This is a genomic window from Alistipes sp. Marseille-P2263 (assembly GCF_018101075.1).
Taxonomy (GTDB): domain Bacteria; phylum Bacteroidota; class Bacteroidia; order Bacteroidales; family Rikenellaceae; genus Alistipes; species Alistipes dispar.
In genome coordinates, this window is sequence record NZ_JAGQEJ010000005.1 from 1 (window position 1) to 53148 (window position 53148).

The 53148-nt window shown below is 54.1% G+C and carries 78 protein-coding genes, 1 tRNA gene and 1 riboswitch (1 of these 80 only partly in view); of the genes, 71 read left to right on the plus strand and 8 right to left on the minus strand.

Features of this window, described 5'->3' with window-relative positions; translation table 11 throughout:
* The first annotated feature begins 236 nt into the window (after positions 1–236).
* The 64 genes from KB554_RS07070 to KB554_RS07385 all read left to right on the plus strand — a co-directional run bounded on the left by KB554_RS07070 (position 237) and on the right by KB554_RS07385 (position 41825).
* Entirely contained in the window at positions 237–449 is a 213-nt protein-coding gene (locus tag KB554_RS07070; protein WP_004293628.1) for a hypothetical protein, read from the plus strand.
* 4 nt (positions 450–453) lie between these two features.
* A complete protein-coding gene (locus KB554_RS07075) occupies positions 454–693 on the plus strand; it encodes a hypothetical protein (RefSeq protein WP_004293629.1) in 240 nt (79 codons plus the stop codon).
* A 23-nt stretch (positions 694–716) separates the two neighbouring features.
* Positions 717–1226, plus strand: a complete 510-nt coding sequence (locus tag KB554_RS07080) for a hypothetical protein (protein ID WP_227043634.1) — start codon at positions 717–719, stop codon at positions 1224–1226.
* Between the two features lie 40 nt (positions 1227–1266).
* On the plus strand, positions 1267–2364 hold the full coding sequence (locus KB554_RS07085; RefSeq protein ID WP_004293631.1) for a hypothetical protein: 1098 nt from the start codon (positions 1267–1269) through the stop codon (positions 2362–2364).
* A 10-nt stretch (positions 2365–2374) separates the two neighbouring features.
* Positions 2375–3265, plus strand: coding sequence for a hypothetical protein (locus tag KB554_RS07090; protein ID WP_004293632.1), 891 nt, complete (start codon positions 2375–2377; stop codon positions 3263–3265).
* Complete coding sequence (locus KB554_RS07095; protein ID WP_004293633.1) at positions 3262–3720, plus strand: hypothetical protein; 459 nt, start codon at positions 3262–3264, stop codon at positions 3718–3720. The genes KB554_RS07090 and KB554_RS07095 overlap by 4 nt, the downstream gene beginning before the upstream one ends.
* Positions 3721–3735: 15 nt before the next feature.
* The gene (locus KB554_RS07100) at positions 3736–4011 is read left to right on the plus strand and encodes a DUF3846 domain-containing protein (protein WP_004293634.1); all 276 of its coding nucleotides are present in this window, start codon (positions 3736–3738) and stop codon (positions 4009–4011) included.
* A 4-nt stretch (positions 4012–4015) separates the two neighbouring features.
* A complete protein-coding gene (locus KB554_RS07105) occupies positions 4016–4495 on the plus strand; it encodes a hypothetical protein (RefSeq protein WP_004293635.1) in 480 nt (159 codons plus the stop codon).
* Between the two features lie 5 nt (positions 4496–4500).
* Positions 4501–4821 (plus strand): hypothetical protein, encoded by a 321-nt coding sequence (locus KB554_RS07110; RefSeq protein ID WP_004303957.1) that lies wholly within the window; start codon positions 4501–4503, stop codon positions 4819–4821.
* Positions 4822–4831: 10 nt separating this feature from the next.
* Complete coding sequence (locus KB554_RS07115) at positions 4832–5011, plus strand: hypothetical protein (protein WP_004293637.1); 180 nt, start codon at positions 4832–4834, stop codon at positions 5009–5011.
* Between the two features lie 12 nt (positions 5012–5023).
* Positions 5024–5269, plus strand: a complete 246-nt coding sequence (locus tag KB554_RS07120) for a hypothetical protein (RefSeq protein WP_004293638.1) — start codon at positions 5024–5026, stop codon at positions 5267–5269.
* A gap of 28 nt (positions 5270–5297) precedes the next feature.
* On the plus strand, positions 5298–5945 hold the full coding sequence (locus KB554_RS07125; protein ID WP_004293639.1) for a hypothetical protein: 648 nt from the start codon (positions 5298–5300) through the stop codon (positions 5943–5945).
* A gap of 13 nt (positions 5946–5958) precedes the next feature.
* Entirely contained in the window at positions 5959–6627 is a 669-nt protein-coding gene (locus KB554_RS07130) for a hypothetical protein (RefSeq protein ID WP_004293640.1), read from the plus strand.
* On the plus strand, positions 6620–7882 hold the full coding sequence (locus tag KB554_RS07135) for an RNA-directed DNA polymerase (protein WP_004303952.1): 1263 nt from the start codon (positions 6620–6622) through the stop codon (positions 7880–7882). The genes KB554_RS07130 and KB554_RS07135 overlap by 8 nt, the downstream gene beginning before the upstream one ends.
* 869 nt (positions 7883–8751) lie before the next feature.
* The gene (locus tag KB554_RS07140; protein WP_004293642.1) at positions 8752–9231 is read left to right on the plus strand and encodes a hypothetical protein; all 480 of its coding nucleotides are present in this window, start codon (positions 8752–8754) and stop codon (positions 9229–9231) included.
* Entirely contained in the window at positions 9228–10316 is a 1089-nt protein-coding gene (locus KB554_RS07145; protein WP_004293643.1) for a hypothetical protein, read from the plus strand. The genes KB554_RS07140 and KB554_RS07145 overlap by 4 nt, the downstream gene beginning before the upstream one ends.
* A 389-nt stretch (positions 10317–10705) precedes the next feature.
* The gene (locus tag KB554_RS07150; RefSeq protein WP_019131001.1) at positions 10706–10858 is read left to right on the plus strand and encodes a hypothetical protein; all 153 of its coding nucleotides are present in this window, start codon (positions 10706–10708) and stop codon (positions 10856–10858) included.
* 12 nt (positions 10859–10870) lie between these two features.
* A complete protein-coding gene (locus tag KB554_RS07155; RefSeq protein WP_004293645.1) occupies positions 10871–11158 on the plus strand; it encodes a hypothetical protein in 288 nt (95 codons plus the stop codon).
* 13 nt (positions 11159–11171) lie between these two features.
* Positions 11172–11897, plus strand: coding sequence for a hypothetical protein (locus KB554_RS07160; RefSeq protein ID WP_004293646.1), 726 nt, complete (start codon positions 11172–11174; stop codon positions 11895–11897).
* An 11-nt stretch (positions 11898–11908) separates the two neighbouring features.
* Complete coding sequence (locus KB554_RS07165) at positions 11909–12493, plus strand: hypothetical protein (protein ID WP_004303947.1); 585 nt, start codon at positions 11909–11911, stop codon at positions 12491–12493.
* A gap of 33 nt (positions 12494–12526) precedes the next feature.
* A complete protein-coding gene (locus KB554_RS07170; protein ID WP_004293648.1) occupies positions 12527–12763 on the plus strand; it encodes a hypothetical protein in 237 nt (78 codons plus the stop codon).
* Complete coding sequence (locus KB554_RS07175; RefSeq protein WP_004293649.1) at positions 12744–13676, plus strand: hypothetical protein; 933 nt, start codon at positions 12744–12746, stop codon at positions 13674–13676. The genes KB554_RS07170 and KB554_RS07175 overlap by 20 nt, the downstream gene beginning before the upstream one ends.
* A 55-nt stretch (positions 13677–13731) precedes the next feature.
* The gene (locus tag KB554_RS07180; RefSeq protein WP_004293650.1) at positions 13732–14022 is read left to right on the plus strand and encodes a hypothetical protein; all 291 of its coding nucleotides are present in this window, start codon (positions 13732–13734) and stop codon (positions 14020–14022) included.
* A 51-nt stretch (positions 14023–14073) separates the two neighbouring features.
* Positions 14074–14292: a hypothetical protein gene (locus KB554_RS07185; protein WP_004293651.1), complete on the plus strand. Its 219-nt coding sequence runs from the start codon at positions 14074–14076 to the stop codon at positions 14290–14292.
* A 1-nt stretch (position 14293) separates the two neighbouring features.
* Positions 14294–14503 carry a hypothetical protein gene (locus KB554_RS07190; protein WP_004293652.1) on the plus strand — a complete coding sequence of 70 codons (210 nt, stop codon included), beginning with the start codon at positions 14294–14296 and terminating at the stop codon, positions 14501–14503.
* Positions 14504–14562: 59 nt separating this feature from the next.
* A complete protein-coding gene (locus KB554_RS07195; protein ID WP_004293653.1) occupies positions 14563–15585 on the plus strand; it encodes a hypothetical protein in 1023 nt (340 codons plus the stop codon).
* 2 nt (positions 15586–15587) lie between these two features.
* A complete protein-coding gene (locus KB554_RS07200; RefSeq protein WP_004293654.1) occupies positions 15588–16124 on the plus strand; it encodes a hypothetical protein in 537 nt (178 codons plus the stop codon).
* Positions 16125–16139: 15 nt separating this feature from the next.
* Entirely contained in the window at positions 16140–16355 is a 216-nt protein-coding gene (locus KB554_RS07205) for a hypothetical protein (RefSeq protein ID WP_004303944.1), read from the plus strand.
* A 21-nt stretch (positions 16356–16376) separates the two neighbouring features.
* On the plus strand, positions 16377–17189 hold the full coding sequence (locus KB554_RS07210; RefSeq protein WP_004293656.1) for a hypothetical protein: 813 nt from the start codon (positions 16377–16379) through the stop codon (positions 17187–17189).
* Between the two features lie 2 nt (positions 17190–17191).
* Positions 17192–17953 carry a hypothetical protein gene (locus KB554_RS07215; RefSeq protein WP_017140898.1) on the plus strand — a complete coding sequence of 254 codons (762 nt, stop codon included), beginning with the start codon at positions 17192–17194 and terminating at the stop codon, positions 17951–17953.
* A 69-nt stretch (positions 17954–18022) separates the two neighbouring features.
* Complete coding sequence (locus tag KB554_RS07220; RefSeq protein WP_004293658.1) at positions 18023–18922, plus strand: DUF932 domain-containing protein; 900 nt, start codon at positions 18023–18025, stop codon at positions 18920–18922.
* A gap of 11 nt (positions 18923–18933) precedes the next feature.
* Positions 18934–19524 (plus strand): tyrosine-type recombinase/integrase, encoded by a 591-nt coding sequence (locus KB554_RS07225; protein WP_004293659.1) that lies wholly within the window; start codon positions 18934–18936, stop codon positions 19522–19524.
* 81 nt (positions 19525–19605) lie between these two features.
* Positions 19606–20274, plus strand: coding sequence for a hypothetical protein (locus KB554_RS07230; RefSeq protein ID WP_004293660.1), 669 nt, complete (start codon positions 19606–19608; stop codon positions 20272–20274).
* A 130-nt stretch (positions 20275–20404) separates the two neighbouring features.
* The gene (locus KB554_RS07235; RefSeq protein ID WP_242116317.1) at positions 20405–20794 is read left to right on the plus strand and encodes a hypothetical protein; all 390 of its coding nucleotides are present in this window, start codon (positions 20405–20407) and stop codon (positions 20792–20794) included.
* Positions 20795–20870: 76 nt separating this feature from the next.
* Positions 20871–21227, plus strand: a complete 357-nt coding sequence (locus tag KB554_RS07240) for a hypothetical protein (protein ID WP_004319780.1) — start codon at positions 20871–20873, stop codon at positions 21225–21227.
* Positions 21228–21230: 3 nt separating this feature from the next.
* Positions 21231–21596: an IS66 family insertion sequence element accessory protein TnpB gene (gene tnpB / locus KB554_RS07245; protein WP_004312010.1), complete on the plus strand. Its 366-nt coding sequence runs from the start codon at positions 21231–21233 to the stop codon at positions 21594–21596.
* Positions 21597–21671: 75 nt separating this feature from the next.
* Complete coding sequence (locus tag KB554_RS07250) at positions 21672–23345, plus strand: IS66-like element ISBf10 family transposase (protein WP_004312011.1); 1674 nt, start codon at positions 21672–21674, stop codon at positions 23343–23345.
* Between the two features lie 583 nt (positions 23346–23928).
* Positions 23929–25833 (plus strand): hypothetical protein, encoded by a 1905-nt coding sequence (locus KB554_RS07255; RefSeq protein WP_004293662.1) that lies wholly within the window; start codon positions 23929–23931, stop codon positions 25831–25833.
* Positions 25830–26702, plus strand: a complete 873-nt coding sequence (locus tag KB554_RS07260) for a DpnD/PcfM family protein (RefSeq protein ID WP_004293663.1) — start codon at positions 25830–25832, stop codon at positions 26700–26702. The genes KB554_RS07255 and KB554_RS07260 overlap by 4 nt, the downstream gene beginning before the upstream one ends.
* 140 nt (positions 26703–26842) lie before the next feature.
* On the plus strand, positions 26843–27514 hold the full coding sequence (locus tag KB554_RS07265) for a hypothetical protein (protein WP_004293664.1): 672 nt from the start codon (positions 26843–26845) through the stop codon (positions 27512–27514).
* Positions 27511–27861: a hypothetical protein gene (locus KB554_RS07270; protein ID WP_004293665.1), complete on the plus strand. Its 351-nt coding sequence runs from the start codon at positions 27511–27513 to the stop codon at positions 27859–27861. Before KB554_RS07265 ends, KB554_RS07270 begins: the two co-directional genes overlap by 4 nt.
* Complete coding sequence (locus tag KB554_RS07275; protein ID WP_004293666.1) at positions 27862–28182, plus strand: hypothetical protein; 321 nt, start codon at positions 27862–27864, stop codon at positions 28180–28182.
* Positions 28183–28201: 19 nt separating this feature from the next.
* Positions 28202–28621: a hypothetical protein gene (locus tag KB554_RS07280; RefSeq protein ID WP_004303935.1), complete on the plus strand. Its 420-nt coding sequence runs from the start codon at positions 28202–28204 to the stop codon at positions 28619–28621.
* 32 nt (positions 28622–28653) lie between these two features.
* On the plus strand, positions 28654–29172 hold the full coding sequence (locus KB554_RS07285) for a hypothetical protein (protein ID WP_004293668.1): 519 nt from the start codon (positions 28654–28656) through the stop codon (positions 29170–29172).
* A 34-nt stretch (positions 29173–29206) separates the two neighbouring features.
* On the plus strand, positions 29207–29386 hold the full coding sequence (locus tag KB554_RS07290) for a hypothetical protein (RefSeq protein ID WP_004293669.1): 180 nt from the start codon (positions 29207–29209) through the stop codon (positions 29384–29386).
* A complete protein-coding gene (locus KB554_RS07295; protein WP_004293670.1) occupies positions 29367–29630 on the plus strand; it encodes a hypothetical protein in 264 nt (87 codons plus the stop codon). The genes KB554_RS07290 and KB554_RS07295 overlap by 20 nt, the downstream gene beginning before the upstream one ends.
* Positions 29631–29641: 11 nt before the next feature.
* Positions 29642–30145 carry a hypothetical protein gene (locus tag KB554_RS07300; protein ID WP_004293671.1) on the plus strand — a complete coding sequence of 168 codons (504 nt, stop codon included), beginning with the start codon at positions 29642–29644 and terminating at the stop codon, positions 30143–30145.
* Positions 30146–30216: 71 nt separating this feature from the next.
* Entirely contained in the window at positions 30217–30867 is a 651-nt protein-coding gene (locus KB554_RS07305; RefSeq protein WP_242116321.1) for a radical SAM protein, read from the plus strand.
* Between the two features lie 20 nt (positions 30868–30887).
* Entirely contained in the window at positions 30888–31790 is a 903-nt protein-coding gene (locus KB554_RS07310; protein WP_004293673.1) for a hypothetical protein, read from the plus strand.
* Positions 31791–31891: 101 nt separating this feature from the next.
* The gene (locus KB554_RS07315) at positions 31892–32368 is read left to right on the plus strand and encodes a hypothetical protein (protein ID WP_008143055.1); all 477 of its coding nucleotides are present in this window, start codon (positions 31892–31894) and stop codon (positions 32366–32368) included.
* A 38-nt stretch (positions 32369–32406) separates the two neighbouring features.
* On the plus strand, positions 32407–32853 hold the full coding sequence (locus KB554_RS07320; RefSeq protein ID WP_004293675.1) for a hypothetical protein: 447 nt from the start codon (positions 32407–32409) through the stop codon (positions 32851–32853).
* Between the two features lie 22 nt (positions 32854–32875).
* The gene (locus tag KB554_RS07325) at positions 32876–33382 is read left to right on the plus strand and encodes a hypothetical protein (protein WP_004293676.1); all 507 of its coding nucleotides are present in this window, start codon (positions 32876–32878) and stop codon (positions 33380–33382) included.
* A 12-nt stretch (positions 33383–33394) separates the two neighbouring features.
* Positions 33395–33988, plus strand: coding sequence for a hypothetical protein (locus tag KB554_RS07330; protein WP_004293677.1), 594 nt, complete (start codon positions 33395–33397; stop codon positions 33986–33988).
* Complete coding sequence (locus tag KB554_RS07335) at positions 33964–34299, plus strand: hypothetical protein (protein ID WP_004293678.1); 336 nt, start codon at positions 33964–33966, stop codon at positions 34297–34299. Before KB554_RS07330 ends, KB554_RS07335 begins: the two co-directional genes overlap by 25 nt.
* 3 nt (positions 34300–34302) lie before the next feature.
* Positions 34303–34959 (plus strand): hypothetical protein, encoded by a 657-nt coding sequence (locus KB554_RS07340; protein ID WP_004293679.1) that lies wholly within the window; start codon positions 34303–34305, stop codon positions 34957–34959.
* A 22-nt stretch (positions 34960–34981) separates the two neighbouring features.
* Positions 34982–35290 carry an LPD28 domain-containing protein gene (locus tag KB554_RS07345; protein ID WP_004293680.1) on the plus strand — a complete coding sequence of 103 codons (309 nt, stop codon included), beginning with the start codon at positions 34982–34984 and terminating at the stop codon, positions 35288–35290.
* A gap of 13 nt (positions 35291–35303) precedes the next feature.
* Positions 35304–35714 carry a hypothetical protein gene (locus KB554_RS07350; RefSeq protein WP_004293681.1) on the plus strand — a complete coding sequence of 137 codons (411 nt, stop codon included), beginning with the start codon at positions 35304–35306 and terminating at the stop codon, positions 35712–35714.
* 154 nt (positions 35715–35868) lie between these two features.
* Positions 35869–36192 (plus strand): hypothetical protein, encoded by a 324-nt coding sequence (locus KB554_RS07355; protein WP_004293682.1) that lies wholly within the window; start codon positions 35869–35871, stop codon positions 36190–36192.
* Positions 36164–36820: a hypothetical protein gene (locus KB554_RS07360; protein WP_004303923.1), complete on the plus strand. Its 657-nt coding sequence runs from the start codon at positions 36164–36166 to the stop codon at positions 36818–36820. The genes KB554_RS07355 and KB554_RS07360 overlap by 29 nt, the downstream gene beginning before the upstream one ends.
* A gap of 162 nt (positions 36821–36982) precedes the next feature.
* Entirely contained in the window at positions 36983–37513 is a 531-nt protein-coding gene (locus KB554_RS07365; RefSeq protein WP_004293684.1) for a hypothetical protein, read from the plus strand.
* On the plus strand, positions 37510–37908 hold the full coding sequence (locus tag KB554_RS07370) for a hypothetical protein (RefSeq protein ID WP_004293685.1): 399 nt from the start codon (positions 37510–37512) through the stop codon (positions 37906–37908). Before KB554_RS07365 ends, KB554_RS07370 begins: the two co-directional genes overlap by 4 nt.
* Before the next feature lie 10 nt (positions 37909–37918).
* Positions 37919–38122 carry a hypothetical protein gene (locus KB554_RS07375; RefSeq protein ID WP_004303920.1) on the plus strand — a complete coding sequence of 68 codons (204 nt, stop codon included), beginning with the start codon at positions 37919–37921 and terminating at the stop codon, positions 38120–38122.
* 598 nt (positions 38123–38720) lie between these two features.
* Complete coding sequence (locus KB554_RS07380) at positions 38721–41072, plus strand: alpha-N-acetylglucosaminidase TIM-barrel domain-containing protein (protein WP_211035363.1); 2352 nt, start codon at positions 38721–38723, stop codon at positions 41070–41072.
* Positions 41073–41390: 318 nt separating this feature from the next.
* Positions 41391–41825, plus strand: a complete 435-nt coding sequence (locus tag KB554_RS07385; RefSeq protein WP_211035366.1) for a hypothetical protein — start codon at positions 41391–41393, stop codon at positions 41823–41825.
* 5 nt (positions 41826–41830) lie between these two features.
* Here the strand turns inward: KB554_RS07385 and KB554_RS07390 are convergent, their stop codons facing one another.
* Positions 41831–42406, minus strand: a complete 576-nt coding sequence (locus KB554_RS07390) for a DUF4294 domain-containing protein (RefSeq protein ID WP_211035368.1) — start codon at positions 42404–42406, stop codon at positions 41831–41833.
* A gap of 129 nt (positions 42407–42535) precedes the next feature.
* Between KB554_RS07390 and KB554_RS07395 the strand changes: the two genes are divergently transcribed.
* Positions 42536–42910 carry a thioesterase family protein gene (locus KB554_RS07395; protein WP_211035370.1) on the plus strand — a complete coding sequence of 125 codons (375 nt, stop codon included), beginning with the start codon at positions 42536–42538 and terminating at the stop codon, positions 42908–42910.
* A 147-nt stretch (positions 42911–43057) separates the two neighbouring features.
* Here KB554_RS07395 and KB554_RS07400 read toward each other — a convergent pair.
* From KB554_RS07400 to KB554_RS07410, 3 genes are all read right to left on the minus strand, one after another.
* A tRNA-Gln gene (locus tag KB554_RS07400) sits at positions 43058–43128 on the minus strand.
* Positions 43129–43461: 333 nt separating this feature from the next.
* Positions 43462–43719, minus strand: a complete 258-nt coding sequence (locus tag KB554_RS07405; protein ID WP_141427478.1) for a GlsB/YeaQ/YmgE family stress response membrane protein — start codon at positions 43717–43719, stop codon at positions 43462–43464.
* A gap of 85 nt (positions 43720–43804) precedes the next feature.
* Positions 43805–44053, minus strand: a complete 249-nt coding sequence (locus tag KB554_RS07410; protein ID WP_211035372.1) for a TIGR03905 family TSCPD domain-containing protein — start codon at positions 44051–44053, stop codon at positions 43805–43807.
* A 119-nt stretch (positions 44054–44172) separates the two neighbouring features.
* Positions 44173–44373, plus strand: a riboswitch (cobalamin riboswitch).
* A gap of 49 nt (positions 44374–44422) precedes the next feature.
* Here KB554_RS07410 and KB554_RS07415 point away from each other — a divergent pair.
* Positions 44423–46810 (plus strand): anaerobic ribonucleoside triphosphate reductase, encoded by a 2388-nt coding sequence (locus KB554_RS07415; protein WP_211035536.1) that lies wholly within the window; start codon positions 44423–44425, stop codon positions 46808–46810.
* A gap of 254 nt (positions 46811–47064) precedes the next feature.
* On the plus strand, positions 47065–47550 hold the full coding sequence (nrdG, locus tag KB554_RS07420; RefSeq protein WP_141427472.1) for an anaerobic ribonucleoside-triphosphate reductase activating protein: 486 nt from the start codon (positions 47065–47067) through the stop codon (positions 47548–47550).
* Positions 47551–47625: 75 nt separating this feature from the next.
* Here nrdG and yajC read toward each other — a convergent pair whose 3' ends face one another.
* The 3 genes from yajC to KB554_RS07435 all read right to left on the minus strand — a co-directional run bounded on the left by yajC (position 47626) and on the right by KB554_RS07435 (position 49424).
* Entirely contained in the window at positions 47626–47949 is a 324-nt protein-coding gene (gene yajC / locus KB554_RS07425; RefSeq protein WP_162852156.1) for a preprotein translocase subunit YajC, read from the minus strand.
* A 75-nt stretch (positions 47950–48024) separates the two neighbouring features.
* Positions 48025–48477 carry a DUF1573 domain-containing protein gene (locus KB554_RS07430; protein WP_211035374.1) on the minus strand — a complete coding sequence of 151 codons (453 nt, stop codon included), beginning with the start codon at positions 48475–48477 and terminating at the stop codon, positions 48025–48027.
* A gap of 11 nt (positions 48478–48488) precedes the next feature.
* Positions 48489–49424 carry a transcription antitermination protein NusB gene (locus KB554_RS07435; protein WP_211035375.1) on the minus strand — a complete coding sequence of 312 codons (936 nt, stop codon included), beginning with the start codon at positions 49422–49424 and terminating at the stop codon, positions 48489–48491.
* Between the two features lie 143 nt (positions 49425–49567).
* Between KB554_RS07435 and KB554_RS07440 the strand changes: the two genes are divergently transcribed.
* The 3 genes from KB554_RS07440 to KB554_RS07450 are packed head-to-tail and all read left to right on the plus strand — an operon-like array spanning position 49568 to position 51907.
* A complete protein-coding gene (locus KB554_RS07440) occupies positions 49568–50839 on the plus strand; it encodes an aminoacetone oxidase family FAD-binding enzyme (protein WP_211035377.1) in 1272 nt (423 codons plus the stop codon).
* Positions 50840–50846: 7 nt separating this feature from the next.
* Positions 50847–51359 (plus strand): hypothetical protein, encoded by a 513-nt coding sequence (locus KB554_RS07445; RefSeq protein WP_141427465.1) that lies wholly within the window; start codon positions 50847–50849, stop codon positions 51357–51359.
* Complete coding sequence (locus tag KB554_RS07450) at positions 51356–51907, plus strand: cob(I)yrinic acid a,c-diamide adenosyltransferase (RefSeq protein ID WP_211035380.1); 552 nt, start codon at positions 51356–51358, stop codon at positions 51905–51907. The genes KB554_RS07445 and KB554_RS07450 overlap by 4 nt, the downstream gene beginning before the upstream one ends.
* Positions 51908–52086: 179 nt before the next feature.
* Here the strand turns inward: KB554_RS07450 and KB554_RS07455 are convergent, their stop codons facing one another.
* Positions 52087–52308: a DUF2795 domain-containing protein gene (locus tag KB554_RS07455; RefSeq protein ID WP_019150042.1), complete on the minus strand. Its 222-nt coding sequence runs from the start codon at positions 52306–52308 to the stop codon at positions 52087–52089.
* A 380-nt stretch (positions 52309–52688) separates the two neighbouring features.
* On the opposite strand from KB554_RS07455, the gene KB554_RS07460 reads away from it, so the two are divergent.
* A protein-coding gene (locus KB554_RS07460; RefSeq protein ID WP_211035382.1) for a hypothetical protein crosses the window boundary here: on the plus strand, positions 52689–53148 show its beginning. It continues 1559 nt past the right edge of the window; 460 of the gene's 2019 nt are visible here — the first part of the coding sequence; its start codon is at positions 52689–52691; its stop codon lies off the right edge, out of view.

A 53148-nucleotide genomic window follows, 5' to 3' on the forward strand; every position in this document is an offset into this window, starting at 1 on the left:
GGCGGAGGCTCTCGTGCCTTGACCTTTGGCCGAGAAGTTCACCAAGAAATGCAATACGCTGTAAATAAGATAAAAACAAATTTAACCGAAAACTTTGATCCAATTTTATTTGGATTGTAACAGGAAAACAACTATGGGGGCGGAATGCCCCTATGCTTTTATAAACGGATAAAGAAAATGACAGAAATAACGAGAAAGCAGATATCTGGTCTGCGGGTAAAGATGTATTAACGGCTATGGGAGAGGAACATAGAATCAACGAGATAAAAGGTGTCATCATCAGCCGTGCCCTGCTCAAGGAATACGGGTATGATGGCGATATGCCCACCGACAAACAGATGCAGGTCATCGGCAACGGGTTACTTGAATACTGGGGCGTAAGCGACGGTTTCAAGGAAGCCCTCGCCAGTACAATGGAGAACATGTTCGGTGTAAAAGCAAAAGATTAGGTCTATGGAAACGAAAGAACTTACTACCCACCAGCGTGGTGTTATTCTACGCGGCATCTGCGGCGGGGCTGCATTGAAAGACAAGTCGCCGCAAATATCTGAAAACAATACCGTCATAACCTGCGCCGGAGGGTTGGAGATTTGGGACATCTGCTGCATCAGCAGTGATGCCGAAGCCTTCGGCCTGAAACCGTCCTTCGGTTATGACGGGCACACGAGAATCACTTTCACCCCCAAAGAATAAGCGGAATGAAATCATATTACTACTTGGACTACCTGCACCGTGAAATCTTCCTTGAAGAGGAGGATATTCAGACCGTTCCGGAATCAGGCAGGGCGGACGATGCCTGTTCCGCCATTGCCGAAAAGCCGTATGTCGTGGAGCAGTTCATGGCGGACTCTTTCCGGACACTCAAAGATGTGGCCAGCCGCCTGTGCGATTCCCCTGATATTAAAAGCCGCCACGATGCGCTGATGTATATCGTGTGGAGGGTGGCACTGGACATCAAGGAGTGGCGGACTCTGAGCCATAGCGAAGCCGCCGTCAAGGTAACCCGTGAGGACGGTTTCGTGTGGCTGCTTGTATCGGCGGAAAATGCCCGGAAGCTATGGGAGGCAGACGTATTCTCCCTGTACAGGCTTTATGCCGATGATTCGGAATCCCTGATCGAAAGCGAGGCGGAGCTGGAATCGACCATCAAGGGCGGATACCAGATAGGTATCGAGGTGGGGTTCGCCTCTGTAATGGACCATGCCGCCCGGATGAAGCAACAATAAAAATCGGAAACAATCAAATAACGAAATCAAGAAGAAAGGTATGGAAACAACATTATTGACAAAGGAAAATGCCCATCGTGTGACCATGGTGCGGCGTGTGGATGCCCCGGAAAGCGAACCGGTAGCGTTTCTTTTCAGGGGAAAGAGACACGGGTATTGCAGCTATTCCCATCTTGTAGGGAATCCGGGCAAGGAAGAAATCCTCGCCCCGGCGGACTTCAAGGACTGGGAAGTTGTGGAAGTGGCGCACCCGGGCTATCTGGAAGAATATTTCAAGCAGGCGTGCAGCTCCTACAACCTCACCTCCTTCTCACCCGACGAGCGGGGTGAGTCAGACATCGCCTCGCACGAAAAGGAACTGCACGAGGATTTGCAGTCGATGCCCGAGCAGCAGCGGGAACGTTACATGGAAAACTACAAACGCTATTTCTCTGCCATGATCGCCGCCAACAGCCGTTGTGCCAGCGCGATGATTACGGGACCTGCACGCTTCAACACGGGCCGCAACGAAAAGGCCTGCAACAGCCACGCCAAGAGCGTCACGGCGTTCCGGGAATGGCGAGAACGTGCACTCGAAGCGATTCGCAAGGCTACCGAAGCGGCCAAGCCCGAAGAACAGCGTCTCGAGGAGGAGTGGCAGAAGGTCAAAGCCTTTATCGACGATGCCGCCTCGACCATTCACGGTATCGATACGGGTACGGCACGAGGCTATAGCCGGGCTCTCTTCGTCAGCAACCTCGCCGGGCGACTCTCCACCTATGTCAACCATGGCAACGTGGAAATCATCGACCGTGCCGTCGCTCGTCTGCGAGAGTGGAACGACAAAGTCAAGAAACCTGTCGTCACGGCACGCCATTCAATCTTCAAGTATCCCGAACTCGTCCGCAAGGTGCGGGAAAAGCAGCAGGAACGGGCAAGCCGTGAAAATCGTGAGATTCCGTTCGATGGCGGCAAGGTGGTCTACAACTTCGAAGAAGACCGCCTGCAAATCCTCTTCGACAAAATACCCGATACCGATATGCGTACGACCTTGAAGCGTAACGCTTTCAAGTGGGCGCCACGCAACCAGGCATGGCAGCGCCAGCTCACCCGCAATGCCGAATATGCCGCCGGTCAGGTGTTGAAAATAACCATTTAATCCAGTGCCCATGAGATACATCATCGATTCACGTTATTTCGACGGGACATGCCTCACGTCGATGTCGGATGACATGCACAGCGACTACGGCGGCGAGACGCTGGAAGCACTGCGCGAAAGGGAGAAGAACCCGTACCTGGTCGCTGTATCACCGGTACGCATGACACTGCTTGTGAAGCGTTATACCCGGGCACTTTGCAAGCCCTTCCATGAAATTACGGAGGAACGTTATTACGAACTGCTGGAATGCCTGCCTCCGGCCCGCATGCAGAGCGACTGGTTCTTTGTCGGGGAACCGTATTACCGAAACCTGTACGCGCTCTGTTTCGAGTCGGACGGCAGGTATTTCCGGGCGGAACGTCCCGTACGTCTTTCCAATGTGGAAATCTACCGCCAGATTCGGGAACACATGGAGAAAGTAAACCTGCATCCCGCCATCGTCAAGAAGGCTTCCTTTGTCAAATATGTCAATTGGTACAAAAAGACGGTCACCTACATACCGTACTATTTCGAGTATGGAGGTAAAATATATTTCCTGAAGAACCTCGCCACTCGGACGGGATCCGAATTTGGCGACCGCCGGGAACGGAACGAGATGGCGGCATTGCTGAGGAACCTGCGCGGAAACCGCTACGAATACTGTACTTTCTACTCCCAAAAGAAGGACATCTTCGAGTTTTTTGACTGGCTACGGAAGAACAAATACACGCTGGAAATCCAGGGCGACTTGTTCGACTTTGCGGATGACCGCTCCCACGTGGACTTTCACGGCAATGTATGCGAGTATTCGGCTGTGTTCCATTACCGCATCTATTCACGCAAGCTTTTTGGCCATATCATTAACCAGCTACGCACCGTGAAACGGTATCACGCGTGGCATAAAAGGAGGGAAATACGATGAAAATCTCAAATGAACCTACCCCATACCTCCTGCTCAAGGCAGGAACTGACAGTGCATGGGATTGCTGCGACTTTGCAATCGTGTACCTGTCAAAAGAGTGGAGACAGACACAGTCCGGCAGGCTGGAAGCCGTCAAGCCATTCAAGGATGACATCAGTTTCCAGTCTTTGAACTTTTATGACATATCGGTTGGTTTTTACCAGCCGGACGAGGACGGGATACTGGGCAGCGAGGACTTGCCGGAAGACAATAACTGGTGCTTCGTGGAACTGACCGAAACGGAACTGGAAAGGTTGGTTCCGCCGGACAATGTGCTGGTCAGCCATATCTTGGCGGTATTTGCAAACGGGGAAGCCAGATACCGGGCGTACGGCAAACATACCGACGAGCGATTCTGGACTGAAAAATTCCCTTTGCAACAGATTTTGGATATACTGGCGAGTCATGAATCTTAAAATTTCAAAGCAACTATGACAGAAATCATCAAAACGGACGGAACACGCCAACCCGTGCAGCCAGCCAATGGCTCAGACTTCACGCTGGAGGAGATGCAGGCGATTGTCGGCGGCTACATCGAACTGGTGGAACTGGACGGGAACACGACAATGGTCGTCAACGAGGAAGGCAAATTTATCCCTCTGTCCCTCAATCTTGAAGCGAGCAGGATATTCCGTGCTCATCACCCGGCGTCGAAAGACTTCATCGTTGGGGACGTACTTGTGTGCAATAACAATCAAATCAGATAAAATTATGGATAAAGAGAAAGCAAAAGCGCTCAGCAAGACCCTCGCATGCTACAAAGAATTACAAGAGAATAACAGTGTAAACCTGATCGAGTTCCATACCGCTGACGGGCAGAAACACGGTATCGGCAACCCGGAAGCCATCAAGCTGTTGCTTTCGGTGGCCGTCATCGAACTGGAACGCCAGCTCCGGACCGCACAGTTCGGTGATATTCCGGAAAGCCTGGAGAACAGCCGCGAGTACAAGGCGGCCAAACAGCTGGAATACGCCATGAACGATTTGGGATTCAAGTCCGAACGTTTCGCCCAGGCTCTTCCTTATTTCCACAAGACACTGGAACAGACATTCTTCAGAACGGTAAAGGCTTCCATTACCGCTATGGCAGGGCGTGATTCACGCTGCATTGACGACCGCAACCGTGCTTCATACGAGATGTGTCAAATGCTGGCCTCCATGCTGGAAGATACCCGTCTGCCCTTTATCTAAATGCCATGTTCATAGACGAGAGGACACAAAACCGCCTCCATGCCGTGCCGGGAGAGAGTATCTCCCACGGCACGATGCGCACGCAGGACCTGATTCCGGCGTTCTTGGACGTTATCCGTGACACACCGGAGTACGTGCAGGTGATGAATGCCATCCCCGCCCATGCCATGGAGGACAAAGAAGCAGACTGGTGGAACAGCGATGACGCGGCGGGATTGCTGGAATCGCTGTTCGACACGCTCGATAGTTACTCACCGGAGGGGTACTATTTCGGTGCTCATCTCGGTGACGGGTCCGATTACGGATTTTGGAAAATGGACAAGTGAATGTCGGAACATGGTACGGATTACAAAAGACAAGCGGCATGACATTCTCAAAGACGGGATTCGTATCGGGCAAATCTATCTTGCCCGTGCCGAAAGCAGGAAATTAAGATACTGGGCAATCTCTTGCATGAGTGGAATCGGCTTCAACACTTTCAATGAAGCCCGCAGTTATGCCAAGGATTTCCTTTAATAAAAGAATCGCATGAAAAATTGGATACAACAGATGCTTTTGTGGCGTAAAAAGACGGACAAGGGCAGAATGACACTCGGAAAGGTGCAGAAAGAGTATCGCGAGAATGACGTATGCATGGGAGAACTCCTTGATGCCCTTCCCGCCGACGGCCTTTCCATAGAGGAAGCTTTCGAGCTGGCTATCACCGCCAAGAAGTGGGCGGACGGAGACCGTTTCTACCGGAGTATCAACGATGGAGAACCGGAAGAATTGTAAGGTAAATAACAATAAACAATAATGACAAATGAGCAGATATGATTTTATAAGATTCGGCGGCTTTGTCAACTGGGCGGACGAGGACACGGACACGTTCCGGAAAATGAAAGTCTGCCTGCCGGTAAAGGAGCCTGTCGAAGATGACACGAAAATAGGACTGATTTCCACGGACGAGGACAATCCGGAAGAAATCGCGGTTTCCTATTCCGTCAGGGCAGCCGAACTCATCCCTTGGACGGACTCATTCCAGGAAGGATACTGGAAAGCCCTGATAGTGGCAGAGGCAAACGGAGCAGGCACGGACGTATTGCTGCCCATGCTCAAAGATGCCGGACTATGCCTGATGGAATGTGTCTTCCTGATGCTCCGGAGCGATGCCTGCAAACTGTTTCCGGTCCTGTGCCGGCTGTTCCCGGAAGTGGAGGAAATGTTTGAGATTATCACATGGAATGACAGGGAATATTTTGTCAGGGAACTGACGCTGTTCCGTGGAACGGGCGGGGAATACAAAACCCTGGTCTCTGTAACGGGTCTGCAAGACGTGCTGGTCGGCAAAGACGGCGCACCCATATCGGACGAGGCGGAGGCCGTGGACCGGAAAATCTGCTATTACTTCACGGACGAGGAGTTCCTGCTGCCGGAAGAGCGGCTTGTGGCCCTTGCGGAGGATGCGTGAGAAATCATAATGTATGTACAAAGACCAGAAAATGAATAAAAGAATGAACAAACAGCAAACCACTCCCGTTACCGACACTTTTAAGGGGATGCTACTTATGTCAATGGGTGTCCCTGTAGGAAACATCCGTCCCTACCGTTTGAAGTCGGCACCTTCCTGCCTCGGCGGTTTCGAGCGCATGAGCGTAGCGGCAGCACGAGCCTCGGGAATGGATATCCCGGAGACGGAGAAAGAGAACGATGAAGTTTACATATGCCGCTTGGGACCCGCCGTCTTCCATAAATGGATGCCTGTCTGGATGTTCGAAACCGCTTTCGAACCGGTTCCCGAGCAGAGACGCGGTGACCGCATCCGAACACTTACGGAAGAGATGAACAACCATCACGTGGCGGAGAAAGCCCTGAATGAAAAATGTTACGCCCTGTCCGTGAAGCTGCTTTCCGAGTGTGGCGGCAGCCTTGATGACAACGGTGAACAATCCTCGACCTATCTCCATGTTGTGGACCGTGACCCCGTGGAACTGGTCATCACGAACGCGTCGCTCCGGAAAGACGGGAAAATCTTCATCATGGGTTACAGTTACTACACGGGCGAGGAGTACGAGCAGGAATGTGACGTAGAATCCGGCATGGACATACTGAATTTTATCCTTTCCCAAAAAAGTTTTGAGTGCCATGAATGAAGACAAGATATTGCAAATGTTCTTCGACATAGGCCGGTGGACGAAGGCCATTGAGAAAGGCGTGCTGAAAGACATTAGGAAAGACCAACTTATTCGGCTGACCGACGAGCATACCCGTATGGCGATGGCCTATGCCATGCGCCGGGGAAAGTACGAGATTTCCCCTCCCCACACGGCGCAGATACCCAAGGACAACGGTGAGTTCCGCACAGTGTACGTAAACGAGCCGATGGACCGCGTAGTACTGGGTATCGCCAACGACCTGCTCTTCGAGTTGATGCCGGAGATGCTGCACTCTTCGTGCAAGTCCTACCAGACCGGTATAGGGTGCGGCAAGGTAGTTACGGAAGTCAGCCACCGGATGACAGAAACCGGCAATAGCGGCTGTCTGGGCTGGAAGTCCGACCTTTCCAAATACTTCGACAGTGTTCCGATACGGTTCATCGACGAGGCGTTCGACAAGGTGGAGGCCAAACACGGCCAGTCTGCCCTGATAGACGTACTTAGGAAATATTACCACTCGGACCTCTATTTCGATGAAGATAACCGGTTGCAAAGCAAGTATCAATCCTTGAAACAGGGTTGTGCTGTGGCTAGCTGGCTGGCGGATGTACTGCTCTACGACCTAGACAGGGAACTGTCACAAATGAACGGCTACTACGTCCGGTATTCCGACGATATGCTTTTTATCGGCAAGGATTATGAAAAAGCGATGGACACACTCCAAAAACGCCTGGAAGATAAATCCATGAAGCTAAATCCCAAGAAAGTGGAATACCTGGCAGCCGATGTCTGGTTCAAGTTCTTAGGATTCAGTATCAAGGGCGGCATGGTCTCGCTCTCGTCATCACGCATCAAGACCTTCCAGCACGAGATCGAGCGGCGGACAATCCGCTGCCGGGACACGACACTGGCAAAAGCCGTGGACGCCGTGAACCGTTACCTGTACAAGGGCGAGTTCAGCTGGGCGATACAGGTATTGCCGGTCTGTAATGTGAAGAGTGACCTCAACGAGCTGAACAAGTTCGTGATGGACTGCTTTAGAGCCGTTCAGACGGGCAGGTGCAAGATCGGCGGTCTGGGATATGTCCGAACCAAACCGGATGGCTGCATCGTCCGGGGACGGGGACGCAACGTGAAGGCCAACCGCGATAAAACAGACCGGGACATACCGGGTTACCTGACTGTCGGCTGCATGCGTAACGCCCTTCTGACCAGCCGGGCGGTGTACAACACGCTGGTGGCATCGCTATAAGTTACGCCGGGCACACGGCAGAACGGGTGGACGGGCAGGCTATTCAACGTTACAGGCTTATAACCAGAATCCATATCGAGATTAACCGGTCTAACACCCGGTTAATCCCATCTCGATTCTGGCTGCGCCTGTAATGTATCGGGAAATTAAAGTCATGTGCCGTCTGTCCCGTACCCGTTACCGGAGCACACCGGGAAAGTTCAAGGAATAGGTTTGGGCATCCCGCGTACCAACGTCTTCTTTCCGAGTCTGAAGGCGGCTGACCGTCGCCTTCGGACTCCGCAGAAGACCCATACGCGGGATACATCGGAAGCATAAAGCCATGTGCCGGTATTATGAGAACTTTCAGTCTTTTCCAGCACGGGAACGTGCGGTTCGGGGGAATGGATTCAGCCTGCTGTCCCCGATAAGCCCGTCTCGCGCCGTCGTATCCCTAACGTTATACGACGGCGCCATTCCGGCTTCCGCCACAGCAGACATCGGACCTGTAAAGGAACGTGCCGGCATTCCGGGAACCGCAAAAAGAACAGCACAGGGCAAAGGGGGCAAGGCCGGGATTTCAACAGAGCCGCAATTCACACGGCTGGAGCCTGTGTTATCTCCTGCTAACACGACAGATGACACAGGTTCCAGCTGTACTCGCGGCCCGTATCAGGTTTTTAAAGGGATGTGCCGTCCGGATGAGTCCCCTGAACAGAAGGTAGCGCGACCGCATATGCACGAGGGACCCAAATTCAAGATACAGTATTCAAGCTTGGTCCTGAGCCAGGCAACTACCTGGTTCAGGACCGAAGTCCTACTGTATTTATCAGGACTATAAAGATACGCGCCAGGGGTTTGAGTGCCATTAATTGTAAACAGGTGAGAAAATGGAAGATATTTACCGAGAAACCGTCACCGCCATAGAGAACGGCGCAAATTTCCGGATTGATTTCCAGTCCAGAAGTTTAAAAGTAAACGGGAGACACATGATACGGAACGGCAGGTATGATGGCGCTCCGTGGTTGCCGGAGTACGGCTGCGGGGATTTTTTCACGGATGTGGAGGAGCTGTACCGCCGCTATAAACATTCGATACCATCGGAGCGCAGCCAGAGCAAGTCCCGCCGGTATTTCATGGCATTGCCCGAAAGTGACCTCGAGGACGGGGACATGCTGTACGGGCAACACCGGGATACCGCGCAATTCGAGCTGGAATTCTATATCCTCTGCCGGATTATAGGCGGGTTCACATGGAATCCCGAAACGATGGGCAAATGGTTCTGGCAAAGCGAAAAAGACAAGGACCTGGTGATACTCAGAAAATGGGTGGAACCCGGAAGTAATCAATTATTAACAAATTCACAATGAGTAGAAAGAAACAAGAAACAAAAGTCCTGTGCCCCGGATGCGGCACGGAATTCGCCATCGCGGACAAGGAATTTGCCGCCACGGGCACCGTTATCGGCAAGAATTCGGATTTGGGCACCGTCTATCCGGTGGTGGCCGGCCATAATTCTCCTGCCGGACTTCCCAAAGGGGCGCGGGAGCGTATCGAGGCACTCCGCGGTGCCGGTGTGGACGTGAGCTGCCTGTTCGCCATGCAGGGAGCCGAGGGCGGCGAGTATATCGCCTCCAACAAAGACGGGAAACTTACCATCCTGGATGACAACGACCCGATATTCGGCAGCATCATGGCACAGGGTACCGTTCCCAACAACCGACTCTTCCGCCGGTGGGTCATGGCACAAATGTTCCATATGATGTCATACACGCATTACCGTGAAAAAGAGCCGGCAGGGGTGACCGAGATGATTCACCGGAAAGGCTATGATTACCAGTGGAAAATGCTCTTGAACGAGCTGCACGCCCAGATGAAGATGGAACACAAGGACATCACGGGTTTTGCCGAGAGAAACCGCTGGTTCAACCGTGATGTGGTTTTGGCCATCGCGAGCGACTATGTCAACGCGCTGAAAAAACACGTGGGCAACCTGGAAACAAGAAAATGCAAGGGAGTTCCCTACAAGCGTATACACGGCCGTAATATTTTCGTGGAGGACCTGCAATCCAAACTGTACTACCCGCTTTCCATCGCGATAACCCACATCAGGCACGCGTTGGACGCCACACAGCTTTACAACGCGGTCAGACAGTTCAATGACCGTCGTATCCGGCTGCCATGGGGCACTCCTCAAAGCAAGGCATGGATGGATGCCTATAAGGGAGCCGGGGCGTTCTTTACCATGCAGAACCTGATTCGTTTCCACGGTTGCACGGCTGTCAATGACCGGGGTCGGCGTCTGGACAAGTACCAGTCACTGACGTTCCTGTCAGCCAAGGCGGAAGAGTATAAAAACGGAGAAGGCTGGCGGTTGCTGGCAGTCCTGAAAAAAATGCTGGCGGACAACAATATCAACATCAAAAAGAAGATGGCGGCATGGCGTAAGAAATAGGCCGTCATCACCATCCGCCCGGTAGGCGGCGCGGTGTGGCGGGTCAGAATAAATTAGTACTCCCTCCATTGAAATGATGCTCATCCCTGTTAACACAAGATGAGCATCTTTCAATGGAGGCATTACATCGAAAACGTAAAGAGATGCCCCTGTTTGACGACCACACCGCTATTCTAATCAAAACGACATAATCCTTTATACGATGAGCAAGAAACAACTACGACGCAGGGCCTACCTGCTGTACCGGTTACGAAAACAGGGTATCCGATGCCTGACACGTTGCCGGACCATCTTCTACCTTTACGGGGAGGATCCTAAATCAGTACCGCAGATTTGCAGCCTGATAAGCGAATTCCATTTCCATGTCCAGTTTGAAATACCCGCCTGACATGAAACCGGGAGACATTGCAACGCTGAAAGTGCCCTACAAGGGCTATCGCCGTATAGAACTGTTGGAACGGCTCCAATACACCTGGCTGGTACGCATCTGCGAGAGCAGGAAGGAGATCGAGGTCTATGAAGACGAGTTCGAAACGGATTAAAGGCACGGAACAATGAAAGGAGAACAACAGGAAGAACGCGTACCGAACTTCATCGGCAATGCCGTCATTATCCTCACGGCCAGCCATCTGGGCTGCGAGGTGGAGATGCTCGCCACCGCACAGGAGGTGTGGCGGACGAAACGCCTGCCCGAGGCGGTACTGCTGGGCATGTACGAAAAGGCCGCACGCGATGCCGTGTCGGCTGTCCGGAAGAGAGGTCTGGCGGAACAGGCTGACCGTCTCGGAGAGATATTTTACAGGACGGGGGAATTTCCCCCGCCGGAAGAAGACAATACATAAAAAGGAGTAACAAATGAAAACAAGGACTTTTCAGGAAATATATGATTTCTGCCGTACGGACGATACCTACCGGAGCTATTTCGAGGCATCGGACGAGTCCCGCATTACCGGAGCAAGGGCAAGAAAGTACTATTACGGCGACATCCGCCGAGGCCAGTGCCGCGTGGGGACATTCATCTACCGCCAGTCGATGCGGCAGCTTGAAAGGTTCCTCGGGGGCGCAAGGCAGGACCACTACATCCATGTTGACCCGCCGGCCTGCCGGGGAGTGAGCCTCAAGGACGATATGTTCCCCGGCCAGACCGCCTATATCGTGGTACATGTCAGGAGGCAGGGTGTGCAGATTGAAATCGAACACCCGTTGCATGGTGGATGGGTGCATTTCACGGCACGCTCCCACCGTCCCTTCACCAGGGAGGGAATCATAGCCGAGGCGAAGTCCTACATTGACAGCCACATCCTGCTGGCACCGGGAAGATACCGGGACTTGCAGCTGGAAAATATGGTTTCCAAGGAACAGTTCCCCGCATGGTACAGGCTGTATAAAATGAGGCTGCACGACCGGGCGGAAGCCGAACATCGGGACATGGTGGACAGATACAGGCACAGGAACGACCTTACCTACGGGGAAGCCCGTGACATGCTCGCGGCTTCGGGTATATTCTTCGACCTGAACTGCGACGAGTTCGAGCGGGACGAGATTACGGAACAATTTGTAAGACTTTGTAACAAGACATAATACCCAGGCAAATGAATCTATATAATCAAATCAAATATAACGGGTACCGCATCAACATCTATTATGATGATGACGCCCGAAGCCCGCGTGAAGCATATGACAATCTCGGTACGCTTTATACGGCACATCGTCGCTACCGCCCGGAGAAGGAGTTTGATGACCACTTCGATATCGACAAGGTTTTTGAAGGGCATATCGGAAATTTCCGGGAATCGTTCCTGAAGGAATATATCGCCCTGCCGGTCTACCTCTACGACCATGGCGGCATTACAATATCCACCTCGCCGTTCAGCTGCCCGTGGGATTCCGGATTTTTCGGAATCATCGCGGTACCGTTGGACAAGGTGCGCCGGGAATACGGGTGGAAGAACATCACCGCGAAACGCAGGAAGCGGATCGAGGGATACCTGCAAGACGAAATCAGTACCCTTGACAACTACTATACCGGGGAAGTTTTCGGGTATCGCATCATGCCGGAAAGTGACGATGACAATGAACTGGACAGTTGTTGGGGATTCTATGGTACGGAATGTATGAAAGAACTGGAAGCCGAATGCAGGCATATTATCGACGGGCAGAACAAAGCGGTAGCATAAAATAGAAAAATACGCATAATAACTGGAAATACAATGAAGACATCATACGGACTTGAATTTGACACGGTAACAGAAATCAATCCTGAATGGAGCGGCTATGACAAGACGATAGCAGGATGTCACCTGGCCAATGCCAGGGTGGTCATCGTGGATACGGAATACGGGCAACCGATAGACAATGAGCATGACCTTGAAGAAATCTACCGGATTCTCGAAAAGAAAAAGACAGGCCATACTAAAAATGAACGACATGGAAGAAAAACGAGATAACAAGGAAATCAGGGTACGCCTGCACCATATCGACCGTGGAAACTGCACGGAAGTGTGGGAGGTGCAGACAGAGAAGGGTAAGCCCAAACGCTATCTGGGACGTGACGACGGTTATGGACCGAAGGAGTGGTACACGCTCTGCGATGCTCCCTACGGCTATTGCGAACGCGACTGCCATGTGAGGGAGGACCTCACCCTCATTGTCTGCGACAAAGATTGGAACGAGGTGTTGCGAGACGGAACGGACAGGGAACGCTTTCCTGAAAGTTTCCCTTCACTGGATGAAGCCTGCAACGAGGCATGGAGCAAGGTCGTGAAAGTGCTTCCGCATGTCACGCACAAAGGTTTCGGGCAGTGGATCACCAAACAGTCATTCCTCCCGCTCAGCCAGACCGAAGAATTGAATTGGCGGGATAGCTACTATGAGGAAGAAGCGAGTGAGATACTCTCACGTTTTACATGGATCGGTGAAGAGTATGCCATATTCAAGGTTACCCAGAGGCACACCAAGTGCGACGCCCAATGGTACGAGTATTACGCGGGGAAGACAAACCGGCAGGAACACGAGTGGTATACCCGTTTCTTCGGTTACGAGTACCATGACCGGCATATCAGCGACGTACTCCGGACACTCGGAAGGCGGTGCGACGACATCATCCGTACTGCGGTGGAAACCCGCACGGACCACTATTACGGGCGTACGGTTTCCTGTTTCATGGACGAGTTCATCGGTTACGACCTGTCCCATGAACAGGTCCGTGACGCCAAGGAATGCAGATTGCGCAAGGCACGGGAAGACTACGACGAAGCGAACGCCTACTATTACAAACTGAAAGAGAATGAGGAAAGCATCCGTGGTATCGAATTGATGCTGCACTGCATAAGACAACAAATCCGAAAAATGAAAAGATAATGGCCAGAAACTACATGTAGCCAGAGTTTGGCAAATCGAATACAAATATCCGGGTATGTATGGCGGGGGCGGTCAGGATATCTTTTATGATATCCTGACAATGTTCGAAGTTGATAACTCCGCAGAAGACGCCTATACCGATGACTTCGAAATAGCCCGTTCGGGTCTGCAGCAGCTAAGAAAACATATCTCAGAACAGGATGAAACCTTCCGGCAGAATGCCGAAGAATTTTATTCCTGCCTGGCAAAGGCCGGGATGGACCGGGAAAAGTTTATCGAAGTACTTGATTGTCTAATCAACGGCAGTGACCAAAGCGATGCCTATGTGCATGTCTCATGGTTTTAATGATATGCCATGAAGGCGTTTCGAGCAAACCTGCCGTAACATCAAACCTGTATGAAACCTAAAGATAACGGGCTGGCCAACCTTCATGACCGGAAACGTGAGGAACGCGGTTTCTGCTGCATGCAACTGATCATATTCCTTACAGACAATGGAGTGAAGAGCTGGGATGAATGGCACCGGGCGCATACCGACGCGGCCCGGGGCGAATGCAGATACCGCAAGCGGTGCCCGGTTTATGGACGTAGCAAACATTTAATGAACAATAAATAATATGGTACTTAATATTGTAAAAAACGACCTGCCTGCCTCATGCATTGCAGAATATGTAAGATGCGTGTTTGACAATGCCAAAGTAAACATCAAAGATGAAAATGCAGTATCCGTCGACATCGAAGTGACCGGAAAGAACGAGCTGCACTCTTTGGAAGGATTAAAAGAGTTGGAATACTATTTTAAAGATTATGACATAAGAATATGGTGACCGCCATGCAACGGGCGGCAAACCGGAAATTGTTCAACTACAGATAAAAAACAAGCAACATGGAACAGGAAAAACCTACAAAGCCGGAAACAGACAGAACCTTTCCGGAAGACGATGACACACTTTACCGTGAAATGACAGTGCACATGCCCCGCTGCTATTTTCCGACTTCGCTAGGCGAGAACAGTATCCTCAAATTTGCCGGAGAGGAATTCCGCCGCGTCAAGAATATTGTCTGCCGGCGCTACAACTTTAACGAGGACAAATATATCCGGGAGAACGCCGGCGTATCCCCTTTCGACTCTGTTCGAGGCAACTTCGAGCAGGAAGTGTACAGACGTCTCCGTAAGGATTATGCGCACCTCAGTATCATCTCCATCAGAAGATCACTTATGGAGAAAATCCGCGACGCCGTGAAGAAGGAGAACAACATCATCGGCACGTTCTACCGCAACTGCGGCGTACATTACCGGGAGGCGGAATCAGCGGAGTATGAAACCTCCCCGATAGTGGTGGTCCACAATTCCGCTTTTTACGGATACGGCGGTTATGAAAGTGCGACCGTTTATGAACTTTTCATCGACGGGAACGGCAAACTGCTCTGCACGCTCAACGGCGAAGCCGGCGAGGATTTCGATGAGCCCATCGGACAGGTACAGACCGAGGGATTGCTTGAGATTGCCCACTGGCTGGAAGAACACGGGTTCATCTCCGCTGATGTCAATGACGACGAGATTGTCGTATGCGAGGGGTGCGGTTCAGACAATATACAGACCCAGGCATGGGTGGATCCGAATGCCCGTACATTCATCGGTACCACGGGTATAGACCGCTATGATAACTGGTGCGACGAATGCGAGGACCATCAGCCATTCTGTACTTTAAAAGAGTTCAAAGAACGCATGGAGGAATGGTGGAACTCGTTGGACGCAAATCAAATGGAACAGATCACGGGTTGCCGTCAGGACAAGTGTCCGGCCGGAGACAACCATCAGGGGTTTGCCGAAACCTGCAATGAATGGTGGGAAAACAAGGGCTATGACGAGAAACGTAAAATCTGGAAAGAACATAATGACTGCTGATTATGATTTACAATCTTCTTAAACGCATACAGAACCTGTTGGCTTCCAAGCCGTCCGGGACAAAGGAGGAACAGGAAATCCTGAGTCTGGTCAGCCAGGCGCTTCCTGCAATGCTCAATGGGCATGATACGGAAACACTTGCCGCCAATGAGCTGCTGGTACGGATATGCCCCGACACCAAACGGCCGGTCCTCGTATGCCATAACGGCAACGGGCAGTGCCTGTGCCTGCACAATGGGACGACGGAAGAGGATGCCGTCGACGTGGACTTATGGCTGCGTTCCAACGGTAGAGAGTGTAACGGCTACAACAAGTTGCAGGAGGCTGTCGTGGACCTTGCCTACAATGCCGGGGCGGACAACCTGTGGGAGGACAGGGACTCCCGTGCCGTCAATGCCGAGATCGTCCAGTGGGCGGAAGAATTCGAGACTGAGCATGCGGGCACTGATTGGGATGCGGAGGACTACTTCCTTGCCATCGACAGGTTTTACAAGGAAAAGACAAAACAAATGAATCCGGTTACAATACCGGCGAACTGAAAAAATGGCAACCGAATGGACAAGGAAATTGCAGAAGAAATCATCCGGGAAAACCGTTATCCGTCCGGATATGACATACAAGACTATCTGTTTGACAATGAGGATACTGTGCTTTCTCTGGAGGACGGAACGGAGCTGCTTGATGACTTCGACCTCTGGAAAGAACGTTCCGACCTCGAACTTGAAAAAATCATGGACCGGAACTACTGGTCCTCGACTGGTGGATATTAGATTAAAAACAGGAATATAATTATGGTAAGAGAACTTTATCAACGGCTCAGGGAATATTTCAACAACTTACCCGAACCGACAGAAGAGGAAAGACAATTTATCCGGGAGCTGAACGCCGGGTATTTCCCTATCACGTCCGTCCACCGCGATGACCTGGAAGGACAAGGTTTCGATGTGGAAAAGATCAGCGATGACGACATGCAGAATCTGGCGGAAAAGATGGCCGACGATTACTGCGAACAGTTGTTCTGGCCCAGCATGGAAATCATTGCCGGAGAAATCCTGAGTTTCCCGAAAGTAAAAACAAAAGACATTATCTGTCCGAAATGCAATTCGGAAAATATCCGTTATGATATTCACGAAAGTCGGTTCCACTGCGGCGAGTGTTCCCTGGCATGGGATGACAAGTTATATGCACTCGTGGAATTTCCCGAGGAAAGTGCTCCTTTCGAGGAAGAAGGAACCGGTTATCCGGCATGGGGAAGCGGGGAGAACGGGGCGCTTTACGTGCCCGAGGAAGACTATATACGCCATACCGGCAAATCTCCCGAACGGGACAAGTGTTACCGTGCCGTGTGTTGGCCGGACTCCCAGAAATACATGGGAACGAAAGGTTGTGAACCCATACAGGATGAAAACGGGATACGGGATTTCGGCACATCGGCATACTGGGTGCCGCTGCTTCTGACGGAAGAAGCGGCAGAGCGACGAATGGACAAGAAAAAGGTACCGGTATGCCCCGAATGTGGGGGCACAGATATTGACATTCTGAGTGACGAGGGCGTGGCCGTATGCAATGACTGCTGCCTTGAATGGCCTTACGCGGAGGATTGAGAATGGAAACGGTAGATGTTTATACGGAACGAGGCGACCTGGTCACCTGTTCCGATTGCGGCAAGGTGATGCTCCTGCCGTATGGAGCGGATAAATGTCCCGCCTGCAAGAAAGAAGGTTGCCTGGTATGGACGGACGAAAGCTTGCGGGAAGCCGACATCGACTCCCTGCTCGAGAGGCACTGTAACCTGCACCAGAAGAGCGAACTGCAACCGGAGGAGTATCTTTCACTTTCCATACTGGTGACCGAGTATATTCCATATCTGGCCGATAAACCGCAGACAGCGCGTGAAACCCTGTTCCTACTCCTTGAAACCGGCTCTCTTTTCGAGAAATACTGGCGGGATACAAGATGCTTCCAATCCGAAAATATCTACACGCCCGCCATCAAGACACTGCTTGACAAACTGGACGTGAAACTGCGAGAGGGCGACACGATTCCGGTAGAATACCAGGATTGCCGCTCCCTGGAGGACTTCTTCAGGGTCGTTGCCGGCGAGCGTCCGGCAAAGGAAGAGGTATCGTTTTCTTCAGATAAGGAGGGAAACTATTATTTCAACGGACGCAAGGTCAAGGTGGAAAATTCTGACGAGTACGCCTACCGCCTGCTGAAAACCAAAATACAGACGAGCTACCGGCGTCCGGTAGATTTTTACTTCCGCTTCCTTGCCCGTTTCGGACCATACGGAACTTATGGCAACGTGTATTACCCGAGTATCACGGACCTGATATGCAGGCGTTACCTGCCTGAAACCGCAAAATGAATTCCGGAAAGGCGATGGACAACGGTTCACCGCCTTTCTTATTGTATAACTTTTTTAATATCAATCATTATGGCAACAGCATTAGCAACAACGGCCGCCCCCGTGCAGTTCGATTTCCAGAACAACAACGTCGAGGTGATGACGCTCGACACGCTCCGGCGCACACACAAGGAAAATGACATCTATGGCAACCCGCTCAAGGGAATCTACCATTACGAGGTGATAGAGCGCATGGCGGACATCTGCCAGAAACACAACCTGAATTACGAGGTGGAGGAAATCTTCGCCGCCCAGAACAAGAACAAGGCACAGCCCGGCGTGGTCGTCCTGCCCCAGGTGGAACAAAAGTACGGGGCGATGGCCGTCGAGGCGCATATCCTGCGCCGCGTTTATACGACCATCCGCATTAAGGAATGGGAAACGGACGAGCTGACCACGACGCTTGTCATCGCCTTCCATCAGGACGGCATCCAGGCGGCCATCGGCCCGTGCGTCAGGGTGTGCCACAACCAGTGCATCCTCTCCCCCGAACGCAGTGTGTCGAACTACGGGAAAGACAAAGTCACCACCGAAGAGCTTTTCGGTCGTGTAGACGAGTGGCTCTCGAACTTCGAGGTACAGATGAACGAGGACAGGGAACGCATCCGCCGCCTGAAAGCGAAAGTAATTACCCCGGTGGAGATGTACGCCTACATCGGATTGCTGACAGCATTGCGCGTATCGCATGACAGTTCCGACAAGCGTCTTTCGTCCAAGGTGGAGACCTATCCCCTGAACCAGTCCCAGATTTCCATCTTCACCGAGGACCTGCTCAAACTCACCGAAGAGAAGAAGACGCTCACGGCGTGGGATATCTATAACGTGGCAACCGAAATCTACAAGCCCGGACGTACGGACATTCCGGCCATGATTCCCCAGAACGGGGCGCTGGCCGAGCTGATGCTCTCGGAAGGGTTGCCGGAATCTTAAAAGGCTGCCACGTGACAAGAATCAAGGGACAACTGACGACAGCCGACTACCTGCCCATAGCGGAATATAACAGGCTGGTCCGCGGGCTTGAGAAGGACGGCGAGTACCTGTGGGAGACCTACTGCTGGCTGTCGTTCTGCACGGCATGCAGGGCCTCCGACGTGAGGACCCTGCGCTGGAAAGACATCTTAGGAAAAAGCACCATGACCCGCATCGAGCAGAAAACAAAGAAAAACCGCCTGATCAAGTTCAACAGGGACGTGCAGGAGAAGAACCGTTTCCTGTACGAGATGCTCGGACAACCCGCCCCCGAACAGTACATCTTTCTCAGCCCGCGTACCGGGAAACCTTACTCGCTGGAATACATCAACAGGCTGCTCAAGGTATTCAAGGTAAGGTACAGGCTGCCGATCAGGGCATTCTCCACACATACCTTCCGCAAGACTTTCGGGCGCTATGTCTACGAGCTGATGGGACGCTCGGCCGAGGGCCTGATCCTGCTCAACCAGATATTCCGCCATTCCAACCTGGAAACCACCCGGCGCTACATCGGGCTGGCGCAGGAGGACATCGACAAAGTGTTCGATTCCATACGTCTATGAGAATATTTTCAACGATGCCCGGAACCCGAGCGGGAGGTTCCGGGCTATGCTTTATATAACATATCAAAATCAGAACTGTAAATGGACACACCGATATATATCGACACATACTTCCGCGTCGAGTCCGGCTATGACGGCGGTCGCATGCCGGAAGAGAAAGCCGGACGCTTCTTCGACGAGGTAAAGCGCCTTTTCACGGAAACAGGGTTCAGCATCAAGGAAAACAAATACAAAGACGGTTGTCCCGAGGTGTATCTCGGAAAGACATGCCTGTACTGTCATCCCCAATCGTTATCGGGCCCTGTTCTTAAAGAGCACATGGAGCTTATCGAGAAGATTCTGGCACAAGGAACGACCTTCCGGTACCTACGTACTGACACTTACGGCGAGATTCTCGACCTGACGGAGGAGGAAGAACTCGCGTATTACCACAAGACTCATGACATGACTATCGGGGGTGTCTTTCTCGACGCCTTCCGCACCAAGCGCCGGAACCTGTACAAGAGCCGGGAGCAGGTGCTGGAAATACTCGTCGAAAAGCTGCGTGTCAAGACACTCCGTGGGAAGTCCGTTTATTCGAACACCTCCCCGGCATACCGTTATATCAGGGAAATGTACGGGAAAATGGTGTCTGAAGGACGGCTCGTCGAGGGATGCAAGCAAACCGCTTCCGGGAAACTGCCGCTCTGCCGCACGGCAACCGGCAGGGAACTGAAAATGAAAAGACGGGAAGACGACAGGACGGAATGACACGCGGTTCCGTACCGGACATGGCCGGATACCAGTCCGAAGACTTCTGTAAATCATAATTTTCAAGCCGGACTGTCAATCGAAAGAAGGACGACCCGGCTATACTTCAACAACAAGAGATAGCACTATTATGAGCATACAAATCGGAAAACTGTTGCCGGACGGCAGTGTCCGGCACATCAAGGCGCTCCATGAGACGCTTTCAAAAGACCTTGTGAGGAAACTCCGGGTGTTCTATCCCAATGACAGACGGGTAGATGCCCTGCTGTCGCTGGGCGACATACAAAAACTGGGACCGTCACCCTATGGAAAATGGACAGGAACCGGCGATACCGTCCACTGTTTTTCAAAGATCCGTGACGGACGGGAAACACCGCGGCAATCCGCATCACGCATCGCGGACAACGCAGACATTTTCGGCCGCATGGAGGACACGTGCCTCCTGTTCGATAACGGCAGATGGCATGTCATGGACAAGGGAGAATACTGTGAACAGCCGCTCTTCGTCGAAGATACGTAAGCATTCGATAAACTCCCCCTTTCATTCTAAAAATGTGATATTACTTTTGTAATCAAAGTAAAAAAGCTCAATTGTTATGTCACATCAATGGACCATGGAAGATTTTGAATCTATTTATTCCCGTTTCAAGTCGAGCGGACTGTCAGTTATGGATTTTTGTTCGAATGAATGTATTCGTCCCAAACGTTTCTACGAGTGGCGTTCCAAGCTGTTGCGCAAAGGCGGCTTTATCCCGGTAAAGGTAAACAGTAAGGGCCAGGTCAGTCTTCCCCATAAGGAGAAATCCCTGCTGTCTGCCCCTCCGGTCAGCCCGTCGCCAATTCCCCAGCCGCTATGTGAGATCTCCTATCCCAATGGCGTCACAGTCCGCTTGAACAGCCCTTTGTCACCGGAGGTATTGCAAACCCTGATATTTTTGAATTCAAACCGTTAGCCTATGTTTTCTTTGAATGAATCCAACAGATATTATCTTTACCCGTATCCGACAGACATGCGTAAGAGTTTTTATACGCTTAGCGGCATCGTGACCAACCAGATGGGAAAGAATGTACGGGACGGTGACGCTTTCATTTTTATCAATGCGAATTGTACCTGTATGAAAATCCTCCATATGGAATATGGTGGTCTGGTGATATACCATATGAGGCTGGAACATGGGCACTTCCATCTGCCGGTCATAAATACGGAGGAAGGTCGGATTAAAGCGATTGAAACCTTCTGGAATGACCTTGTGATGATGGTTCAAGGAATGGACGGCAGCAAGGTCAGGCGTTATAAAAGGAGTGGTTTCCATGGGTTGTAGTTGTAACAAATTATAACATATACAATGCCGTATTCCGGCTGTTTTTTAGTATCTTAGCATCATATTTAAACGATTATGCCAACCGATAAGGAATTACTGATAAAGGATCTCATGCACAAATGCGACTGTCTGTATAGAGAAAACAGCCGGTTGAAGGAGATGGTGTCCACGCAGCCCCTTAAAGCTGCGGACAAAGAGGTGTATGAGGCTTTATTGTCTGACAAGGATGCCATAATCGCCCAAAAGGAAGCAAAAATCAACAGTCTGGAGCAACGTGTATCCTATCTTGAACGGCAGTTGTACGGTAAGAAGGCGGAAAAGTTCATAAAGCCTGACGCCCAGGACCGCTGGCTGGATTTTGAAGGCTTTGACATGCTTCCCCAGGAGGCTGAAGCCGCAGAAGAAGCAGAAAAGGAGTTGAAGGCTACCAGAGAAGCGATCATCGCCCGTAAAAAAGCGGGGAAGCAGCATCCTGCGAGAAAATCCCTTCCGGAGAATCTTGAGCGTGAGGTGGTCCATATATATCCCGAAGGGTATAATCCGGAAGAGTGGACGCTCCTTCCCGGAGAGGAAGTGACCGAGATCCTTATGCACGAGCCCGAGAAGTTCTATATCCGCAGGATAGTGCGCCATACAGCCAAACGGAAGGGTACAAACGAGTTCAAGACCGGCCCGCTTCCCGTCATGCCAATAGCAAAGAGCTATGCCTCTGCCTCATTGCTGGCAGACATGATGATAGGGAAATATGTGGATCACATACCGTTCCACAGGCAACTGGAACAGTTCAAACGTGTGGGGGTACATCTCCCCGCGTCAACGGTCAACGACTGGTTCAAGGATGTGGCGGATTTGCTAAGGCCCCTTTACTTCCGATTATGGGAGCTGGTGATGCAGACTGACTACATACAGTCGGATGAAACGACAATCCCCGTGATGAATGACGAGAGACACAAGACGGTCAAAGGTTATATCTGGCTTGTGCGCAGTGTCATGACCGGACGTCAGTTCTTTTACTATGACAAGGGTTCCCGAAGTGGAAAGGTGGTGCTGAAACTCTTCGGCAAGTTCCGGGGAGCCATACAGACGGACGGATACGAAAGGTACGAGATGCTGGACGCCAAGAAAGGTATTATCCTTCTTGGCTGTTGGGCCCATGCACGCAGACATTTTTGGGAGGCAAGAAAGAATGACATGCAGCGTGCCGACTATGCGCTCGCACAGATACAGTTGCTTTATGACGTGGAGCGTAAGGCTGACGATGAACGCCTGACTTACGAACAGAGGGCTGAACTTAGGGCACGTCTTGCATATCCCATACTTGTGCGCTTCGAGAAATGGCTGGTCAATGAATATCCCAAAGTAATGAAAGACAGTCCGATCGGAAAAGCCATAAAATATACATACGGAAGGTTCGACAAACTCTCCAGGTACCATCTGGACGGTCGTTACAGACCGGATAATAACGAGATAGAAAATAAAGTGCGGCCTGTCGCGTGCGGCAGACGTAATTACCTGTTCTGTGGCAATAATGATGCCGCTGAAGATGCGGCGGTGCTCTACTCGTTCTTCGGCTGCTGCAAGGCTGCCGGGGCTGACTTCCGCACGTGGCTGATCTACTTCCTTGAACATATACATGATTATGACGATGACTACTCGATGGATCTGGCCGAATTGTTACCTGACAATCTGTTATCCAAGGGCAAGATATTATCCGTTACGTCACCGGAATCTCCCAAGAAAGACTCCTGATACCTTCGTAAATCTCGCCTAAACACGGGAAAACTACCGTTTTATGCCAATCAAGACGGGAAAATAGGGAATAAAGTGCCGTTTTTATCTTCATTATCCCCGATAAATAGGGAAAATAAGGGAAAGAATACCCTTTTATACCAATTATGGCGGGAAAGTAGGGATAAAAATATCGCTTTATCACATTTGTCACAGGAAAATAAGGGGCAAAGGGGAAAAACTTCCTTTTATCCGCTCCATTAGTAGGGATAATATCAATTACTATAGAACCCGCACATCTTTGGGTTGAATTGATGTAACAATAAATCATAGAACGATAAAATGAATAAACGACATTATGAACATACGTTACCCAATATACGAGGGAGTTTATCGAATACTTACGAAGATACGCCCTCCCATGACAGCATGAAACCGATCACGGTATATGTGAACAACCATGTCCGACTCGAAAAGATAAATACACCGCAGCACTGGCAGGGACTTGAGGAACTCGCCGAACGGGAATCCAGGATACTCTATGTCTACCGGGGGTGCCGCCTTGTGAGAATCGTCCGTTCGTCCAACCTTAAAAAGAAACTGTATGCGGCACAATAACATCGTATCGGCCATAGAATGGCTGCCGGAACACCTGTTCACGGAAGAGATCGTGGAAGCAGCCGTCGAAAGCAAGGAAATAGAGGTGCTGAGCCATATTCCGGGACGTTTCCTCACACCCGGACGTATAGAACGAATCATCGCGGGCAGCACGGAGAGCTGGCACAGCTTCGAGCTGCGCAATATTCCGGAGGCGTACCGTTCGGGAGCAGTCTGTGACTACGCCATGCGCAAAAAACCGAAGAATATCACGGCCGTTCCCGAAGCAATGGTTACCCGAGAAATGGCAGAAGCGGTCATCCGAAACGGACGCGGGGATTTCGACATTCTCGCCTTCATACCTGAACGCCTTTGGGATGCGCAACTGGCATACCTGGCCTTGCGCAGCTATATTTACGACCCGTATTACACGGACAGCAGGACAGACGCCGTCATGAAAACGGGGCTTATCCTCGGATATGTCCCCGTTGAGGTAAAGACTCAAGAGTTCTATTACGGGATGCTCGACGGGATGAAAATATTGAGCACGGTTACCGATGCCGTCGTGCCGTCCCGTTTCAAGACTGCGGCATACTACCGCAAGATGGCGGAACATGACCTCTCGCTTGTTCCCGCCCGGTTCTATTCCTATGAGATTCTCCATGCGGCTGTCTGTTCGACCGAAGGAAAAAACTTCATCACAGACCCCCAGTTTTTCAAGCCGTTGTCGGTATATCTGGACGACATGCTGGCGGACCGGCTGATGGAGAAACACCCTTACATGTTCGGGGAGTTGCCGAAGCGGTTCAAGACACCGGAAAGACTGGTCATTGCCATCGATAACAGCAAACGGGAGACGAACTGCTATATCGACGAGGAAACTGAACAATCCCTGCTCACGGTGGAAGTGTGCAAGGCATTCATCCGAAGAAACGGCAACTGTCCCGAATTTCCTGAAAATGTATGGACGCGGGAATTTGTCGACTACTGCATGGAGCACGGGACGAGTTTCCGCTGGTTCCGCCAGATGCCCAAAAAGTTCCAGAGCTCCGCGAACACGCAGGCGGCGTATGATTACGGTCATTACCATATCTGTGACTTTGCCAAACGGTTCATCACTCCGCAAATGGCGAAGGAGTGCTACCAGGAGCGCAGTTATGCACATGCCATCCCCGGACATTTCCTCACGGAGTTCTGCCGACAGACCGGACTGCCCGAGAAGTTCTACGGCGGGGAAACCACGATGCTGTCGCTGAAAAACAGCCGTGACGACTATACTTACTGCAAAGTCGGCAATACCTGTCTGGCCTTTTACCTGAAAGAACAATACGAGCCGTCCTCGGCACATCTGATGATGACGCGGTCGGATTCAAAATACTGCACGCCGGAGAAGGTGTTCGACGTGCCTGTCGGAACCTTCCACCGCACGTGGCTGGAAAAGATCGTGGCGGAAAACGACCCCCGCTTTGTCAAACCCCGTGTGGACAAAGCGTTGAAAGCCGTACAGGCGGTCTGCTATTACGGTGTCGAGAAGTTGAAGGACCTGAACCGTACGGAAATCTTCCGCAACACCTTCATGGGTGAGACCATCGGTTACTGCGCCCGCCGCAGGGACCTGACCTACCACAGCGACAACTGCGGGACCCTTATCGAGGGCTTGAAGTTCAAGATCCGGGGAATGGCTGTCCCCGTAACCTTGGCGGAAGACATGACTCCTTATACGGCCGACATGCTGCACCGGAAGTTCGGCTTCTGCTATATCGGAATGACGGCATTCGCCACGGACTACGGCCTGGACATGGAGAAGGCATACACCTTTGCACAGATGCGCCAGATCGTAAGGGAGAAAGGGCACAAGCCGTCATTGAGAAACTACAAACGTGAACTGAAACAAATAAACATCATACAATGAAAAAATACCGGATAGCTATCGAAGAGACGCTCCGTAAGGTCGTGGAGATCGAGGCAGAAACGCCCGGTCTGGCCGTCTGCAGGGCGGAAGACGAATACAATGAAGAGAAACACGTGCTGTCAGCCGACAATTTCGCAGGAGCTGACATCGCGCTCTCGACTGATGACAGCACGGTCATGGAGACTCTGGAAGACGTGGATTTCATCGGATACGTGCAACGCCGTTTCGAGGAATGCCGGGAGTCCATATCCGTCGAAGACAAAGTCCGGCTGGCATTCGGAAGTTTCGACAACGCCCTGTATGAGTTCGGCGAATACCGTAAGGAGGCGGCTCGGAACCGCCCGCAGGTCTACCTGCTGTACCGGAGCGATGCCTGGCACAACCGTTCTTCCATGGAGCTCATAGCCCCGTTCTCCTCCCTCGAAAACATGATGGAGTACCTGCGGCGTAAGAAGAAGGAATTCCGCCTGACGGAAAGTGATCTGGAAGAGTTCAAGAACAACCGGCAGACGAAGGGGCGCGACGAAAACTACCTGTACGAGTCGGATTATTTGGATGTGCTGCCGGAACAGGAACCCGAACTGCCGCCGAAAGATGACGCTTTCTATGACAAGGTTTTCACCTGCGGGCAATCCGAGCTGTCACGCAGGGAGTTGGAATCTCTGCCGGAGCCGTTCGATACCTACCATGTTACGGACGAAGAAATGGAACAGATTGTGTACGAAACGGAAATGGAGACACGGGACCGGCTGCGGCTCGGTAAAAGAAAGCCCATAGATTTTGACAATGACCGCCATAGTGAAATCTGGTGGGAAGAAATGGAAAAAGCAGTGGTAAGGCACGGCGTACCGTACTACGAGGCCGAATAACGAAAATAGAACCTGTTCATCACATGCCATAATGATGACGGGCCGTCGCGGCTACGGCTGCGGCGGTCTTTTTTTTCAAAACGAGGTGAGTATTCCACCCCTTATACAAAACGATTACCTACTCTTAAAAAAACGGATTTATGAAACAGACAAGACAGGATTTCTTCACGGCGAACGGGGAAGGAATCAAAATCATGACATTTACGGAGTTCGCCCGGCATATCCTGCGTATGGAATGCGGGGAAAGTCTGGAACTGTATGCCGTTGTGAACCGGCAGACACGGGAATGCTCCCGGCCGCTCTCTGTCAGAAAGGAACAATGGAACGGTACGCCCTTTTACCTGCTCGGCGGGCACGGGCAGGAAGTCCGTACCATCAATTTTGCGGGTCGTCCGAAAGAGGAGTTTGAAACGACCTGCCATGATGTCTTGGACAGCTACGATGCCGTGGAAAGTATCGGGGCGGTCGTGTCAAGACTGCGTGAATTATCTCCTGAAGAACTGCATAAGCGGATTGCGGAAGAGATGAAGACCGGCTGTAAATACCTGTTGGTCTACCGCAGCGAGGAGGAGATGACGGCCGCACTCGACGGCAAGATATACGCCATCAGCGATACGGACGGCAAATTCCTTTGCGACCTGTATCAGCCGGATTATCTCCATCTGGAAAACGGGGGCGATATTGTGGACACCGCATCCATTCCGGACATGCATTTCCATTCCGATTGGGCAATCGCCAACCCCACGGTACGCGACAAGGTGCTCTCCTCCCGGATGGTGATTATATATACCCACGAAACGGTAACGCTATGATAGAGATTGGCAACAGGATAGAAACGCCGGAAGGTGTGTTCTATGAACTGGAATACGGAGGGGAAGGAAACATCTACAAGAACGAGGATGCCTTTCTCAACCGCCCCGATGAAGTGTGCTATGTACCTGAATACGCGGCAGAAGACCGTGAGGACTGGCGTGTGTCGGAGAGCAGTGACGGCTGTTTCACGCATAACTCACTGCTCGCCCTGTGCAAGGGTAATGAAGAGGTGTGCCAGGATCTGTTTTACAGCCTTGAATGGACGTACCCGACCACCTTGCTGGAAGAATGGGACTCGAACGGCTATTTCGATGAGATCGAGGGCTGGTATGACAGTAACGATTAAATGGAACGGCATATCATGGACAGGAAATACAAAATCACATACTCGGGAAAAATCACGGGCAAGACCCCGAACTACATATTGAGCCTGCGGGCGCATCTGAAAGGCATCTTCCCTGAAATGGAACGGTATGGTAAGGAAGAATTCGACCACGTGCTTCATTGCATCAGCTCGTTCATTGATGATTTTACCTTCAAGGTACGCAATTCCCGATACCGGGGAGACATCCTGAAAAGGACTATCAGTAACGACTGCCTGAAAGTGTTCAACCTGGGTGACGAGAAAGTGATACTGACCGTCTCCTTCACCCCGCTGGAAACATGAAACCAACAATATGACAGATATGGATAAAATACAGAAAGACAATGCGGAGCCGGGCAAAGCCCCGGACAAAATGAGCGCCGACAAGCTGCATCTGTTCGCCACCCAGTACGCCTTTATCGACGGACGGCTGCACGAGGCCGAGCAAGCCATGCTGAAATTCATGCTGGAGTTCCTGGCACAATATGGCCGCGTATCACTCGGCCTTACAGAAGAGGAGGAACTCGATGACAACAACTTCCCCGTCACGACAACCTTGTACGGGAAGCACGACACGCCCCGTATCAAGCTTACCGATGTCTACCTGACGGATGACGGGGAATATCTCCTTGCTGACGGAATAGATGCGGAGACCGGGGAAAAACGGGACGGATTCTATATCTACAGCGAACAATACGCCGATATCTTCCAGTTCGTCGGCCACGCTTCGGAGATGAACTGACGAATGAGGAACAACCATAAAACGAAATATCAATGGACTGTATCAAAGATTTACAAGACGCCATCCGCAACATTCTCGTGAACAACGGCCTTACGGAACTCTGTCTGGGAGAGCCTGACGAACTGGACGATCCCACCTATATCATCTGGTATGACAGGCACTGTGAGCCTCACGAAGACCCGGTATTGAAGGTTTACCTTGAAAATGAGGGCATTGCCGTTGAGGTCGAAGCCCGCAGTTTCGGGAACACGATAACCGTCTACGATTATGACATAGACCGTATTGAATGGTGGAAAGGCATTCATGCCAATATTCTGGAAGTGCTGGAGCGTGACGGCAAGCGCCGGTGTCCGGCCTGTGGCAGGACGGTCAAGGGGAAGCAGCGGTATTGCGGTGCCGGATGCCGTGATTTCATGACTCCCGGACCGACAGTGGAGCAGGTCGCGGAAAAAGCCAACCGGAATATCCGCAAACTGGCAAGCCTTGCCGCCGGAAAAGACAAGGCGTACCGGAAGCGGCTGATAGAGAAATATACCGTCGGTCCGTCATAAGCCGGCTTTGTTACACTAAAAAATGTATGATATTATGGCAACAAGAACCATTTACCTGACCGTACGGCTCGATATCGACAACCCGAAGGCTGATGAAATAACGGACGAAGAGGTTGACGAAATTATCAGCGAAGTGGACTATGAATTCAAAAATTACGGGGACTATGAAATCGACACGGAAATCTGCGGGAAAAATGACGAAGGTGGTCTTTAGACGCTATCCCGACGGACAGGTCATCGCCCTGTTCCCGGACATACCGTGGAGCGGACGGCGGGGTGAAATAACCTCCTACATGCATGTCGGCCAGCATGGCGCAGCCGACTATGCGGGCGTGATCGCCATGACACGGCCAGCCCATGAAAAGGAGTACCGCAACCCGCTTTCCGAACTGAGAGCCATCGGTTACGATGACCTACACATCATGCGGCGTGCAAGACCGAAATTCATAAACAGCTAAAAACAAATCTTATGTCTCATAAACCGAATGCCGTTCCTGTCTTGCAGGAGGGAACGGTCTATACAATTATACTTGACAACGGACGAAAGGTCCACGACGTAATCTATCATGCCTGTGTCGCCTCCGGCAAGTCGTATTTCGCCAAAGGCGATAAGACCTATCCCGCCGAAAAGGTGCGGAACCATTCAATCACCGGACATGCCGCATCGGACGGCTCTAGAAGGAACGGCACACCCAATCCCGACCGCTTCGCCATCACGGATGAAGTGTGCGAGGTCGTTGATGTAGTTACCACGCCGGAAACCAATCCGGAAATGTTCCGGTGTCGTGTCAAATGCCTGATGTATTCAGGCCTGTCACAAGCCGAGGCTGAGAAAGTCATCGCTTCAACGCCACTAAAGCTGGAACTCTTCTACGACGTAGGCCGTGGCAGTTTCGCTATTGACGCCGAGGCAGTTGGCAACACACCGCTGTATAATCCTTACACGGGAAAGGAAATCCCGGATGAAACCTAAGCCGAACTACATCGAATATGAGAGAACTATATATCAAGAATCTCTGCATCGAGATTACCCGACGTTGCAACATGCGCTGTACCCATTGCATGCGGGGAGATGCCGAATCCGTGGATATCCCTTTGAAACATATAAGCAACCTGCTGCGGCATGTCAGGCATATTCACCATTTCAACATCACGGGCGGCGAGCCGTCGCTTAACGTCCGGGCCATCCGCCATATCCTCGAACGGGTACGCGCCTACGGTATTACTGTCAATGACTTTTATATCGTAACCAACGGCTCTGCCACATCCCGTTCGGAGGAATTCATAGAAGCCTGCGCCGCACTGTACGAGTACCAGGAGGAAAAGGAACAGGACTCCGGCCACATGCTCGAAATGAGCGACGACCGCTTCCATGATCCGGCAGAGCATGCCGCCACGCTCGCGGCACTTTCCCCGTATCCCTTTTTCGGAGTCCGGGGACAGGCCGAGCGTATCTTCCTTTTCCGGGAAGGCCGCAGCACGGAGGGGTTTCCGAACCCTGTTCATGGGATTTATCTTACGGAGGAGAACTACGTTTACGGCGACCTCTGTCTCAATGCTGAAGGCATGGTTCTCTCCAACGGGGACCTGAGTTATGCCCGCCAACGGGAACATGCCCTGTGTCCCTGCGGGAAACTGATGCAATATCTCCGGATGACCTTGAAAAAGCGTCAAAAAGAAAGATTGTACGAATAAATACACAAATCAAAAAACTTATGTCAATCGTATGCAGTATCTGCGGCGGCACTGGAGTGAAATGTACCGCCGTCATCGACCCGAACACCAGACAGTTCCTCGAATTTACCCGCAACGCCTTGTCGGACGGCCGGTGCAGCCAGTGCGGCAACGTTGCCCTGACCGACCCTGACGAAGTAAAAGCCGGGCTGGACAAGCTTTGGACGGAATATACGGCGCGGCATCGTGCCGCCCCCAACTACACCTGCTGCGACATTGTCCGGCATGGTGATTACGACGGGTGTGAAAAGGCGTATATCCGCATCGGAGGCCCGTCAGACGTGGTCGAGAAGTATCCGGTCGTGGCCGTGTGCCGCGACCTCGAAGAGCTCAAATCACTTGCGCTCCCTGACCCGACGCGAGAATTTACCCTCATGGGAATTCAAGGGTTCGAGTTCCACGACGTGTTGGAAAACAAGACCTACGAGATCGGGGTGGACGACCTGAAAATTCCCGTCACGACGAAAGAGGTGCTGGACTTTTACCCGGCGGAACATCGGCTGAAAGAAACGGACATCGAACAATATGCCGCGGCTTACACGGCCCGTATCAAGGCGTACAGGGAGTATACCCGTCAGCTCGACGCCACACTCGTGCGGCGGCTTCTCGACAAAGAGCGGCTGATGAAAGTCGGCGAGAGCGACGGTTTCCGCTTGAAACTCCATTTCGACTGGTTTGTCATTTTAAAGCGGGAGAACGAAAGGATGTACGCGCCTTTCAAATACGCTGTAAATGCTTATTGTCTGGATAATATCCAAACTTTCGACCGTCGTTATGTCACGCTCGAAGATGCCTTGCTCCACTGCCTGAACGGTTTCAACGAGAACGCGAACATTCCTAACCGTTACAAGTCCATCGGGCATTACCTGTCGGGGAAATCCTGACGACGGGCAGTGTATCGACGGGTTACCGGAGGCCACGGGTGCTTTCCCCTTGACCGGAATACCGTCGGAACAAGTAACAATGTAACCAAAGAATAAAAAATATGATGAATGATTATAAAATCAAGAACATTCTCGAATCCCTGAAAGAGGAGGTCGAGAACGGGAAGGTATCCCTGCGGGAAGCTGCTGTCGAACTTCATAAAGCCGGCTGGACGAATTTCATCGACATCGACGCCACGAGGAACCTACTGAAGACCCGGAATGTAACGGGGAACGGAAATGTCCCGGGAGTTTCCGACATGATGGGAAAATACCGCGAGATGAAAGCGGCGCACCCGGATGCCCTGTACATTTTCCGAAACGGGGAATCTTGTGAATTGTATGAGGATGATGCCATCGCCGCTTCCGGCATTTTGGGCATTGCCACCGCCGAACGCGTCGACGGGCAAGGGAAAGGCGTCAAGGAACTGCGGTTTTCTTTTCGTGACCTGGACGTGTATCTCCCCAAACTGATACGCGCCGGAAACCGGGTGGCTGTCTGCGAACCGAATCAAACCGGTTCGGGCAAACGAGTTTGATAACCATTAAATAACAAATATTCAAAACCCAAAGACACATGATAAAGATAACAACGATTTTCGGCGAGGACGCCGTACGGGAATATGAAGAGAACAATGAACTGCCTTCTGAAGAATGGCTGGCGGATAACGGGGGCGTCGTGGACGAGAAAGAGTTCGAGACTGAGGCGGAGTACAATGCCTACATCGCCGGGGTAAACGATGCCGACGGATGGAGTGATTATCATATCATACGCCACCGGTCGGAAGAGGCGGACACCTCGAGAGAGGAAAATCTCTGGCTACGTCTCGGAATTAGCGTCCGGGGCAGCCGGGAGGACATCGAAAGGATTCTAAACGGGGACACCGAAACCCTTCGGAAACTGCTCGATGCCGGACGTTATGGGATTGGCGGAGAGACCTATGTCCCTGGTTCGACCGTCGAGGGGTACAACGAGGACCACGACACGGAGTTCGAGGAGGAAGACGTGGAGTTCCATTTATAATAAAACCACACCATCTGCAATAATGATAACAGTAAAAGTTCTACTCGGTAAGGATACTGTAAGCATATACAGGAAAACCGGGGATATCTCGTCGGTGGAGAGCACGGCCGAATCCGGGGGATATGTGATAACCCGACATTTCGAGACCGAAGCTGAATACAAAGCCTACGCAATGGCTGTGGAAGACCTGGACGGACATGAAGACTGGCAGATGCTGACTCCTGCCGTTACGCCGGAAGCTCCGTTCCGCAAAGGGGAATTTGTCCGGCTGACAGACGATGCAATTAAGCGGATACGTGAAAGTTTCGGGGACGGACCGGCTGACTACAGAAAGGAAATGATTTTGGAGGTGATTGCCTGGTGCCGCTATGAAGGCACATGGATCATTGAAGTCCGAGATATCCGTGAAGACGATACTCAGGAGTTCGATGCCGTTTTTCTGCGCCCCTTGACGGCACGGGATCTCGTGGCTATTTCCGCACCCCGACACCCGCTATCCACTGCGATATATCCTATTCACATCCGATAACTTAAATGATGCATGATGGAAAATATATTCATACTGCCCGGAAACGAACAGGAACTGTTTAACCGGTATTTAGATAACAACGAATACGGCCCTCTGAAAGAACGGCTGGAACTGGTCAGGAAAGCCTTGAGCAACAAGCTTTCCCCGGATGAACGCAATAAGCACGGGCTGAACGTGGGTGTGCATGAACTGTCCATGGAACGTAAGGAACTGGAAAGAAAGATATTCCAAATGGCACTCAAATCCTTTGCAGAACGGGTTTGTGACGAGCAACGCGCTCTTTGCGAACAGGGGTTCTGGCAGGCACCGTGCGGCAAAGAGGCGGAATATATCTCCTCCGCTCCGGTTCCGGACCTTGTAACGGACGTGAAGCAGTACAAGACCATTTGCCGCTGGTGGGAGAAGCTGTCCGATACCAGGAGGCTGAAGGTAGCGGCGATGTTTGCAAACGAACTGGGACCGATATACGGGCACGACACCGAAACGCTGGAACGGATTTATAGCCGCTGGTTTCTACTCTCCTTAGATGGCAAACAACGCATCTACCATTCATGGACCACAAACGAAAAACAGACTTCACCATGCCATACAAAAGCTCGGGAATAATCATCAGCGGGACACAATATGACCGCAGGCAGAAGCTCACTCCTTTTCAGAAGGCTGAAATTTTCCACCGTTACATGACAGAAGCTGTCAGCCAGCGCCAGCTTGCCCGGGAATACGGTGTCAGCCGCAGGCTGATAACCTTCATTGTGAACCCAGAAAGCGAAGAGCGGAACAAGGAACTGCTGAGAGAGAACAAGGCAAAAGGCTTGTATAAATATGACCGGAAGAAACATACCGAAAATATACGCAACCACCGTCGTTACAAACAGAGATTATTTCAAGAAGGTAAAATCATACTAAAAGATGGATAGACAATGAGAATACAGGAGAAACAAAAAGCGTTGGAACAGGAAGTTATAGCCAACCTGTGTGCGATACCGAAAATGCCGGAAAATATGTTGCCCCATACGGTATATGTCGAGGAGGAAGGGGAAGACGGGTATGGCCACGGGATACCGGTATACACCATGTACCGGTTGGAGGAGATACGCACGGACGGAAGCTGCACGCTTTACAACGCGGAAAGCCGGGAGCGTTTCACCTGCCGCCACCTGCATGAGATTAACATGGACTGGCTGGTGACAGTCTGGGAACGTTATCTGGAACTCTGTGTCGAGCAGGATATCTGGAAAGGGAATGCCGTTGCATTCCTGAAAGACCGTACCGGCAAACCGGAAGAGGAAATCATTTCATTCGTGGAAACCTCGTGGGACAAATGCCAGGCTTATACAGACAACCTCAAGGCGTTTCTTGGGGAAGATAAAGACCGGGAAATATGGATATTCTCTTTCCCGCTGGACGAATTTGAACGTGACGTTCCGGCCGGGAAAATCATCGTTGATTACGAAAATAACCCCGCAACGCGGGTTGAGAAGATGACACCGCTGGAATTTACGGCCAACATCAATGATGAATGTTTTGATGACCGGAACAATTGGGTAAGAGCCATTGAACTTCCCAAGCAGGAATAATAAACTATTTGAATCAATAAATATGATTACAAAAGAAAACATTGGCAACGAGACCTTTGAGTCTATGACCATCAATGACACGCCTGCATTGTTTACGGATATGCGGATTGACCGGAATGCCGTTCCGGAGGGACTGTACGCATACGATATCCGGGAGTCGGATGACGGGGACCGTCTGGCGACCATCGAACCGACGGTGATGGTAAATCATGGCGGAACCATCCTGACCAGGAAAGAGTTTATCACGGAAAAGGACGGCTATGTACAGATTGACGAATACGGTTTCGAGGCCTCCATGACACTGGAAGAGTGGCTTGAGGAAAACAATTAAATGTATAAAGGATATGGATATTAAGGAACTGACAGAAAGGTATCAGGATCGTTTCGATGCCCATTACCTGCAAGACGATAACGGAACCGGCAGAAAAGGTCGGAAACGGAAAAAGGAAGTTGAGACCCCGAATTTTCTCAAGGATGTTATCCGGCCGATCCTGGACACTTTGCCGGACTTGTTGCCGGAGTACGGGTTCACCAAAACTACGGATGATTACGCCATGTACGGCGAGTATTACCGTATCAAGGCGGGTATCGTCCTCGTGGGAGGTTTTTCCATCGATGAGGATTTTAACCTGTACTTCACGCCATTGTTCCATGGCAAAGCCTGCGGTAAGAGTCACAAAATCGACAGCATCGGACAACTCGTTGAAATCATCCGCGAACAATTTGAAAGAAGGGAGGTGAAGATGAAAGGATAGTTTCATGCAATAGACATGGGTCGTTCCGTAATTTATTGTATATTTGTCAGATGAAGAAAGTCTGTATATGTATTTCGGACGAAAGCCCGGCAGTTGAACGGATTACAGGCACTTTCATGTTTGGCTGACATCAAACCTAATATATCTATTTGATATGAAAAAGGAAGAGATTATTCGCCGCTGTTACGGCGGCATGAAGGAAAGGCATGGCGTGGAAACCATCATCCTTTTCCATGTCGGAGATTCATTCGAGGCGTATTTTGATGATGCCGAAACGATTACCCGGATCACGGAAGTGCCCCGGTTCAAGATGACGGCGGCAGGTATACCTGCCATCAGGATTTCCGACGCCGCCTTGGAAGAATGTAGAAACCGGTTGCTGGATGCAGGATGCAAGGTATGCGTGTCCGAGGTCCGGGGGGTATCCGGCCGCCACATTCTCAAAATCAATGAAACAAATACGGAAACGGGCCGATGAATTGATATTGATAGCGGCAGCAATAGGTCCTTGGACACTGTTGGTGGTAGCGGTATTAATCATCGGAACGCTGAAATGCTGTCTGACCACGGACTCGGACAGCATTGACGAAAGTATCAACAAATCACCGGGGATAGTCGCGCATGTCATGGTACTGGACAGTACGGATAATGGTTTTCGGGTGGTTTATGCGACGGCTGCGCCGGTAACGGATGAAAGGTTTGCCGAGATATGCGACAGGCCGGGTATTTTGGAGGGGTTCGAGAACCTGAAACGGAAAGCTCCCGAACACTTTGGCGGCAACCTGCTGGAAACCGACATCTGTGACTTCGCGTTGTACGCCTACCGGTTTCCTATCGATAAGGACGTACGGATACACAATATCTTTGTCGCCGGTAAAGAGAAAATGGACTTCTATGTCCGGAACAACCCGGACCTGCCCGGGTGCGCTACATGGATGCACCACGGTACGGAACAAGGGAACCAATATCTGAATGCTGACGATATAAATCACTGTATACCCAACGGAAGGCGGATTTACCGTTATTGGAAATGCCGTTATCTACTGCAAACTTCTGATACTGACGAGCGTTTCAGTCATTTTACAGAGGAGGAAAGGCTGTACTGAATGCAGCCTTTTCTCTATATATATTACACATAACCATCTGAAAATTAATAACTAAAACGTTTTGTTGGCGTGAAAAATTGGCATATATTTGTATGGAAAAGTGACCCATTGAAAACAGATTGTCAATTGAAAGCAATAGATTGAATATGAAAGAACAGTAATATGACATCGGAAAAATCGCAACTGAAGTTTGCGAGATCGGAAGAGACGGGCGAACTGATAGGGTTCGTTTCGCGCCATTCCAAGACACGTAAATTGATGGGAGTCCGTGAAGACTCAAGATTCGGCAAGCAGATTTGTGTCCTTTCGGAAGACCTGAAAGGAACTCTCGAGCCAAACATACTATACTCGGTAGAGTTGAAACCCATGCACAAAGCCAACGGGTATGTAGTCGTTGCCGCTACCCCCGTGTTATTTCAGGCGCATGTGGAAACAGTGATCGTCCCGAAGACATTGTATCAAGTAACTGTGACGTTCGGCAACAAAAAGATTTTCTTCGACCCGAAAGACGGCAAGAGCGTAATGAGCCGCACAATAGACGGTGTGCTGGAAATCCTCAAGGGACGCAAGGATATCAAGTACAAGGAAGGTGTCATCACCGACTATCTGAATCAGGCGCGTGCTCTGGTACGACGTATGGAATCCGACGGGTTCATCTATACGGGAGACAGACATCAGGGAGGAATTCAATGAAAGAAAAACCGGTCGTGGGTATTGCGACCGACGGTGCCCATTCTGCAAAAGAGAGGTTGACACGCTTCCGGGCTGTCGACCTCTCTTCAGGAAAAGAACTCTTTTCCAAAGCTATCGGTAACTGGACGAACAATATCGGGGAGTTTCTCGGCATTGTCGAGGCGGTCAGATATGTCATGGAACATCCGGAAAGTCCGCGAACAATCTACTCGGACAGCATTACAGCCATCACGTGGTATCGTAACAAACAGACAGCCTCTTCACGCAGATGCCCGGCATTGCAGAAAGCGGAGATATTCCTCAAAGTGATGGAGGCAAGAATCAAGGACATCGAAGTGCTGCACTGGGACAACCGCCTGTGGGGTGAGATTCCTGCCGACTTCGGAAACAAATAACAACATCAATATGGCAAAATTAAAATCACAGTCACAGAAATATGTTGAGCTGAAGGAGGAAGACTACCTGTTGCTCATCGAGAATACCATCAAGATGGAAGCCCTGAAGATTGCCGGTATCGAAAAGATGCCCATATACAAGGCTATGGAACATATCCTTGAACACGAGCACATCGACCTGCTCGTCAAACCCGTTTCAAGGAGATATTCTTGATTTTTTTAGGTGGACAATAATACACCCCACAAGCAAAATCAATGCTTATCAGTACCAAATGATAGTATATAATAACAATTAATGTAAATCAATGCAAATCAGATGATTAAGAAAGTGGCGCATGTACGGAATTATCTATACCATACATGCGCCACTTTGCTCTATACACTTTTTGATTTCCTTGATTGATAAAAGAAGGTTCTTTTCCAGTGTTTTACAATCCGACTTTTTTATATACTTTTGTCTTCAGTATCAGTTGGTTATTGAAACCCTCTATGTATGCTTATAAGTAGAGATTAGCTTTTTTAAGCGAAACTAACTACTGGTTATCAATCAATTATCAAACAAAAAAAGTTTGCCTCACGTCCTGCTACTTTTTTGTGCCTTGCGGGCGAAAAGCCCGCTTCCGCAGCGTCCGCCCGCCGTTCGGGCGGTCCGATTCGTCGTCCCGCTCGTCTGCGACGGCCCGCGGTCTTCGGTTTTGCATGTCGTGAATTTATCGAGGTGTTGATTTGTGGTAAAATATTTTCCGATCGAATGCATTGTATTGTTAATTTATTTATTAAATTTGAGCCCGAATAGAAAATCCGAACGACCTATGAAGAACCTGTTTCTCTCCCTTTTCCTCGCATTTTCGCTGCCGCTCTGCCTCCCGGCGCAGGAGAGGCCGGAGTGGAAGATACTCTGTCCCCGGAATGCCGCGAAGGTCTATCGTCATGCGGCCGACGAGTTCCGGGATTTTTACCGCGCCGTCACGGGCCGTGAGCTGGAGATCGTGCAGGAGCCTGCGGAGGGCGTTCCGATGGTCGTCATCGGTTCCGACTGCGTCAATCGGTTCACCCGCGATGCCGTCGAGCGGCGGCTGATCGCACCGCTCGACCTCGGAGCCGAAAGCGACGCCTACCGCATCGTGTCGGCCCGCGACGGGGAGCGCGACCTGCTCTTTCTGGCCGGCGGCAACGGCCGGGCGACGCTCTATGCCGTCTATGACTTCTTCGAGCGGCAGGCCGGATGCCGCTATTTTTGGGACGGGGACGTGATTCCCGCGCGGGAGACGATTCCGATGACGGGGCTCGACGTGCGCGAAACGCCGCATTTCTACTACCGCGGACTCCGCTACTTCGCCCACCGCAGCCTCGGCCGCTTTCAGGCCGAGCACTGGGGGCCCCGGGAGTGGGAGCGCGAGATCGACTGGATGCTCAAGAAGCGGCTGAACCTCTTCATGCTCCGTATCGGCATGGACGACGTTTTCCAGAAGGCCTTCCCCGATGTCGTGCCCTATCCGCCCGCGGACGGACCGCTTCCCGAGGCCAAGCCCCGGTCGTTCTACGACCGCACGACGGCCTGGCCGCTCGAATACCGCGGCGAGCTGCGCCGCCACATACTGCGCTATGCCGCCGAGCGCGAGCTGATCCATCCCGAGGACATGGGCACGATGACCCATTGGTACAGTTGCACGCCGAAGGCGTTCCTCGAGGCGGAGAACCCCTCGTTCTGCCCCCAGTCGGGCGGCGCCTACGTGGGCGATCCCTGCAATGCCGTGTGGGATATCCGCGACGACCGCAATCTGGACAACTACTGGAAACTCACGCAGACGCATATCGACGCATACGGCTCTCCGCAGATGTTCCATACGATCGGCATTGCCGAGCGCGAGGTGTTCGAGGACCGTTCGGACAATCTGGAGATGAAGCTCTACGCCTACCGCCGCATCCTCGCGAAACTCCGCGAACACTATCCCACGGCGCCCGTGCTGATCGCCTCGTGGGACTTCTACCTGCCCGGATGGAAGGGGGAGGAGATCGGCCGGCTCCTTTCGCAGCTCGATCCCGCGCGGACGATCATCCTGGACTACACCTCCGACCTGCCGTCGAACCAGAGCAACACCGACTTCACGAACTGGGGCGTGGTGGGCCGCTTCCCCTATACGTTCGGCATTTTCCATGCCTACGAGTGGGAGAACGACATCCGCGGCTATTACGACCTGATCGCCGAACGGCTGCCCGTCGCGGCGTCCGACCCCATGTGCAAGGGCTTCGTCTTCTGGCCCGAGACCTCGCACAGCGATCCGCTCGTTATGGAGTTCTTCACCCGCAATGCCTGGTCGCCCGACGCGATGCGCCCCGAGGAGCTGCTTCCGGAGTTCTGCCGCGACCGTTACGGCCGGCACGCCGCCGTGATGGAGCGTGCGTGGCGCGCCGCGCTGCCGCTCGCGGAGTTGTGCGAGGAGCTGCCGCTCCGCTTCCGCGACATCCGCGAGATCGCGCAGGCCAAGCCCGATTCGGCCGCCGTCGGGACGTTCGCGCGAACGCTGGAGCGGATCGCTCCGCAACTGGCCGGCGCTTCCGACGTGCTGGATGCGCTCGCCGCCATGCCTTACGGCCGGGGCGACGCCTTCGTCGATCGGGATGCCATCGACCTCGCGCGCACGGTCGTGAGCCGTCTCTTCACGGTGCGGTACTACCGCTACCTCATCGCCCAGCGGGCTTGGGAGCGGGGCGACGTGACGACCGCCGAGGTGCGCCGTGCGGGTTCCGAAGCCCGGATGCTGCTCGCCGCCCTGCGCGACGTGCTCGCCCTGCACGACGACTACTCGATGCTCTCCTCCCTGCGGCGGATCGAGGAGGTCCGCGCTCCGATCAATCCCGCATTCGAGCAGGCGCTCAAGGGCAACGCCGAGAACAGCTATTGCCGCACCTACATCAGCGAGTTGTTCGACTACTACTACCTGCCCGAGTTCGACCTCTATATGAAAGAGATCGACCGGGAGCTGAAGTCGCGGGAGCGTGTGCTGACCTACGACTCCGTCCGGATGGAGATGCAGCCGATCGTGGATGCGTTCTATGCCAGACCGCTCGGCGAAATGACGCCGCGCAATCCCCGTCCGCGCACCGAAGCGGAGTTCCGCCGCCAGATGGAGACGCTCGCCGCCCGGCTGCGCCGCATGTAGCCCCGTTCTCGAAGGAGCTGTCTTTGGCGTTTTGTGCCGTATCTTCGGCATCTTCGGCCGTCGGATTTGCAGATTGACCCGAAAAGGCTATATTTGCCGGAAATACCGCATTTGCCCGAATGCCGAACATGGAACGACTAACGACCGCCCTTGCCGGATGTCTCGCCTTTGTTGCGCTCCATGCGCAGCCCGTCTCCGAATCCGCTCCGGATCCCGCCTTCGTGAGAAAGCGGGTCCGTAACAAGGAGATCGGCCTGCGCTACGGGGTTCAACCTCTTTACCTCGCCCCTGCACGACGGACAGTACGCCTCTGTTCCGTTGCAGTTCTCCTGGCGCTCGGGCGTGCGGCGCATGCCGACTTCCTCGCCCGACGGCTGTTATTACAACGGGACCTGGTATCCGGACCGTGATATGGCGGCCCCCTCCGTCGGCCGGATCCTTTTCGAAACCTTCGTGCCGGAGGTTCCTTCGGTGTTCGAACTGCATGCGGGCCTGATGCCCGGCCTGCTCTTCGGCCCGATCCATTCGCAGGACGAGGGCTTGTATGACATCCGGCAACGATTTGTCTGTACGGCGGATGCGGGAGGACGGTTGAATCTGCCGATCGGCCGTGTCCGTCTATTCATCGACTTCACCTACCATTACTACCTGACGCGCAGTTTCGATGAGGGGATACCGCGCCCTGACCGGGTGCTTGGTCCGCCGCACCGCTCGTTTGTCGGCCTCAGCGGCGGCCTTGCCCTGACGTTCTGACTGTTTTACAGCAGTCCGGCTTCGTAATAGACGACGATCTGCTCGATGATCCGGTCCTCACCCTCCTTGTCGTATTCCGACTTGAGGTTCTGTCCGAAGATGCGCGACACGCCCTGCCAGAATCCGGCCACGAATCCGCCGCGGAATTCGCGCAGCACCTCGTAGGCCGTATAGTCCGTCTCGCGGTCGATGAGCTTGAGCAGCACGCGCCCCTCGGTGCGGGTCATGTGTTTGGCCACGGGGGTGTATTCCTCCTTGATCTGGCGATAGACTTCCCGGATATAGGCTTTCTGCGCCTTCCTGTCCGGCAGGCGGAGCAGTTCGCCCTCCATTTCGGCCATCTTGGCGCGGGCGGCCCTGGCCACGGGATAGACGCGTTTGACGGCCCGCACCAGTTTCTGATATCGGCGCAGGTCCGCCGGACGGTCGAAGACACAGACCGGAAGGATGTGCACGAACGGGATCGAGTCGCCCCGTTCGACGATCCACTCCTGTCTGAGGAAGCCGCGGCCGCCCTGCGCCAGCGCTCCGGAGAGCGCGGCCGTGCATGCGACGAGGAGAAGGGCCAGCCGTTTCTTCATGATCGGAAAAATCGTTACCTTTGCGCAGCCTGTGCACCCCGAATGCACAGGGCGCCGCTGGAGCGGATGCGGTCCGGAGGCAAAGGTAATTCAAAAATCGTTTGACGTAACACCGAAAAGAGAGATCGTATGTTGGAAAAGGGACTTTCCGCCCGGAGCACGACGACCGTAACGGCCGGCAATACGGCCGTTGCGATGGGTTCGGGCGACCTCGAAGTATTCGCCACCCCCGCGATGGTGGCCCTCATGGAGAACGCCGCGATGCGGGCCGTGGCCGCCGCGCTGCCCGAAGGGGCGACCACCGTGGGCGCCGAGATGAACGTGACCCATATCAAGCCCTCGGGGCTCGGGGCCGAGATCACGGCCACGGCCATCCTCGCTGAGGCGGAGGGGCGCAAGCTGACCTTCAACGTCGGGGCCCGCGATGCCGAAGGAATGATCGGCGAGGGGGTTCACGTGCGTTTTGTGGTGGACCGCGCGAAATTCATGTCCAAGGTGAAGTGACCCGGCCGGATCCTCGGGATCCGGAGCGGTTTCCCGCCGCCCTTTCCGCGGAGGCTTCCCCGTCCTCCGCGGAAAGGGCGGGGCGGCCGCCGGTTACGTGCGGAAATTGCGAAAGGGAGAAGTCCTCGCGGACCTCTCCCTTTCGTGTTGAGCTGCCGGGATTCGAACCCAGAACGACAGAACCAAAATCTGCTGTGTTACCATTACACCACAGCTCAAACATTCGCTCGAAAGCGGCACAAAGATACGTAAAAAATCCCAATATCCAATTTTGTGCGGGCAGATTATCTTTTACGCTGGCTGATTGTCTGTCGTCCGCCGCATTTTCCGGATCGTCCGGCCGCGGGTCTCTCCGGAGAGGGAATTCCGCGGCGGATCGCCGCAGGGCGCTCCGGACTGCGGCGTCCCCGCCTCCCGTCCGGATTCCTTCCCGGTTTCCGGCCGTCCGGCACGTGCTCCGGTACGGCCGGTCCGCACGACGTCGCGTCGTCGATGCGTCCGGCGAGGAGCTCCGTAGTCTCCCGGCGCCTTCCGGTCGTCGCGCCGCGGTCTCATGCCTTGCGCGCTTTACGGTGCGAGACGAGCGCTGCGATCCAGAGCAGCACGATCGCTCCGATGACGGCCGTGACGAGACTGCCCAGCGTGCCCGCCGCCACGAGTCCGAAGAGCGAGAGCAGCCAGCCTCCCAGCACGCCGCCGATGAGTCCGACGATCAGATTGACGATAAGGCCCGAGCCGCTGCCCTTGACCAGCAGGTTGGCGATCCATCCGGCCGCCAGCCCGATAAGCAGATACCATAGGAAATACATAGTCTTTCGTTTTTTGATGACATGAAGACCGAGTGCAAAATCCGTACCCGCCTGCGGTTCCGGGCCGCGGTGCGCGTCCGCCGCGTCAGCGCGCCGTTTTCAGCGCGCGGGCCAACTGATCGGGGCACGAGGTTCCCTTGCCGCGGCAGTCGATGCCTTCGAGCCGTGCGATGGCCTCTTCGGCCCGCATGCCGCTGACGAGCGCCGCGATGCCCTGCGTGTTGCCGTGGCAGCCGCCCGTGAAGACGACACTGCGGATCGTCTCTCCGTCGAGTTCGATGTCGATTTGCCGGGAGCAGGTTCCCCGGCAGGTGTAGGATATTTTCCGGATCATGAGTCGTAATTGTCGTTTGCGGCGCAAAGATAGCGCAATGCGGGGGAAGACGGGCGGAATCTTTCACAAAATGTTGAAAACTTCTGTGCCGGGGGCTTTGAATTGCTCCGGATTCTGCGGACCTTTGTCCTTGCGGAGGTTTCCCTTCGTCCGCCGGACGGAGGGATAAGAGGGAACCGGGTGCGAATCCCGGACAGTTCCCGCTGCTGTAAGCGTCATAGGCCGCAGACACGTCTCGAGCCACTGTTCCCTGCGGGGAGCGGGAAGGCGTCTGCGGATCGGCGCGAGTCAGAAGACCTGCCTCCGCGCAGCAATGTCCGGTCCTGCGGGGAAACGGGGCCTATTGTGAAACACATATATTCGTTTACAATGGATTACGCACAGATTTCCATCATCAAACGTGATGGCAAGACGGAGCCTTTCTCGCTGGAGAAGATCGTCCGCGCCATCACGAAAGCCTACCGTGCGGGCGGCATCACGGACGAGGAGCAGACCATCGCCCGTGTGGCGGCGGAGGTCGCCGGAGCGATTTCGAAGAACGAGATTTCGGTCGAGGAGATTCAGGACATGGTCGAGGAGCGGCTGATGCGCCTCAATCCCTCGATCGCCAAACGCTATATCATCTACCGCGAGTGGCGCAACGTCGAGCGCGACCGCCGTTCGTCGATCAAGGGGGTCATGGACGGAATCGTGACGGTGGAGAAGAACGACATCAACCTCTCGAACGCCAACATGTCGTCGCACACGCCCGCCGGGCAGATGATGACCTTCGCTTCGGAGATCACGAAGGACTATGCGCTGAAGTACCTCGTGGGTGTGCGCCACGGCCGCGCGCACCGCGACGGCGACATACATATTCACGACCTGGACTACTATCCCACGAAGACCACGACCTGCATCCAGTACGATCTGGAGGACATCTATCGGCGCGGCTTCTCCACCAAGAACGGTTCGGTGCGCACGCCGCAGTCGATTCAGAGCTACGCCACACTGGCCACGATCGTCTTCCAGACCAACCAGAACGAACAGCACGGCGGGCAGTCGATTCCGGCCTTCGACCGTTTCATGGCTCCGGGCGTGCTGAAGACCTTCCGCAAGCACGTCGTCGATACGGTGTCGTTCCTTTGCGTGCTCAGAGGGGCCGGGGAGCCGGACCGCGGACGGCTCAAAACCCTCTGCGCCGAACACCTCCCGACGATCGAGCTCTCCGACGAGCGGATCGCCGCGCTGGGCGGGGCCCTCGCCGATGCGGGGATCGGCCTTTCGGACAAGGAGCTGCGCGGCATCTGGGAACAGTCCTACAAGGCCACGCGCAAGGAGACGCATCAGGCGATGGAGGGATTCATCCATAACCTCAATACGATGCACTCTCGCGGCGGCAATCAGGTGGTTTTCAGTTCGGTGAACTACGGCACGGACTTTTCGCCCGAGGGGCGCATGGTGATCCGCGAACTGCTCTCCGCCACGGTCGAGGGGCTGGGGCACGGCGAAGTGCCCGTCTTCCCGATTCAGATTTTCAAGGTCAAGGAGGGCGTTTCGTGGTGCGAGGAGGACTATCGGGCGGCCGTCCGGGATTTCGACAAGGCGCTGGCGGGCGAAATCCGGTTCCGGACGCCGAATTTCGACCTGCTCGTCGAGGCGTGCCGCACGACCTCGGTGGCGCTGTTCCCCAACTTCATGTTCCTCGACGCGCCGTTCAACCGCCATGAGAAGTGGTGCATCGACGACCCGGACCGCTTCCGCTACGAGGTGGCCACGATGGGCTGCCGCACGCGCGTCTTCGAGGACCTGCACGGCGAGAAGACCTCGTGGGGCCGCGGCAACCTCTCGTTCACCTCGATGAACCTGCCGCGGCTGGCCATCGAGGCGGTGCGTGAGGCTTCGGACCTGATTCCCGACGGCAACAAGCACGCCATCCGCAAGGAGGCGCGCGAGATCTTCCTCGAATCGGTTCGCAAGACGGCCTCGATGATCGCCGAGCAGCTCTACGAGCGCTACCAGTTCCAGCGCACGGCCCTCGCGCGGCAGTTCCCGTTCATGATGTCGAACGATGTCTGGAAGGGCGGCGGCACGCTGCAACCCAACGACGAGGTGGGCGACGTGCTGAAGCACGGCACGCTGGGCATCGGCTTCATCGGCGGCCACAACGCGATGGTGGCCATCTACGGCGAAGGGCACGCCACCTCGAAGGAGGCGTGGCAGACGCTTTACGATGCCGTTCTGACGATGAACCGCGTGGTCGAGGAGTACAAGGCCCGCTACGGACTCAACTACTCCGTGCTGGCGACCCCGGCCGAGGGGCTGAGCGGTCGCTTCACGCGCATGGACCGCAAGCGTTACGGCGAGATTCCGGGCGTCACCGACCGCGACTACTACGTCAATTCGTTCCATGTGGATGTCCGCGAACCGGTGTCGATCGTCGAGAAGATCCGCCTCGAGGCGCCGTTCCACGCCATCACGCGCGGCGGCCATATCACCTATGTCGAGCTGGACGGCGAAGCGAAGAAGAATCCCGTGGCGATTCTCAAGATCGTCAAGGTGATGCAGGATTCGGGCATCGGCTACGGGTCGATCAACCATCCGATCGACACCTGCCGCAAGTGCGGTTACCGCGGGGTGATCTACTCGAAATGTCCCGTCTGCGGTTCGGACAACATCTCGCGCATGCGCCGCATCACGGGCTACCTGACGGGCAGTCTCGAATCGTGGAACTCCGCGAAGCAGGCCGAGGAGCGCGACCGGGTAAAACACAGATAATCCGCTTTTGGCGATTATGTCTGTCGTTTCACTTTCCGCCCTCGCTTCTTTACGGCCTTCGGCCGTGTTTGCAAGTGCGACCCACCACCAAACCCCCGTCTTGGCGGGGGCTCTTCTGTTCGGGACACTCCGGCAGGGGCGGACATGTTTGGCGCATGTGCAACCCGCGCCGGGGACGGCGCGTGCCGCAGACGGCTCCGTCCGAATTCCTAAATCGTCTCCGCAGGAAATGTATATCTGACCCTGTTTTGCCGATGGAACCACTCCGCATCCTGGCCATTTATCCCGAAACCATCTCTGATGGCTACGGCCTGCGCTACGCGATCTATTTCGCGGGGTGTGCGCACTGTTGTCCCGGGTGTCACAATCCGCAGAGCCACGATCCGCTGGGCGGCGAACCGCTGACCGCGGAGTGGACGGAGCGGATCTGCGACGCGATCGCGGCGAACCCGATTCTGGACGGTGTGACCGTCAGCGGCGGCGATCCGCTGCTGCATCCCGCGGCGATGGCGGCCTTTCTGCGCCGGGTGCGGGAGCGCACGGGGCAGAATGTCTGGTGCTATACGGGCTATACGCTCGAGGAGTGCCTCGCGGACCCGGCGCGCCGGGAGTGCCTGCGCTGGATCGACACGCTGGTGGACGGCCGCTACGTCGAGGCGCTGCGCGACCTGTCGCTCGATTTCCGGGGCAGCCGCAACCAGCGGCTCATCGACGTCGCGGCGCTGCATCTGTTCGGCTGACTTTCGTTTCCGGTGATGGATATGAAAAAAAGAGCTGCAAATCCTTGCAGCTCTTTTTCGTATGATGCGCGGCCTCTACTGGCGCTGGAGGTCCGAATTGTCGGCCACGACCATGTTCTTGTCGATGCGCAGCGTCACGTTGCCGTCCACCTCGATCAGCAGGGTGGTCTCCTTGACCTCCTTCACTGTGCCGTAGATGCCTCCGGCCGTGATGATCTTGTCGCCCTTTTTCAGCCCGTCGCGGAACGCCTGCATCTGCTTGCGGCGCTTGGCTTCGGGCCGCCACATGAAGAGCCAGAGGACCAGCACCATGAGGCCGATCATAATGATGAAGCTGTACTGTTGCATGAAGCCCGGCTGAGGTTGTGCGGGCGCCGCTGCCTGAAGAAAATCGATCATAATCTTATTCGCTTTTTAAGTGTTTGTTCGGTTCAGCACGGCAAATATACGAAATATCGGCGAATCTGCAAGCCCTCACTCCACCTCCGCTTCGGCGTAAAGCCGCAGCGGGCGCTGCGCTCCGGCCAGCGTCACGTCGAGCGTTTTGAGCTGCCAGCCCCGCGTGCCCCGCGAATCGAAGCTCATTTCGACTCGCTGCGCATCCCCCGGTGCGATCGGTTCGGAGTTGAATTTCAGCGTCGTGCAGCCGCAGTTGCGGTCGTAGGAGAGGATGGCCGTCGTCTGCGGCGAATCGTTGGCTATCCAGAAGCGCACGACGGCCGTTTCGCCCGACCGGAGGCGGCCGAAGCGGACGGTGTCCGTCCCGCCCCGTTCGAAAAACACGTCCGAAAGGGAGACGATCCGGCCTTTCCGTTCCCCGGACCGGACCGCTTCGGCCCGGTCCGAACCGGCCTGCGGACGGGAAGCGGGGCCGCCGCACGAGCAGAGCAGGGCGGCCGTAAGCAGAAGCGGGGCGGTGCGGCGCATGGCGGGGAGGGTCAGATCAGCCCGCGGCCGGCCTTCCTGATGCGGCCTTCGGCCGTGAGCGATTCCACGATCTTGTCCAGCACGCCGTTGATGAAGGTGCTGCTGCCCGGCGTGGAGTAATACTTCGAGATTTCGATCCATTCGTCGAGCGTCACCTTCACGGGAATCGACGGGAACGAGATCAGCTCGGCCATCGCCGTGGCGAGGATCAGGTTGTCCATGAACACGATGCGCTCCACGTCCCAGTTCGAGGTGTAGCGTTCGATATAGTCCTGGTAGGAGTCGTAGTTCACGAGCGTCTTCTCGAAGAGCGTCTTCACGAATTCGGGGTCTTCGGCGCTCTTGAACTTCGGCGGGACCTTCAGGTCGGTGTGCGACGGGCGCAGGTTCGAGAGCGTCCGCAGGATCATCATGACGATATAGGGCAGGTCGTCGTTCCAGAGAATCGACATCTCCTCGAGCGCGTCGTCCAGCGCCTCGCAGCTCTGCAACTCCTTGAAGAAGTCCTCGACCAGCCGCCGGTCGTCGTCGAACGACCGTTCCTCGCGCTGCATGTATTCCTTGTAGTAGTCGCTTTCGGTGAGCTGTCCGTAGAGCGTGCGGATCAGTTCGGGATACCGCGTCCAGCCCAGTTTGCGTGCGGCCGTGTGGTCGTTCACCGCGTCGCTGTTCGCGATGATGCGGATGACGCCGTTCTCGACGAATTTGGTGTTGGGGTTCAGGTCTTCGAATGTCGGCAGTTTCTTCTGCTTGGCCAACTCCTGACGCTGCTGCGCATAGCGCGCGATCTCCACGGGGAGGGTCAGAATCTGGAAATAGAGGTCGTAGGCCTTATCTACGGATGCCATCAGCGTCTTTTCCGAGGCGATCATGTTGTCGGCTCCCGACTTGAGGTGGGCGAACAGCGCCTTGACGACCTTGATGCGGAGTAATCTTCTGCTCAACATATCTTATAGAACGATTTTGCGGCTGCAAAGATAGTGCATGCCGGGCGGAAAATCAAGCGAAAACCGATTTTTCCCCGCACGGGCGCTTTCCTGGCGGAGTTTTCGTCCCCGGAACCGAATAAATCCTTATCTTTGCATCCGTTATGGAACGAACGGAAGAGATACGGCCCTATGACGTCGTCGTCGTGGGGGCGGGAGCCGCGGGCATGATGGCCGCGGGCACGGCGGCGCAGCGGGGCTGCCGCGTGCTGCTGCTCGAAAAGATGGAGAAGTCGGGCCGCAAGGTCCGCATCACGGGAAAGGGGCGCTGCAACGTGACGAACGCCCGGCCGGCGGAGGAGTTCGCCGCGCAGGTGCGCACGAACGCCGCGTTTTTCGCCCCGGCCTTCGCCGCCTTCAACAACCGCGCGGCCATCCGTTTCTTCGAGCGGCAGGGCGTCCGGCTCGACATCGAGCGCGGCGAACGCGTCTTTCCCCACAGCGGCAAGGCGTGGGATATCGCCAACGCCCTGCTGGGCTTTTGCGTGGACAACGGGGTGAAGATTCTCTACGACACGCGCGTTACGGGGATTATGACCCTCGGCGGCCGGGTCTTCGGCGTGAAATACGTCAACAAGCGGGGCTTCGAACGCAAGGAGGAGTGTCCGCAGGTCATCCTCGCCACGGGCGGCGTATCCTATCCGGCGACCGGTTCGACAGGCGACGGGTATGCGTTCGCCGCCGATCTGGGACATACGATCGAGCCGCTGCGGCCGTCGCTCACGCCGCTCGTCTCGTCCCATCCGCGGGTCCGTCAGCTCGACCGCCTGTTGCTGCGCAATGTCCGCGCGACGTTGTGGATCGACGACGCTCCCGTGCGCGAGGAGTTCGGCGAGCTGGGATTCTCGGAGCGCGGCATCGAGGGCGCCGTGGCGCTCCGCATGAGCCGCGATGCGGTGGATGCGCTCATCGAAGGCCGGAGGGTGAAGATCGTCGTCGATCTGAAGCCCGCGCTCACGGAGGAGGTGCTGCGCGACCGCATCGCCCGCGAGCTGGCCGCGATGGAGCCGACGGAGTTTTTCGGCGAGTTGCTGCGCAAGCTGGTTCCCCGTTCGATGGTGCTGCCTCTGGCGCAGGAATTGGATATTCACTCGAAGACATACGTTTCGAAGCTCTCCGAGGCGGAGATCGTGCGGCTGATCCGCACGCTCAAGGGACTGACCTTCCCCGTGACGGATTACGCGCCCTTCGAATATGCCGTGATGACGGCCGGCGGCGTGCGCTGCGACGAGGTGAATCCCGAGACGATGGAGTCGCGCAAAGTCCGCGGGCTCTATTTCGCGGGCGAAGTGCTCGATCTCGATGCCAATACGGGCGGTTACAACCTTCAGATCGCCTTCTCGACGGGGCGGCTGGCCGGCATGCTGAAAAAGTGAGGCGGCGATGAAACCGGGCGGACATCCCATCGGACTGCGGCTGTCGGGCCGGATGGCCGAGCTGCGCAACCGGCTGTCGCGGGCGCGTTATTTCCGTGGCCACGGCGTGCATTCGCCGTTCGTCTATACTATCGTCCGGGAGGTATTCATGCGGCGCGAGCTGCTGCCGGGCGACCGGGCGCTTTACGGGGCGCTGCTGGAGGCGGGCGTCAGCCGCCGCCGGGCCGTGCAACTGCAGAACCTGGCGATCCATTGCGGCTATGCGACTTTCGGACTGGACCGGGCGGATGCGGAATTTTGCGTCGCCACACGCGGTCTGGGACGTCAGGAGACGCTCGGGCTCGTCCGGGAGGCTGCCGCTGCGGGGCGTACCGTGGCGGTGCTGGCGCCTTACGACGGCTGCGAGCGGCAGGCATTGTGCCGGCAGCTGGTCGCGGCGCACCGTTCGACATCGGTGGATAACCGCGGTTATCTGCTGCTGTTCCACAATTATTTACCGAAACAACATTTCCGGATATGAAAGTCTATACGAAAACAGGGGACAAGGGAATGACCTCGCTGATCGGCGGCGAACGGGTGTTCAAGACCGACGAGCGGGTCGAGGCGTACGGATCGGTGGACGAACTGTCGGCTTTCGCGGCACTGCTGACCGACCGCATCCGCGGGGATGCCGCGCTGGCGGCGTATGTGGAGGATCTGAACCGCATTCTCTCGCGGCTCATGTCGGTCGAGGCGCTGCTCGCCACGGGAGAGGCCGGAAGCGACAAGGTCTCCCCGCTGGCTCCCGAAGCGGTTTCGTGGCTCGAAAGCCGCATCGACACGATGCAGGCGGCCCTGAAGCCGATCGACAAGTTCACCGTGCCCGGCGGTGACACGGCCGTGTCGCTGTGCCATGTCTGCCGCACGGTCTGCCGCCGCGCCGAGCGGGCCGCGCTGCGCGCCGATGCGAAATACGGCGTGGATTCCACGGCGCTCGTCTGGCTCAACCGCCTGTCGGATTATTTTTATCTGCTGGGTCGTACGCTCACGGCGTATTACGACGTGCGGGAGACCCTGTGGATTCCCTGACGCGAATCCCGTTTCGCCGCAGCATGTAGCGTCATCCGCGCCGGGTTTTCCTGTGCGCGAGGTTTCCCCGTGCACGGAAATCGGGCGCTTCGTTCTCTCGTCTCTCCCGTATCGACAGAAGCAGCCCGAAATCGGACTGCTTCTGTCAGATGGAATAACTCGTGAAGTATATCGGACGATCAATATTCTTCCTCGTTGAAGAAAAAATCGTCTTTGGAAGGGTAGTCGGGCCAGATATCTTCGATGGATTCGTAGATTTCGCCTTCGTCCTCTATCTCCTGCAAGTTCTCGAGCACTTCGAGCGGCGCTCCCGACCGCACGGCGTAGTCGATCAGCTCTTCTTTCGTGGCAGGCCAGGGAGCATCTTCGAGTTTCGATGCCAGTTCAAGTGTCCAATACATAGTATAAAGTTTTTAAGTTTCGGTTTTTCAGTCGATTATGCTCGGAGGTCCTTGCTTCCTCCGGCAGGATCGACTTGCAAAAATATAAAAAAAACAATAAAAACAAAGAAAAAATGATGTGACATGAAATATTATACGTCAAGTGGTTTTTAATCAGTTCGTTGCGGTTTGTCGTGCGCTGTTGCCGGCTTGCGCGGAAAGCTCAGGCGGCCGGGTTTCGGGACGAAAATCGAAAAAAAGGAGCCGGAAGGTTGTTTCGAACTGAAATTTTGCCTAATTTTACTTCGTTCGCGTCTGTTCGCTGTCCGGCGGCCGTTGCGGTCGTCGTCGGCTGGTTGCGAATCGAAAAATGCCGAAAATACTGAAAAGGCTTTCATGTTATGAAGAAAAACTGTTTTACCGCCGTCGTCTCTCTGCTGTGCGCTTCCGCGCTCTTCGCTGCGGACGGACCGCAGGGGACCCGCTGGCGGATCGCTCCGGACGGAAATCCGGCCATCGAATGGATCGTCCGGGAGGGCGATGCGCACCGGGACCACCTCGAAATGAGCGGTCTGCGGGTCTCTGTCGTAGTGCGTTACGGCGTGGACGCCGACGGCGGATTCCTGTTGAACCGCAATGTCGTCTGGCCGATGCTGCGCACCGTACCCAACAATACGCACGCCTCGCTGATGCGGCGTTTCGCGTGGGATGTTCCCGCGATGATCGAGGCCGACGGCGAGGAGTTGCGCGGGGAGCGCGTGCGGCGTATCCGGTTCGACGGGACGCTGACCGTCGAGAGCGACTGGGAGAGCGTCGGAGGACAGCCCCTTTCGCTGACCCGGGTGCTCTTTCCTTCGGTCG

What these genes read in the sequence shown, in the direction of transcription:
- KB554_RS07155 (WP_004293645.1), top strand. Translation starts at nt 10,871, where the DNA reads ATGAAAGGAGAACAACAGGAAGAACGCGTACCGAACTTCATCGGCAAT.
- KB554_RS07115 (WP_004293637.1), top strand. Translation starts at nt 4,832, where the DNA reads ATGGTACGGATTACAAAAGACAAGCGGCATGACATTCTCAAAGACGGG.
- KB554_RS07120 (WP_004293638.1), top strand. Translation starts at nt 5,024, where the DNA reads ATGAAAAATTGGATACAACAGATGCTTTTGTGGCGTAAAAAGACGGAC.
- KB554_RS07310 (WP_004293673.1), top strand. Translation starts at nt 30,888, where the DNA reads ATGTCAATCGTATGCAGTATCTGCGGCGGCACTGGAGTGAAATGTACC.
- KB554_RS07145 (WP_004293643.1), top strand. Translation starts at nt 9,228, where the DNA reads ATGAGTAGAAAGAAACAAGAAACAAAAGTCCTGTGCCCCGGATGCGGC.
- KB554_RS07150 (WP_019131001.1), top strand. Translation starts at nt 10,706, where the DNA reads ATGAAACCGGGAGACATTGCAACGCTGAAAGTGCCCTACAAGGGCTAT.
- KB554_RS07195 (WP_004293653.1), top strand. Translation starts at nt 14,563, where the DNA reads ATGGAACAGGAAAAACCTACAAAGCCGGAAACAGACAGAACCTTTCCG.
- KB554_RS07445 (WP_141427465.1), top strand. Translation starts at nt 50,847, where the DNA reads ATGAAACCGGGCGGACATCCCATCGGACTGCGGCTGTCGGGCCGGATG.
- KB554_RS07455 (WP_019150042.1), bottom strand. Translation starts at nt 52,308, where the DNA reads ATGTATTGGACACTTGAACTGGCATCGAAACTCGAAGATGCTCCCTGG.
- KB554_RS07380 (WP_211035363.1), top strand. Translation starts at nt 38,721, where the DNA reads ATGAAGAACCTGTTTCTCTCCCTTTTCCTCGCATTTTCGCTGCCGCTC.
- KB554_RS07205 (WP_004303944.1), top strand. Translation starts at nt 16,140, where the DNA reads ATGGACAAGGAAATTGCAGAAGAAATCATCCGGGAAAACCGTTATCCG.
- KB554_RS07125 (WP_004293639.1), top strand. Translation starts at nt 5,298, where the DNA reads ATGAGCAGATATGATTTTATAAGATTCGGCGGCTTTGTCAACTGGGCG.
- KB554_RS07210 (WP_004293656.1), top strand. Translation starts at nt 16,377, where the DNA reads ATGGTAAGAGAACTTTATCAACGGCTCAGGGAATATTTCAACAACTTA.
- KB554_RS07290 (WP_004293669.1), top strand. Translation starts at nt 29,207, where the DNA reads ATGGCAACAAGAACCATTTACCTGACCGTACGGCTCGATATCGACAAC.
- KB554_RS07270 (WP_004293665.1), top strand. Translation starts at nt 27,511, where the DNA reads ATGATAGAGATTGGCAACAGGATAGAAACGCCGGAAGGTGTGTTCTAT.
- KB554_RS07280 (WP_004303935.1), top strand. Translation starts at nt 28,202, where the DNA reads ATGGATAAAATACAGAAAGACAATGCGGAGCCGGGCAAAGCCCCGGAC.
- tnpB (WP_004312010.1), top strand. Translation starts at nt 21,231, where the DNA reads ATGTTTTCTTTGAATGAATCCAACAGATATTATCTTTACCCGTATCCG.
- yajC (WP_162852156.1), bottom strand. Translation starts at nt 47,949, where the DNA reads ATGATCGATTTTCTTCAGGCAGCGGCGCCCGCACAACCTCAGCCGGGC.
- KB554_RS07250 (WP_004312011.1), top strand. Translation starts at nt 21,672, where the DNA reads ATGCCAACCGATAAGGAATTACTGATAAAGGATCTCATGCACAAATGC.
- KB554_RS07260 (WP_004293663.1), top strand. Translation starts at nt 25,830, where the DNA reads ATGAAAAAATACCGGATAGCTATCGAAGAGACGCTCCGTAAGGTCGTG.
- KB554_RS07430 (WP_211035374.1), bottom strand. Translation starts at nt 48,477, where the DNA reads ATGCGCCGCACCGCCCCGCTTCTGCTTACGGCCGCCCTGCTCTGCTCG.
- KB554_RS07435 (WP_211035375.1), bottom strand. Translation starts at nt 49,424, where the DNA reads ATGTTGAGCAGAAGATTACTCCGCATCAAGGTCGTCAAGGCGCTGTTC.
- KB554_RS07410 (WP_211035372.1), bottom strand. Translation starts at nt 44,053, where the DNA reads ATGATCCGGAAAATATCCTACACCTGCCGGGGAACCTGCTCCCGGCAA.
- KB554_RS07365 (WP_004293684.1), top strand. Translation starts at nt 36,983, where the DNA reads ATGACATCGGAAAAATCGCAACTGAAGTTTGCGAGATCGGAAGAGACG.
- KB554_RS07140 (WP_004293642.1), top strand. Translation starts at nt 8,752, where the DNA reads ATGGAAGATATTTACCGAGAAACCGTCACCGCCATAGAGAACGGCGCA.
- KB554_RS07235 (WP_242116317.1), top strand. Translation starts at nt 20,405, where the DNA reads ATGAGCATACAAATCGGAAAACTGTTGCCGGACGGCAGTGTCCGGCAC.
- KB554_RS07375 (WP_004303920.1), top strand. Translation starts at nt 37,919, where the DNA reads ATGGCAAAATTAAAATCACAGTCACAGAAATATGTTGAGCTGAAGGAG.
- KB554_RS07190 (WP_004293652.1), top strand. Translation starts at nt 14,294, where the DNA reads ATGGTACTTAATATTGTAAAAAACGACCTGCCTGCCTCATGCATTGCA.
- KB554_RS07405 (WP_141427478.1), bottom strand. Translation starts at nt 43,719, where the DNA reads ATGTATTTCCTATGGTATCTGCTTATCGGGCTGGCGGCCGGATGGATC.
- KB554_RS07315 (WP_008143055.1), top strand. Translation starts at nt 31,892, where the DNA reads ATGATGAATGATTATAAAATCAAGAACATTCTCGAATCCCTGAAAGAG.
- KB554_RS07240 (WP_004319780.1), top strand. Translation starts at nt 20,871, where the DNA reads ATGTCACATCAATGGACCATGGAAGATTTTGAATCTATTTATTCCCGT.
- KB554_RS07345 (WP_004293680.1), top strand. Translation starts at nt 34,982, where the DNA reads ATGATTACAAAAGAAAACATTGGCAACGAGACCTTTGAGTCTATGACC.
- KB554_RS07095 (WP_004293633.1), top strand. Translation starts at nt 3,262, where the DNA reads ATGAAAATCTCAAATGAACCTACCCCATACCTCCTGCTCAAGGCAGGA.
- KB554_RS07200 (WP_004293654.1), top strand. Translation starts at nt 15,588, where the DNA reads ATGATTTACAATCTTCTTAAACGCATACAGAACCTGTTGGCTTCCAAG.
- KB554_RS07130 (WP_004293640.1), top strand. Translation starts at nt 5,959, where the DNA reads ATGTACAAAGACCAGAAAATGAATAAAAGAATGAACAAACAGCAAACC.
- nrdG (WP_141427472.1), top strand. Translation starts at nt 47,065, where the DNA reads ATGGAACCACTCCGCATCCTGGCCATTTATCCCGAAACCATCTCTGAT.
- KB554_RS07230 (WP_004293660.1), top strand. Translation starts at nt 19,606, where the DNA reads ATGGACACACCGATATATATCGACACATACTTCCGCGTCGAGTCCGGC.
- KB554_RS07220 (WP_004293658.1), top strand. Translation starts at nt 18,023, where the DNA reads ATGGCAACAGCATTAGCAACAACGGCCGCCCCCGTGCAGTTCGATTTC.
- KB554_RS07075 (WP_004293629.1), top strand. Translation starts at nt 454, where the DNA reads ATGGAAACGAAAGAACTTACTACCCACCAGCGTGGTGTTATTCTACGC.
- KB554_RS07265 (WP_004293664.1), top strand. Translation starts at nt 26,843, where the DNA reads ATGAAACAGACAAGACAGGATTTCTTCACGGCGAACGGGGAAGGAATC.
- KB554_RS07355 (WP_004293682.1), top strand. Translation starts at nt 35,869, where the DNA reads ATGAAAAAGGAAGAGATTATTCGCCGCTGTTACGGCGGCATGAAGGAA.
- KB554_RS07085 (WP_004293631.1), top strand. Translation starts at nt 1,267, where the DNA reads ATGGAAACAACATTATTGACAAAGGAAAATGCCCATCGTGTGACCATG.
- KB554_RS07370 (WP_004293685.1), top strand. Translation starts at nt 37,510, where the DNA reads ATGAAAGAAAAACCGGTCGTGGGTATTGCGACCGACGGTGCCCATTCT.
- KB554_RS07440 (WP_211035377.1), top strand. Translation starts at nt 49,568, where the DNA reads ATGGAACGAACGGAAGAGATACGGCCCTATGACGTCGTCGTCGTGGGG.
- KB554_RS07305 (WP_242116321.1), top strand. Translation starts at nt 30,217, where the DNA reads ATGCGCTGTACCCATTGCATGCGGGGAGATGCCGAATCCGTGGATATC.
- KB554_RS07320 (WP_004293675.1), top strand. Translation starts at nt 32,407, where the DNA reads ATGATAAAGATAACAACGATTTTCGGCGAGGACGCCGTACGGGAATAT.
- KB554_RS07180 (WP_004293650.1), top strand. Translation starts at nt 13,732, where the DNA reads ATGTATGGCGGGGGCGGTCAGGATATCTTTTATGATATCCTGACAATG.
- KB554_RS07175 (WP_004293649.1), top strand. Translation starts at nt 12,744, where the DNA reads ATGGAAGAAAAACGAGATAACAAGGAAATCAGGGTACGCCTGCACCAT.
- KB554_RS07135 (WP_004303952.1), top strand. Translation starts at nt 6,620, where the DNA reads ATGAATGAAGACAAGATATTGCAAATGTTCTTCGACATAGGCCGGTGG.
- KB554_RS07340 (WP_004293679.1), top strand. Translation starts at nt 34,303, where the DNA reads ATGAGAATACAGGAGAAACAAAAAGCGTTGGAACAGGAAGTTATAGCC.
- KB554_RS07255 (WP_004293662.1), top strand. Translation starts at nt 23,929, where the DNA reads ATGCGGCACAATAACATCGTATCGGCCATAGAATGGCTGCCGGAACAC.
- KB554_RS07105 (WP_004293635.1), top strand. Translation starts at nt 4,016, where the DNA reads ATGGATAAAGAGAAAGCAAAAGCGCTCAGCAAGACCCTCGCATGCTAC.
- KB554_RS07285 (WP_004293668.1), top strand. Translation starts at nt 28,654, where the DNA reads ATGGACTGTATCAAAGATTTACAAGACGCCATCCGCAACATTCTCGTG.
- KB554_RS07350 (WP_004293681.1), top strand. Translation starts at nt 35,304, where the DNA reads ATGGATATTAAGGAACTGACAGAAAGGTATCAGGATCGTTTCGATGCC.
- KB554_RS07360 (WP_004303923.1), top strand. Translation starts at nt 36,164, where the DNA reads ATGAAACAAATACGGAAACGGGCCGATGAATTGATATTGATAGCGGCA.
- KB554_RS07110 (WP_004303957.1), top strand. Translation starts at nt 4,501, where the DNA reads ATGTTCATAGACGAGAGGACACAAAACCGCCTCCATGCCGTGCCGGGA.
- KB554_RS07300 (WP_004293671.1), top strand. Translation starts at nt 29,642, where the DNA reads ATGTCTCATAAACCGAATGCCGTTCCTGTCTTGCAGGAGGGAACGGTC.
- KB554_RS07390 (WP_211035368.1), bottom strand. Translation starts at nt 42,406, where the DNA reads ATGAAGAAACGGCTGGCCCTTCTCCTCGTCGCATGCACGGCCGCGCTC.
- KB554_RS07165 (WP_004303947.1), top strand. Translation starts at nt 11,909, where the DNA reads ATGAATCTATATAATCAAATCAAATATAACGGGTACCGCATCAACATC.
- KB554_RS07415 (WP_211035536.1), top strand. Translation starts at nt 44,423, where the DNA reads ATGGATTACGCACAGATTTCCATCATCAAACGTGATGGCAAGACGGAG.
- KB554_RS07335 (WP_004293678.1), top strand. Translation starts at nt 33,964, where the DNA reads ATGCCATACAAAAGCTCGGGAATAATCATCAGCGGGACACAATATGAC.
- KB554_RS07450 (WP_211035380.1), top strand. Translation starts at nt 51,356, where the DNA reads ATGAAAGTCTATACGAAAACAGGGGACAAGGGAATGACCTCGCTGATC.
- KB554_RS07170 (WP_004293648.1), top strand. Translation starts at nt 12,527, where the DNA reads ATGAAGACATCATACGGACTTGAATTTGACACGGTAACAGAAATCAAT.
- KB554_RS07160 (WP_004293646.1), top strand. Translation starts at nt 11,172, where the DNA reads ATGAAAACAAGGACTTTTCAGGAAATATATGATTTCTGCCGTACGGAC.
- KB554_RS07100 (WP_004293634.1), top strand. Translation starts at nt 3,736, where the DNA reads ATGACAGAAATCATCAAAACGGACGGAACACGCCAACCCGTGCAGCCA.
- KB554_RS07185 (WP_004293651.1), top strand. Translation starts at nt 14,074, where the DNA reads ATGAAACCTAAAGATAACGGGCTGGCCAACCTTCATGACCGGAAACGT.
- KB554_RS07295 (WP_004293670.1), top strand. Translation starts at nt 29,367, where the DNA reads ATGACGAAGGTGGTCTTTAGACGCTATCCCGACGGACAGGTCATCGCC.
- KB554_RS07330 (WP_004293677.1), top strand. Translation starts at nt 33,395, where the DNA reads ATGATGGAAAATATATTCATACTGCCCGGAAACGAACAGGAACTGTTT.
- KB554_RS07070 (WP_004293628.1), top strand. Translation starts at nt 237, where the DNA reads ATGGGAGAGGAACATAGAATCAACGAGATAAAAGGTGTCATCATCAGC.
- KB554_RS07275 (WP_004293666.1), top strand. Translation starts at nt 27,862, where the DNA reads ATGGAACGGCATATCATGGACAGGAAATACAAAATCACATACTCGGGA.
- KB554_RS07395 (WP_211035370.1), top strand. Translation starts at nt 42,536, where the DNA reads ATGTTGGAAAAGGGACTTTCCGCCCGGAGCACGACGACCGTAACGGCC.
- KB554_RS07215 (WP_017140898.1), top strand. Translation starts at nt 17,192, where the DNA reads ATGGAAACGGTAGATGTTTATACGGAACGAGGCGACCTGGTCACCTGT.
- KB554_RS07325 (WP_004293676.1), top strand. Translation starts at nt 32,876, where the DNA reads ATGATAACAGTAAAAGTTCTACTCGGTAAGGATACTGTAAGCATATAC.
- KB554_RS07090 (WP_004293632.1), top strand. Translation starts at nt 2,375, where the DNA reads ATGAGATACATCATCGATTCACGTTATTTCGACGGGACATGCCTCACG.